Source organism: Acinetobacter schindleri CIP 107287 (assembly GCF_000368625.1).
In the GTDB taxonomy this organism is placed as follows: Bacteria; Pseudomonadota; Gammaproteobacteria; order Pseudomonadales; family Moraxellaceae; genus Acinetobacter; species Acinetobacter schindleri.
The window spans coordinates 241,575-299,245 of sequence record NZ_KB849575.1 but is presented as its reverse complement, the minus strand read 5'-3'; the positions used below and the strand labels follow the sequence as shown (position 1 = coordinate 299,245).

The following is a 57,671-nucleotide window of genomic DNA, read 5'->3' as shown; positions in this document are numbered from 1 at the left end:
GAGAAGAAAATTATGTCCGGTCAGGCTGACCTGAGTCATCTTCATTATGCTGTACTGGCGCTGGGTTCTAAAGAATATCCGGATACTTTCTGTAGTTTTGGTCACCGTATTGATCAATGGCTGAAAAATAATGGTGCTCAGCAATTATTTGTCACTATTGAAGTCGACAATGCCAGTAACGAGCATATCCAGCAATGGAATGCCGCACTCGCTCAGTCAACTCAGCTAGAACTTCAGGCCATGGATATTGATAAAACCTTTGACCATTGGACCCTTGTAAAACGTGAGGTGTTGAATCCAGGCAGTCTGGGAGCTCCAGCCTTTAACCTGGAATTTAAACCTGAACATGAAGCACAATGGCAAGCGGGTGATATTGCAGAAATCCAGCCAGGGAACAGTGCTGAACGCATTGCACAATTCCTGGCAGCACACCAAATTCCCGCAGGTACTGTAGTTGCCTCTATGCAGCAACGTATAGAAGACATCCTTTGGAATCGTGATCTGACTCAGCCAATTTTTCCATTTATTTCTTCAGAAGAATTACTGAATCAGTTACCCGTGTTACCAACACGTGAATATTCTATTGCCAGTATTCCAAGCCAACAGATCTTGCGTCTGGTGGTTCGTCAGCAACAGGATGCCTCTGGTGAACTTGGTCTAGGTTCAGGCTGGTTAACACAATATGCCGCACTCAATGCACCTATTGCCTTGCGTATTCGCAGCAATGATTCCTTTCATCTGGTGGATGATAACCGCCCAATTATCTGTATTGGTAATGGTACCGGGATCGCTGGCCTGATGAGTTTACTGCATACTCGTAACCGTCAGGACTATAATGAAAACTGGCTGATCTTCGGTGAACGTCAGCGTGCACACGATTTCTTCTATCAGGAAACCCTGGAAGCCTGGTTGACTGTAGGTACACTAAAACGTCTGGATCTGGCATTCTCACGTGATCAGGCTGAAAAAGTTTATGTACATCACAAGCTCCGTGAACAGGCGGATGAGCTGAAAACCTGGGTGAACAATGGTGCTGTGATTTATGTCTGCGGTAGCATTGATGGCATGGCCAGTGATGTCGATCAGGCACTGATTGATATTCTAGGTGAATCAACTGTTGATCAGTTACGTCAGGACGGTCGTTATCGCCGTGATGTGTATTAATCAGTAAGTGATGAAAAAAACCGGGCCATGTTGCCCGGTTTTTTTAATTGCCTATAAGACTGAAATGCTTACAATAAAATATGAAAATTACAGGATCATTCATGTCAGATTTTTATAAACGCCTGATCAGTAGTATTGCAGGGATTTTACTGAGTGCAGACAGTCTCTGGTTACTCTTACAGGACAAGATTCATCTGGGAATCTTGCTACCACTATTGATTGGCGTCTTACTGATTATTTACGCCCTGTTCTTTTCCTATTTCCAGCAATGGCACCAGCATTCCAGGTTTCGTTCCAGTGTATGAAAATGGATGTGGATTGGACTTTTTACCTTGGTCGCCAGTGTTCTGATCTTCTTTGGTTATATTCAAAGCAATATCAATAGTGATAATACCCAATTGCCAACCAAGGCAATCCTGGTTTTAGGTAGTGGTATAGAAAACAACCGACCCTCGCCAACCTTGCAAAAACGTCTCGACACTGCAGCTAAATATGCACAATTGCATCCAGAAGCATTGATCATTATGACGGGCGGCTTGAGTTTTCAGGAGAAATATACTGAAGCCGAAGTGATGCAGGCTTACCTTAAACAGTCATATCCTGCTGTTCGTAATCCAGTTGCAATGGAAGATCAAAGTACCAGCACCGAACTCAATCTGATTAACTCCAAAAAGATTTTAAAAAGTCATCAGATTACTTTGAATGATCCAATTACCATTATCACCAGTGACTTTCATAGCATTCGTACTCGTGCCATAGCCAGACATCAGGGCTATACACAGGTCATCAGTATTAGCGCAGAAACACCACTATATATTCGCTATAACTCGTGGCTACGCGAGTATTTTGCTTTTCTTAGCGGCTGGTTGCTGAATGAATATTAAAAAGAGTGATTTAAAAGACGAAAATCAATGCAATCGGATCTGGCGTGGCAATGGAATATGACCACTTTTAAATATTTCTGGCTTCTGCACATAAATCTGATACAGATAATTCTTGATATCCAGCAGCATTTTTTCTGGTGCAACCAGAATATTTTGCCCTTCAGGCGTCAGATCTAGAGATAAAGCGGTATGCTCTTCACGCAGGAAAGGAATCACTTTTTCAATAAAATCTTTAAAGCTGATTTCCTGAATTTCGTATTTTTCCCAGTTATCTTTGATGAGCAGTTTTGCCAAGCCTTTACTCTGCCAGGTTGCAAAAGCCTTTTGCCCTGCTGGCGTTGCACAGAGTGCCCAGCCATCTTGGTATAAGGCGTAAATGCAGCCTTGTGCCACAATTGTTTCGATGAACTGTTTATAAACTTGTAGAGGATCGTAAGGAGTATTTTGAGCTTTAGCCGCGGCCTTGCGCTGATATGGATTTCTCATAGCCATGAAATCTTATAAATTATTATAGACTTAGGATTCTAAGAAAAATTGAGATTTTAAGCAAGAGAGAATATGGTGGGCGCTGACGGGATCGAACCGCCGACATTCTGCTTGTAAGGCAGACGCTCTACCAACTGAGCTAAGCGCCCTGAAGAATAAAAAATAACATCGTTATTTTTTATGATGCAAGACAAGCGAAGCGCGTAGTCTTGGACTTTGATAACACATTTTTCACATCAGGAAATGAAAAATGGCGCAGCGGACGGGACTCGAACCCGCGACCCCCGGCGTGACAGGCCGGTATTCTAACCAACTGAACTACCGCTGCGTGTCGTATATCTATAAAAGATATGGTGGGCGCTGACGGGATCGAACCGCCGACATTCTGCTTGTAAGGCAGACGCTCTACCAACTGAGCTAAGCGCCCTTAAAGGGTCAAACTGTTTCGATTCTAAGGATGGCGCAGCGGACGGGACTCGAACCCGCGACCCCCGGCGTGACAGGCCGGTATTCTAACCAACTGAACTACCGCTGCACTTACACAATGTCGCTATTGTGGCAAACGATTCATCAAGAACTTAAAGTGGCGCAGCGGACGGGACTCGAACCCGCGACCCCCGGCGTGACAGGCCGGTATTCTAACCAACTGAACTACCGCTGCACTAAAAGATCTTAACTTTGAAAGAAACTTGGTGGGCGCTGACGGGATCGAACCGCCGACATTCTGCTTGTAAGGCAGACGCTCTACCAACTGAGCTAAGCGCCCTTTCAAATCGACTTCATCGCTTGATGAGGTGCATTATAGAGAATCTTCACAGCGTGTCAAACGCTTTTCCGAATGTTTTCCACTTTTTAGGCTCGAGTGATTAAAAAATAGGTTGATCGCCAAAAAAAACAACACTTTTTGTTTATTTTTTAAGTCCATACCGAAATTTATTGAATCTCGAACTCAGATAAAGGCGGTATTCATTGCTTGCGGGATCGTTCCTTTTATACACCATACGGTCCAAAAGCTGCTATTTAGCCGAAATAGTATACAAAGCTTTATCTAAGGACACGTTGTGATCATGTAAAAACGTATCTGCAATTATTTTTAATCAGAAATAAGGCGGGATTTATGCCATATTTTTCGATTCAGGAGGAAATTCAGCTTATTTCAAAGGCAAACGATGTTTTTCATTTTGCTCTACAGCTACCTGGTCACTCATATTTAAATGTGAATAGTGAGATAAAATCCTTTTACGCTCTCTACCCTATCTCACTCTCTGTAGAGATTTAAAATAGGAGCCATGAAAACATTGGTAAGAGACTATTTTTCTAAAGCATGTTCTGAGATATAAACCAGAGCCTGCTCATTAACCAGATCAAACAGCTCGATCAGGTCGGTATTACGCATACGGATACAGCCATGTGACATTGGTATCCCCATCGGTTCTGTGTCTGGCGTGCCATGAATGTAGATATAACGGCGGTAAGTATCACAACCTTCACCACAGTTAAAACCGTCTTCCAAACCACTCAGCCATAAAATCCGGGTCAGAATCCAATCCCGATTGGGAAATTCTGCTGCCAGTGATTCAGAATAAATCTCTCCTGTAGCCTGACGGGCAATAAATACACTATTCAATGGTGTATCAGCCCCGATTTTTTGCGCAACTTTATGCCAGCCTCGAGGCGTTTTACCACTATTTTCTATTTCTCCGATACCATTTTTACCGCTTGAAATTGAATAACTCTTGGCAAAACGAGGCAGATACAGTTTTTGTGCAGCCAGATTAATCTGAATATCGGCTTGTTCTATAGTCCATTGCTGCATACATTTATTCCCTTTCAGACGGTATATGCTTTTCAGAGATTGGCTTGGGTTCCGGGCGGCACCATAACCAGATTGCCACGATCAACATGGTCAGATCAGTAAAGATTTTGACAGCCAGCGGTGCATTGGTAAATAACATGATAATCCCGCTAACCAGCATCATGATACTAGCAAACCATTTGGCTTTACGCGGCACGGTCCGATTGGCACGCCAGTCGCGTAAAGTCTGTCCATATTTAGGGTGATTCAGCAGCCATTCATCCATCTGCGGCCAGCCTTTAGAGGCAGCCCATGTGGCCAGAATCAAGAAAACCGTTGTTGGCATGCCAGGCAAAATTGCACCTATAAAGCCCAATGTCACAAAAATGACCACTAGACTTCGCCAAAACAACACTTTCATACAGCAACCCTAACCACGGAATTGGGGTAGTATAAGGTGTTTTTGATTCTTATCCGTTGTATTTCTGCATATTTAGCTAGGACTCTTCATGCCTGTACCCTGCCTGACTCAGGATTTTATTGCACCGTGGCAACAGTATCAGCATCCACTGGTACGTCAGCTGGCATTCGCTGTTGGCAGTCCAAATATCCTTTCTCAGGTGCCTGACGAACTTGAACTAGAGCATGCCTTTGACTTGCATCCAGATCAGATGTGGCAACAGCATCTGGAAAATTATCATCCACGACTTTTAGAACTGGATCAAAATCCACAGGCTTTGGAAAACTTTGTTGCACAACTCAAAAGCACTCGTCTTGGGCTACGTTTTGAAATGCTGATTTGGTTCTGGCTGCTGGATAAGGGTTATCATCCCTATACCCTGCTTGGACATAGTATTCAGAAGATTGATGGACCCAAAACCTTAGGTGAACTTGATTTTCTGTTGTTCAATAAACTCACCGGAAAAATCGAACACTGGGAAATTGCTTTAAAATATTATCTGGCTGAAGCAGACTTTAGCTTGCCGCATTGGTATGGATTAAACCGAAGCGATACATTGAATCGCAAGCTGAAGCATTTCACCCAAAAGCAGTTCCAGTTTCAGGATGCGCTGGATTATCCAATTGATCAGCGTTTCTGTGTATTGAAAGGTCAACTGTATTTACCGATTCACCATATCGCGCCTATTCCAGACTGGGTCAATACCGGACGGCGTTTGGGTCGCTGGGGCTATCAGATTCCCACCCAGGAGAAATACTTTTATCGCCTGCAACGGCATGAATGGATCTATCCGAACCTGCATATGAGCAGTGACTATCCACAGTGGTGGACCAATGGTTTATATAAATCGGCACTGAGCGAAGAATTTTATATGTTTCGGATTCCTACCTTGCTCTAACTGATTACTGGAAAATTTGATAAATATTACATTAATTTACTCAAGCACTATGAAAACCATATATTTTTTCTTTCGTATATTTTCTAATCTAAGTTCCACATCATAATAATTTTATTATTGATAATACGGAGATGATGATGAAAAAAATTTTAGCTACGACTTTAGTAATGGCATTTGTATTAACAGGCTGTAACACCTTTAAGGGTTTCGGTAAAGATGTATCTAAAGCTGGTGATGCAGTAACAGGTACAGCAGAAAAAACTTCTGAAGAAATCCGTCGCAATTAATTCGACTGCGCCAATAAAAAAACCCTGTCATTGCCAGGGTTTTTTTATGCCTGAGATTCCCAAATTACTATTTCTTCGCCTATCATAGTGCACACAATATTCTTGATTTATGAATGAATCTCATATGACATCTTCCGCAACTCTCGATTTAAGCCTGCAACTGTTACGTCAGCCTTCCGTTACTCCAGTCGATCATGATTGCCAGAACATCATGGCAGAACGCCTGAAAAAGGTAGGCTTCAACATCGAAAACATGCGTTTTGAAGATGTCGATAATATTTGGGCGCGCAAAGGGACGGAAGGCCCGGTGTTCTGTTTTGCAGGTCATACAGATGTAGTGCCAACCGGCAATCTGGATGCCTGGAACTCTGACCCGTTCCTGCCAGAAATCCGTGATGGTAAACTTTATGGTCGCGGCAGTGCAGATATGAAAACTGCATTGGCAGCCATGGTCGTTGCTACTGAGCGCTTTGTAGAGAAATATCCAGATCATAAAGGTTCAATTGCTTACCTGATCACTTCTGATGAAGAAGGTCCATCAATCAATGGTACAGTAAAAGTCATTCAGGCCTTAGAAGCGCGTAATGAGAAAATTACCTGGTGTCTGGTAGGTGAACCATCTAGTACCAATAAACTTGGTGATATTGTTAAAAACGGCCGTCGTGGCTCATTGAATGCCAACCTGACTGTCAAAGGTAAACAAGGTCATGTGGCCTATCCGCATCTTGCTGTGAATCCAATTCATACTGCATCTAAAGCCATCGCTGAACTCTGTGAAACTGTTTGGGATAATGGCAATGAATACTTCCCGGCAACCTCTTTCCAGATTTCCAATATCAATGCTGGCACAGGTGCAACCAACGTTGTTCCAGGCACAATGAATTTGCTGTGCAACTGGCGTTATTCAACTGAAGTGACTGCTGACGAATTAAAAGCACGCACTTTAGAAGTTCTGGATCGTCATGGTGTGGAATATGACATTCAGTGGACTTTATCTGGCCTGCCATTCCTGACACCAGTCGGTGAACTGGTGAATGCTGCAAAAGATGCGATTCGTGATGTCACTGGTACTGAAACCGAACTGTCAACTTCTGGAGGTACTTCAGATGGCCGTTTCATTGCCCCTACCGGTGCTCAAGTCCTTGAGCTAGGCGTATTAAATGCCACCATCCACCAGATCAATGAGCATGTCGATATTGCAGATCTAGAACCACTGGCTGAAATTTACGAAAAAATCCTGATCAATCTGTTGGCAAACTAAGCCAAATTGAAAAGCTCCAAATAAAAAAGGAACTCCGTTGAGTTCCTTTTTTATATTCTTAGATCTATATAGCTTAATGGCCGACTAGGGACTGAATATGTGCCATCTGCGGAATATGGTACATCTCCTCGCCCATACGTACATACTGGAAAATCGTCGGATCTGTCACTTCGCGTTCATCATCGACAATTTCCGAAATACGTAAACGGATGGTCTTGGGCATTTCATTGCACATCAGAGCAAAACGCTGATTCGCTTCATCCCCTTCAATAACTAATGCTACACCATTCTTACGGTCTGGATCATTCACTGCATAAACCGGAAGTTGTGCATCATGCCACTCTACAGTTTTTACCTGTGTAGCACTATCCAGCGCTGACAGAACAATGTTCTGCGGCAGCAACATCGGATCCTTGCCATGACAGTCGATGATATACGCATCAATAAATCCCGTAGATACGGTAATGAGATGCTGTAGCTCCTGTTGGCTGATTTTATCGGCCGACACTGCGTTCACATTAGTCTGACTATTCATTCATTACCCCTGTTGAGCAGCAATTAATTCTTGAACATTGGCAAGCAGCTCCGCTTCCTGGAACGGTTTACCCATATAGTGTGTTACACCCAGACTGAAGGCACGCTCACGATGCTTCTCCCCAGTACGTGAGGTGATCATGATAATTGGCAAGTTGCGGTGAATATCATGATGGCGAACCAGGTTAGTTACTTCGAAACCATCCATACGTGGCATTTCAATATCCAGCAACATCAGGTCTGGACGGACATTTTCCAGCTGTTCAATCGCGTCGACACCATCTTTGGCAGTGACAATATCATAACCCTGACGCTCTAACAGACGTGACGTTACCTTACGTACAGTTACCGAGTCATCGACAATCATGACCAGACGACGTGCATTACCACGACGTGACAGATCCTGCTGATCAGATAACTGTTTGATACGCTGAGTCGCCTGAACCTGACGAGCAATATTCTGACCATCCAGAATCAGACAGACCTGACCATCACCAAGAATGGTTGCCCCTGCAATCACACCCACACTGGCAAACTGCTGTCCAATCGGTTTCACTACGATCTGTGCACGTGAGCCAACTAATTGATCCACCAGCAAAGCGATACTTTGACCACCATTACCCTTGATGAGGAGTACTGGTAATGAATGTGCGACATTATTCAAACGTGGAATTGGCTGATTAGAGACAAACTCAGACAGATAGCGCAGCTTGTAGTTCACACCATCAATCTTGAAGTAATCATCCTTACTGTTGAAGTAAGTTTCCAGTGTTGCTGGTGCAATACGGACAATACGATCAATCTGTGCCAGGGAAATAGCAAATTGCTGGTCACCCGCTTTCACCATTAAGGCATCACTGACTGCCACAGTGGTCGGTACGCGAATCGTAAAGGTCGTGCCTTTGCCCAGTTCAGAATTTACCGAAACGTGACCGCCCAGCGTTTTGATTTCGCTTTGTACCACGTCCAGACCAACACCTCGACCAGAAATCTGGGTGACTGCTTTAGCCGTACTGAAACCTGGATGGAAGATGAATTGCAGCAATTCTTCCTGATCCACCTGCTGTTCCGCTTTGATCAAGCCCAGGCTGATGGCTTTAGCTCGAATACTCTCCGCATCAATCCCCTTACCATCATCACTAAAGGAGATAATGACATCGGTACCCTGACGGCTAATGTTCAAGACAATTGAACCGACTTCTGGCTTATTCAGCGCAAGCCGTTCTGCAGTATCTTCCAGACCATGGTCAATCGCGTTACGTAGCATGTGCTCGAATGGGTTTACCAGACGTTCCAGAATGGTACGGTCGAGTTCACCTTCGGTATTCTGAACAATCAGCTCTGCCGGACGGTTCAGTGTGGTCGAAGTTTGACGCACAATACGTTGTAAACGTGGCAACATACGGTCAAATGGTACCAGACGGGTACGCATCAGACTTTCCTGAATCTCAGCCTGGATACGCGATTGTTGCAATAGCAGACCTTCGGTATCACGGATTTTTTCTGCCAACGTGGTCTTAAAGTCGACCAAGTCCGATGCAGATTCAGCAAGAGATTTAGATAACTGGTTCAGAGATGAATATTGGTCCATCTCCAACGGATCGAAGTCAGCATAGCGTGAGTTTTCTGAGCCATGTTTGGCAATAATCTGAGATTCCAGCTCGCCTTCCATACGGCGCAGCTGATCAGCCAGACGTTTGATCGCCAGTTCCATCTCATTTAAGGTATTGCCGAGCTGTCCCAGATCCATCTCGATACGCGAACGGTTAATTGCATTTTCACCTGACAGGTCAATCATCTTCTCGACCAGTTCGGCTGAAATACGGATCATCTCGTTACTGCTATCGCTTGAGGTGTTTTCAGCCCACTCACCCATCATATTTGGTGGTTCAGTACCATCACCTTGAACAAACTCGAAGCCAGTTGTAATTTCCAGACTTTCAGTTTTGGTCAGACGTTCAGGTAGCTGTGCAGTGACATCTACAAACTCAATCGCATCCAGCGCTGCTTTGATTTGCTCAAAACCATTGTAATCATGATCAAAAATGGCTTGACCCAGCCATTTTAGGGTCTTTTGCAGCAGACTGTCATAGGCATTGGAGTTAAAGTGATGAACAGCAAACTGTTCAAATGCACTTTCCAGACCATAAGCAATACTTGCGATGCTTTCATTGCTGATCATGCGGGCGCCACCCTTGATACTGTGGGCAGCACGCTGAAGTTGCAGCAATAAGCTACGGTCACTTCGCTGATCGAACCATTGGTTCAGTAATTTTTCTGCATTTTCCAGAATCTCTTGCGATTCTTCCAGGAAGGTTTCTTCAACAATCGATTGCAGATCATCTTCATCAGCGAGCATAGATTCAGCTGACTCAGCCGTAAGTGTTTCGCCTGACTGATCTTCCTGAATTTGCTCATCTGATGCAGGAACAGATTCAGTTTCAAAGCTGTCTACTCGCTCAAGCGCTTGTGATTCCGCAACGATCTCAGCAGATTCCGATGCATCGTCAATAACTTCTAGTTCTACAGAAGTCTCTGCTTCTACCGTCTCAACAGCAGCTACCGGAGTTGCAGTAGCTGTTCCAGTCACAAGTGCCTGGATATTTTGCAGCATATGAATAGCTTCAGGTGCCGGATAATCAATCTTATCATCACGAATACTCTGGATACGGTCTGACACGTTATCCTGTACCAGGCGGATAATCTGGATCAATGCAGGTGTTACGGTAATCTGCTGACGGATCACGCGCTCATAAATACTTTCCAGCTCATGTGCAATCGAACCGATATGCGTGGCAGCAATCATGTTTGCACCCCCCTTCAGGGTATGCAAATAACGCATCAGATTGTTCAATAAGTGGGTATTTTCAGGTTCTTTGGACCAGGTATTCAGGTCTTCATCAATGCCTGCCAGCAACTCATCTGCTTCTTCCAGGAAGATATCCAGCAAGTCTTCATCGAAATCACGGTTGGCATCTTCAGCGTCCTGCTGCTGACGATCAGCTGCAATACGCTGGCTGAGCCCAGTAAAATCAACTGCTGTGGATATATCCGACTCTACTGGCGCAGGTACCTCAGTTTCAACAACTTTGTCTGTAGCGAATACTTCGATGTCTTGCTGTACAAAGGCAGACAGATCCGCCAGAAGTTTTTCAACTTCGGCATTCAAAATCACCCGCTGTCCTGCCGCGAGCGTATCGAACAGGTGAATAAATTCCTGGTGTGCCTGTGCAAAAAGTTCAAAGGCATAATCACTTTCAAGCAAGACCGGTCTCGCCAGCAAAGCATCATAAGCTGCTTTTAACTGGGATGCGAATTCATGAATACCGATCGATGCACGGTTATCCGTATGTACCATCAGCTCTGCGGCTTGCTGGCTTAAAGCTTCAATATAATCTGGATATTCTTCAAGTACCCGCTTATCAAACTCAAATTCGGCATCCAGCAACTGATCAATATTCAGTTCAACCAGACGTGTAACCATACCTTGAGATTGATCAGCATCCTGCTCTTCAGTCACAGTAAAGCCATAGGCATCCCAGGCATCCTCAAAAGTAGCAGAAATCCCTGCCAGCTTTTCAGTGTTACCTTGTTTCAATAGATGTAAATAATCACCGATAAATTCTGAATATTGCTGTAATAGTGCTGTTTCTTTGGAAGTTGAAGCAATTTCATCCTGAACCAGCGTTTTAAATAAATTCTCTACTTTAACGCTGGCCTCACAGATATCATCAATTTGTGCCATAGAAGAGCTGCCACGCAGGGTATGCAATGCACGAATCAGGCCATTATAGTCTTGCTTGGCACTATTTTCATGTTTTAGGAAATCATGGATTGTCGCAAGATGTTCCTCGGCTTCTTCAACAAAGATCGCCACCGTTTCTTCAAGGTCAGTACGTTCTTCAGCAACTTCTACTCGTTCTGCGGTAGCAGTTTCAGCAATCTCTGCTATTGATGAATCTGCTTCTGCAGTATCCGCAAGTTCAAGACCTGTTAGCTGACCTTCAGCAGTCAGATTGTCCGCAAGTAGCAATAATTCTTCAAGTGCCGGTTCTGGACTCAATTGCTGTTGTAATTGTTGTCCTAAAAGTACGACTGGACGTAAATCCACGGTTAATGGCTGTACCTGCTTAAAGCATGGATACAATACATATTGGTAGATATTTAAAGTTGTTTGCGCGAACTTCTGAATGACTGGCGTTAATTTGATTGAACCGGAAAGTACGCGGTTCAAAGTATCTTCAACTGCCCAGGCAATTTCACCCGCCTGCTTCGCACCGACCATACGACCCGAACCTTTCAGCGTATGGAAGTGGCGGCGAATGGTGGTTAATGTTTCTTGATGATCTGGTGTGGCAAACCACTGTGGCAATAAAGCATTTAACTCGACAAAGATTTCTTCAATCTCTTCGACAAATATCTCTAAAATTTCAGCATCTTGATCAAGATAACTATCTTCAGGAAGCGCTGTTGTTTCAACTAGATCTTTTAATATTTCTTTCATAGCTAAGGCTTCTTACGTTCTGCCGCCAAGAAGGGCGCTCAAACTTGATTGTGACCGTCACGCGAGACCTAACGTTTGAAGTTAAGTACATCTTGTCGAGGCTTGATCTGTATGTGGAGGTGTCCTAACCGGAATTAAGACACGCTCCTTCCCCCAAATTTGTCTGACTTATTCTGGAAGTTTAAAGTCAGATACAGATTCACGTAATGCATCGGCCATGTTGGCAAGTTCAGATACTGAACGTGCCGTATCGAAGGTTGCAGTCGTTGTTTGTGAAGTAATTTCCTGTACAACGTTCATCGTCGTTGCAATATGACCCGCAGATGCAGCCTGAAGTTTTGCTGCATCGGAAATGTTCGCAATCAGTTTTGCAAGGTTATTCGATACGGTTTGAATCTCGTCTAGTGCCACACCGGCATCTTTAGACAGGTTCGCACCACGCACAACTTCGGCAGTAGTCTGTTCCATCGAAATTACAGCTTCGTTGGTATCGGTCTGAATGGTTTTTACCAGGCCTTCAATCTGCTTGGTCGCAGATGCAGAACGTTCTGCCAGACGCTGTACTTCATCGGCAACTACGGCGAAACCACGGCCTGCTTCACCCGCCATAGATGCCTGAATCGCAGCGTTCAGTGCCAGGATGTTCGTCTGGTCGGCAATATCGTTAATTAGTGCGACGATGTTACCAATCTCTTGAGAAGACTCACCCAAACGTTTAATACGTTTAGAGGTTTCCTGGATCTGTTCACGAATCGTATCCATACCCTCAATAGAACGATGTACAACGTCTGCACCATTTGCTGCAATTTGTACTGAACGTTCCGCAACGACAGCAGACTCTTCGGCGTTGGCAGATACCTGGTCAATCGACAGTGCCATTTCGTTAATCGCTGCAGATGCACCGGCAATCTCTTGTGCCTGGTGTTCAGATGCTTCGGCTAACTGGTTGGTAATGCTCTGAGTAGTTGCAGTATATTGTGCAACTTCCTGAGATGTTTCAGTAATACGCGATACCAGATCACGTAATTGATCGATCGCGAAGTTAATCGAGTCAGCAATCGCACCGGTAAAGTCTTCAGATACCGTTGCATATGAACGTAAGTCACCATCTGCAAGGTCAGCAATTTCGTCAAGTAAACGAAGAATCGCATTCTGGTTACGGTCATATTCTTCTTGTAGGCGAGTTACACGCTGTTTATCCGATGCACCACGTAATGAAAGCAAACGGAATACGCAAACAATGAAGCCAGCCAGGAAGGTAAGTAACAATATTGCCGGAATAACTGTTTTTAAAGTTGAACCACCTGACAGTTTGTTCAGGTTATCTAATAGTTGGTCAGATTGAGAAAAAATAGATGCAGATGCCTGACGTACTTTTACAATCTGCGCTGAGTTTTTCAAAATTGTAGATGCAGCTGACTGTAATACATCATCATATTCAGCTTTAATACCTTCTAATGACTCACGTAAGTTCGGATCATCGATACGTTGTACACCCAGTTGTGCTGAACCATCTAACTGTGCATTTAAGTAAGCACCGAATGTTTCAGTATCCGAACTGAAGTCATCTGCAGACTCACGTGAACCATCTGTACCGGTTAACACCAAGCTGATCGAACGCAAGATACGTTCTGCAATGAATACCTGGTTTTTGGCAATAACCACCTGGTTCGACGGCATGTCCTGACGTGCCATCTGATCGACCATCAGGTTATATTCTGCCTGAATTCCTGGAATTGCTTCACCAATCGCGATGTTAGTATCGTAAAGTTGGTTAATGATTTTTTGTTGTGAAGAAATCAGGTCAATACTTGAAGATACTTCAGTCCATTGCTTGTCTACCGCTTGCAGGGCTTCATTATTCGAATGGATACTTTTTACCGTTTCCAGATTTTCAGCAAATGACTGCTGTGATTCGGTCAGTTTCTTCATTGCCTCAGGCGTGCCGGAAGCAGTCGCTTCAGTTGCTTGACGCGAAATGGTTTGTGAAAGTAGACGCAATTCACCCAAACTTTGTGTAAGTTCGTTGGCACGAGGAACGCTATAGAAAAGGTATAACAGTGTGATAGTTGCAGCAACAAGACAGCCAATTGCTCCGTAAATGAGTGGCTTAGACTTTTCACTATCACCAAATACACGTGATAGCTGATCTGCTTGTGATTGAATCTTGGCTAAAAAAGCATTACCGCCGCTGCGGCTGCTACTCTCGCCTGTATTTTTCTTCTTAAGCTTAAAGCCCATAAAGCTTCTCCCCGAATTTACGCCCTTTTACTTTCGTGCGACAATTAATTTATAAATTTTATAGATGCATTCATGTATTTTGGATTTTGCAACAAACGACTGAATAAAAAGACATGCCACTGCTGATTATGCTGGTGGAAATACCCCTGACAATATTCCTGTAAATTTTTGTCTAATTCAGTTGTTTTAGAAAAGAAACTTTTCTTATTAAAGTGTTGAATCCCCAAAACCTGATCTACAACCAGGCCGACATACTGATCATTATGGTTAATGCATAATACTTTTTGAGTAGGTGAATACTGGCTTCTATGTCCAGACATGTATTGAGCCAGATCTGAGACTGAAAGCAGTCTGCCCCGAATATTTGCCAGTCCCACTACCCACGGCTGAGTATTGGGAACAGGTGTATATTTTGGCGGATAGATAACTTCCGATACTTCCCCGAGCGGAGCAACAAAATATTGCCCCATCATTTCAAAAGCAATGCCTGACCATCGGTTGACTTCGTTGTCATTGGAAACGTAGTTTTTGTTACCCCGTTTCGCAATCCGAAGCAGTTCGATAAATCCATTCGCTGCCATAGCGCTTATCCTGCATTGAGGTGTTGCTTAATCACATCAATTAACTGATTTTCATCTACAGGTTTGGTCAGATAATCTGCTGCACCCTGACGCTTACCCCATACACGGTCAGTTGCCTGATCCTTGGTACTTACAATGACAATTGGAATATGTTTGGTTGTTGCCCCACGAGCGATCTGACGTGTCGCCTGAAAACCGTTTACCCCTGGCATGACGACATCCATTAACACCAGATCAGGCAATTCTGCCTGCGCCATGGTCACCCCATCAGCCCCATTTGCTGCTTCAATCACGTCAAAGCCGTGCTTGGATAGAATTTCGCGGAAACGAAAAGTTTCGGTCGGTGAATCATCTACGATTAGAATACGTGGCATGCCAATTTCCCCAAGAAAAAAATCAAATAAATTAAGCACTGATATGATTGCGGATTGCGGTAAGCAACTCATCTTTGCTAAATGGCTTGGTGAGATATTCATCTGAACCTACCACACGGCCTTTGGCCTGATCGAACAAACCATCTTTACTCGATAGCATAATAACAGGAATGTTCTGATAACTTTGCGAGTTTTTAATTAAGGCACAAGTCTGATACCCATCAAGGCGAGGCATCATGATATCTACAAAAACGATGTCGGGATTTGCTTCTGCAATTTTTGACAATGCTTCAAAACCGTCTACTGCGGTAATGACTTCACAACCTTCACGCTGAAGAAGAGTTTCTGCTGTACGACGAATGGTTTTTGAATCATCAATGACCATCACTTTTAGATTTTGGAATTTATCGTCCATTTCTTACCCCTTCCCATTCAGAAACCATAAGCGTCCACAGGCTTATAGCGGAATTTTATATAAGTGTCGATTATTTTTAACATACCTGTCCAGAGATTATCAACGAGCATTTTCTACACAAGTAGTCAAAAAATTATAATTTCAATAACGACTTCACACTTTCCCTGTTTCAATGATTTTTTTTTGAGTGGTAATAGCTTTTTATTGTCGGAATTAGGAATAATATACCAATATTATCACTTCTAATTAAGTAATTTAGTCAACTTTAAAAGAACTTTATTAGTAAACTTTTTTCGCGGAGCCGATAATGCGCCAGTTTGGGGAAAAACCTGCTTATATGGGTCAAAGAAAATCCATAATCAGGCAGACTGCTTTTTTAATGGTACTTATGCTGCAAACCATGTTGACTATTAGCCATGCATCCGCAACAAATAACGTGCCTCAAAAGGCAAAATGGTATCGTTATTATGATCATAAGGGGGTAGCAAATATTAGCAGCAACGTGACCCCTAACCATATTCGTTATGGCTATGAAGCACTAGATCAGAATATGCAGGTGATTCAGCGTGCCAAACCTTATAATGTTGAAGCAGATATTCGTCAGGCACCTCAACGCGCAGCACTTGCCAGACAACAGGCAGAAGACCAGAAGTTAAAACGTGCCTATAATAATAGTCAGATTGCATTACAAAAAAAGAATGAAGTACTCTCTCAGTTGAAAAAGCAAATGGCTTTCCAACAAGAGCAACTTAAGCAGCTACAAAAAGATCGGATTATGTTTGTACGTCAGGAACGTGAATTTCTACGTAAAGGTAAAAATGTACCTGAGCACCTTAAAAAAACCTTAGTTACCAATGAAAAAAACCTGACTGCACAAAAAGAAAATATTCAATCTTTACAAAGCCGCTATCGAAATCAGGAAGCAGAATACGACAGAATTATCCAGCGTTTAAAAGCGCTTGAATAATCTTTTATTCCTGATGCTGCTTCTGTGGTCAGCGCTATAAAAAGGACTCCTATGCACCCTGCACAGCATACTTATTTTTCGAAAAATAATACCAGTCGCTCTACTTTTGTCATGAGTCTACTCTGTATGAGTCTGCTCTTAACTGCATGTAATAAACAAGAAACAGCTGATTCAACGCCATCAAAAAATCAAAACACTGTAGAACTGATTGCTCAAGACCTGATTGAGGTAAAGACAGGCAATGCTGTGCAAAAAACAGCATTTACCGGGACTATCCGTGCGGTAAATCAAAGTAGCATTCAGGCTCAGGTGACCGCTACAGCGACCAGTGTCAATGCTCAAGTCGGGCAACGCGTTCAGAAAGGTCAGGTGCTGGTTCGCCTGAATAATCAAGACAATACTGCGCGTCTTGCACAGGCCCAGGCCAATCGTGCATCGGCTCAAGCACAGGCGAATCAGGCACGCCTCATGATGGAACGTAAGCAGCGCCTACTCAATCAAGGTTTTATTTCCAAAGCTGAATATGAACAAAGCCGTGTCGACTATCAAACACAATTAGAAAATGTTCGTGCACAACAGGCCAATGTCGATATTGCACAAAAGGCAGATCGGGATGGCATCATTAGCAGCCCGATTAGTGGGGTAATTACCCAACGTCAGGTTGAGCCAGGTCAGACTGTCGCTCCCGGTCAAACCATTTTTGAAATTGTCGATCCAGATCAACTGGAAATTCAGGCTAAAGTGCCGAGCGACATGCAGGCTGACCTGAAAACTGGCAGTAAAATTGAATACCGTATTCAGGGCAATCCAAACCTGCTTACTGCCAGTATCAGTCGGATCTCTCCTATTGCAGATCAGGCCAGTCGTCAGATTGAATTCTTTGCTCGTCCAAATGAAACCATTACTTCTTTAAGTATCGGCTCCTTTGTGGATGGCGAGATTCTCAGTGCTCGTCAGATTTCCGGACAACTGATACCTCTGGATACTATTCGGGATATTCAGAACAAGCCTTATGTTTGGGCTGTTCGCCAGAATAAGATCATCAAAGTGAATGTGGATGTACTAGAACAACGTTATAACGATAATCTTGCCGTCGTTCGCGGACTTGAAAGTAGTGATCGGGTCAGCCGAATCAGCTTCACAGATGCCGATATTAATAAAACCGTCACCCTTGGTCAGAACTAAAATCATAAAAGGATTATCAAGATGTGGTTGACGCGTATTAGTGTGAAGTTTCCTGTATTTACCATCATGATGATGTTCTGTCTGATGGTACTGGGCCTCGCTTCCTGGCAACGTATGGGTGTGGAAGAGTTTCCAGATGTGGATTTTCCCTTTGTGGTGGTCTATACCAACTATCCAGGTGCTTCTCCTGAAACGGTTGAATCTGAGATCACCAAAAAACTGGAAGACCAGATCAATACCATTTCTGGCCTTAAGCAAGTGATTTCACAATCCAGTGAAGGCCTGTCGATGATTACGGCAGAATTTAATCTGGATGTACCATCAACCACTGCTGCACAGGATGTGCGAGATAAAATTGCGTCTGTTACTGCTGATTTTCGTGATGAAATTCAGGAACCCGTGGTTGAGCGTTATGACCCATCTGCCAATGCAGTCATGTCGATTGTATTTGAATCCGACAAAATGGATCTCAAATCATTAAGTTCTTATCTTGATCAACGTATTGTACCGCAGCTACGTACTGTTCCCGGTGTGGGTACAGTCAACCTGCTCGGTGATGCCCAGCGTCAGATCCGTATTCAGGTTGAACCACAAAAATTACAAGCTTTTAGGATTGGTGTAGACAGTGTCATTAACACACTGAAATCTGAAAATGTTGAAGTTCCTGGTGGTACGCTGAAATCTGGTAATTCAGAGCTGGTGATTGAAATCAATTCCAAAGTGCTGCATCCACAAGCCTTTGGGGATCTGGTCATTGCCAATAAAAATGGTGCGCCTATTTTCCTGAAACAGGTTGCCAAGATTGAGGATAGTCAGGCCGAACTGGAAACAGGTGCTTTCCTGGATGGCAAGGCAGCAGTGGCTATTGATATTCTGCGTAGTTCTGACTCTAATGTTATTGAAGTTGTCGATGAAACTTATAAAACTTTAGAAAGCATTAAAGCCCAGCTCCCGCAAGGTACGACCTTGCAAGTGGTGGTTGATTCCTCCAAAAGCATTCGTGGAACGATTGGCGATGTGGCACGAACCATCATTGAAGGGGCTGTGCTTGCAGTACTGATCGTATTGCTATTTTTAGGTTCTTTCCGTTCTACTGTCATTACTGGCCTTACTTTACCGATTGCCCTGCTTGGTACCTTAACCTTTATCTGGGCCTTTGGTTTCACCATCAATATGATGACGCTGCTGGCACTTTCGCTCAGTATTGGTCTGTTGATTGATGATGCCATTGTGGTCCGGGAAAATATTGTACGTCACAGTGATATGGGCAAAGACCATGTCACTGCCGCTCTGGATGGCACCAAAGAAATTGGTCTGGCTGTTCTCGCCACAACTCTGACCATTGTTGCAGTATTTTTACCCGTTGCTTTTATGGGCGGTATTATTGGTCGTTTCTTCTTCCAATTTGGCGTCGCGGTGAGTACCGCTGTGCTGATTTCCATGTTTGTCAGCTTTACCCTGGATCCAATGCTGTCTGCGCATTGGGCAGAGCGTAAAAAGGACCCAAATAAAAAACCCAACGCGGTAAAACGCTTTTTTACCTGGATTTCCAATAAGCTCGATGGCTTAAGCGATGTCTACGAGAAATTACTCAAACTGGCACTGCGTTTTAGATTAATCACGATTCTGATTGCGGTTGCTTCTCTATTCGGTGCTCTCGGACTTTCCAAATTGATTGGTACCGAATTTGTACCTGTGCCAGACAAAGGTGAAATCCGGATTAAATTCGAAACTCCGGTTGATTCATCTCTGGAGTATTCTCAAGCCAAACTCCAGCAGGTTGATCAGATCATCCGTAAACATCCGGATGTACGTGCGACTTATGGCGTCATTAATGGGGTTACCGACCGGGGCAAAAACCATGTCAGTCTACGCGTCACCGTGACGCCACGGACTGAACGTGAAAAAACTCTGAACGACCTTAACAATGAATTCCGTGAGCGCTTGCAGTCTGTAGGTGGGATTACCATTACTTCAGTCGCCTCCGCAGACGAAACTGTTTCTGGTGGGCAAAAGCCCATCATGATCTCTATTAAAGGGCCAGATCTGGATGAATTACAAAAAATTTCTGACCGCTTTATGGCAGAGATTAGCAAAGTAGAGGGTGTGGTTGACCTTGAAAGTTCATTGAAAGAACCCAAGCCTACTCTAAGTGTACAGGTCAATCGTGTACTGGCAAGTGATCTTGGTCTTTCAGTCAATCAGATTGCCAATGTCATACGTCCGTTAATTGCTGGTGATGATGTCACCTCTTGGCAAGATGAAAAAGGTGAAACCTATGACGTGAATCTACGTCTGACTGAAGATAAACGTACTCTACCAAGTGACTTACAAAATATGTATCTCACATCAAATAAGACTGATGCGAATGGTCAACCAATCATGGTTCCCCTCTCAAGTGTGACAAAATTTGAGGAAAAACTTGGAGCATCCCAGATTAACCGTCGTGATCTGGCGCGTGAAGTCTTGGTAGAAGCCAATACTGCTGGTCGTCCTGCAGGTGATATCGGTACGGACATTAGCAAGGTACAGGCTGATTTTGACTTACCACCCGGCTATAGTTTTGATACCCAAGGTTCGAATGCGGATATGGCTGAATCTGCAGGTTATGCCCTGACTGCGATTACCTTATCGATTGTATTTATTTATATTGTATTAGGTTCACAGTTCAACAGCTTTATTCACCCAGCTGCAATTATGGCTTCATTGCCCTTGTCCTTGATTGGTGTATTCCTAGCCCTGTTCCTGTTTAACTCGACCATGAACCTGTTCTCGATCATCGGGATCATTATGTTAATGGGTCTAGTGACCAAAAATGCTATCCTGCTGATTGACTTCATCAAGAAAGCCATGGACCGTGGTGAAGATCGCTATGAAGCCATTATCGCTTCCGGTAAAACCCGTTTACGTCCAATCCTGATGACAACGAGTGCTATGGTCATGGGTATGGTTCCTTTGGCACTTGGACTCGGTGAAGGTGGTGAACAGAGTGCACCTATGGCACATGCGGTGATTGGTGGGGTGATCACCTCTACCCTACTGACCTTAGTCGTTGTTCCAGTCATCTTTACTTATTTAGAGGACTTTAAAAATTTTATGCTGCGCCATACACGTAAAATCATGTCATAATTTATTGCATAACAGTGGGGTGACATTCTGAAATGTTCACCTCATTTTTTATTGTATAATCTCTGCTTTAACGCTTAATTTTTTAGGACAGTTTCCATGCGCGCGAGTCGCTTTTTATTTGCAACGTTGAGAGAAACCCCGAACGATGCTGAAGTTATTTCACATCAGCTAATGCTTCGTGCCGGTATGATTCGTAAGTTGGCTTCAGGTTTATATACCTGGCTGCCGATGGGCGTTCGCGTATTAAATAAAGTTGAAGCGATCGTTCGCGAAGAAATGGATCGTGCTGGTTCATTACAGGTGTTGATGCCGGTAACTCAGCCTGCTTCACTTTGGGAAGAATCTGGCCGTTATGTTCAATATGGTCCTGAACTGCTTCGTTTCAAAGACCGTCATACCAATGATTTCGTACTTGGTCCTACACACGAAGAAGTCATTACTGATCTTGCGCGCAATGAGTTAAAAAGCTATAAGCAATTGCCTGCCAATTTCTATCAAGTACAGACTAAATTCCGGGACGAAATTCGTCCACGTTTTGGTGTAATGCGTTCACGTGAATTCATCATGAAAGATGCATATTCTTTTCACGCAGACCAGGAATCACTGCAAGAAACTTACGACAAGATGTATGATGCGTACTGCAAAATCTTTACCCGTTTAGGTTTAAATTTCCGTCCAGTACAGGCGGATACTGGTTCAATTGGTGGTTCAGGTTCTCACGAATTCCACGTCCTGGCTTCAAGCGGCGAAGATGACATCGCATTCTCGACTGAATCGGATTATGCAGCCAACATCGAAATGGCTGAAGCAGTTCTGGTTGGTGAACGCGCTGCACCCGCTCAAGAATTAAAAGTTGTTGACACGCCAAATCAAAAAACCATTGCTGATGTATCTCACTTCCTGGGTACTGATCCTGCACATTCAGTGAAAGCTCTCCTCGTTCAAGGCGTTGCAAAAGAAGCGGATCAGCCTGCTCCAGTTGTTGCTTTGTTCCTTCGTGGCGACCACGAACTGAATGAAATTAAAGCTGAAAAGCATCCACAAATTGCTGCTCCTTTAGCGTTTGCAACTGAAGCTCAACTTGCTGAACTTGGCTTAACGGCAGGTTTTGTAGGTCCACAAGGTCTGGTAGAAAAAGGGATTACGGTCATTGCTGACCGTGCTGCTTCTGTACTGTCTGACTTCGTTTCGGGTGCAAACGAAGCTGACAAGCATGCGACTGGTGTAAACTGGGACCGTGACGCACAATTTACTGAGGTTTATGACCTGCGTAATGTAGTTGAAGGTGATCCATCTCCAGATGGTAAAGGCACGCTTCAAATCAAGCGTGGTATCGAAGTCGGTCATATCTTCCAGTTAGGCAAAAAATACTCAGAAGCGTTAGGCTGTAAAGTCCTTGGTGAAGATGGTAAGCCATTTACTGTAACGATGGGTTGTTACGGTATCGGTGTGACTCGTGTGGTTGCGTCTGCAATTGAGCAAAACTATGATGAGAAAGGCATCATCTGGCCAGCTGCAATTGCACCATTTGAAGTTGCCATTGTGCCGATGAATGCGCACAAATCACCGCGTACTTTAGAAGCTGCTGAAGCGCTTTATGCAGAGCTTCAAGCTGCAGGTTATGACGTACTGCTGGATGATCGTAATGAACGTCCAGGGGTAAAATTCTCTGACCTTGAGCTAACTGGTATTCCACACCGTATCGTGATTGGTGAAAAAGGTCTGGATGCAGGCACTTTTGAATATAAAGGTCGCCGTGATGCTGAATCAGTCAACCTTTCTAAAGAAGAGTTATTAGCAAAAATTGCAAAATAATTTTTTTCTGAATATAAAAAAATCCCACGAAATGCGGGATTTTTTTATATTGTATTAGCAGAATTTGTGACCACCGAAACAGTTGGGTGTAACTGACTGGTTACTTAAAATCTGATTTTTTAGAGTTAGAGTTGCTGGTGAACCATTGGTATAATTAGTATAAGGACCAACGTTAATATTCATCTTACGTTCAATAGGTACTTTTGCCAGTGAGCCTAGAGCCTCAAGTAAGTTTACATCAACATTATGATAAGATTGCATTAATTCGGTTGTAAGTGCTTCAGCAACTTGTGGCAATACGGCAGATACATCTACTTGTTCTAAAGTCTGTAAATGCCCCAGTTGAATTGGATCTTTAAAAGACATCCACCACCCTGATTGAGCAGTATCCGCATCATCTGCACCCAACCAATGTACTGGATTTTTTTGTAGAGATAAATACCCACCACTACCACTTAAAGGAATATTATGAATCATATTGAGTGCCTGAACAAAAGTAATATCCAAATTCAGGTTCTCAAGTGTTGATCCTTTACTCATTTTGAAAAAGGAGTGATCCCCTACCTCTAATGAACCAAGTTTAATCAGGGCTGGAAACTCTACATATAACTGATCTTTACTAAAGTCTGGAGTTCCTACCACTTCACCTGGTAAAGATTTCCCAGATTCTGCTGCAGCAAGCGGAATAGATTTCAAAGTAGAACGAATACCATATACAGTTGCAGAATTGATACGCCTACCTGTTACTATTGTTTCTGGCATCACAAAGTCTGCACGCATCGAAGGGACAGTAATACCAGTATGACCTTCAGCACCGGGCTTACTGGTATAAGTTCGGTCTTGCCCCAATGCAGTCAAGTTACCTTGTATGATTTGATCTGAACTAGCGCCAAAGGTTGCCTTTTTAGTAAAAGAGTGACCAGTAGTTTGTGCCATCTTCATATACCCACTGAAACTTTTGATACCATCTGTTGGATTTTGCGTATTTTCAGTTCCTAAAGTTAATAAGCCTAGTATCTTTTCTGCTCCTAAGCGAAATCCTACAACTTCACGCGTTGCAGCACTATCTCCTTTAATTGCAAACTCCAGAAATGGATTGGTGATCTCAGCACTAGTAGCAGCACGATCTCCCTCAAACAACGGGCTTCCTGTCTGATCTGTCTTAGAAGTATAACCACTGAGAGCAATATTCGAAATATCAATATCACAACCCTGTGCACCATTATCACCACCACATCCAAGCTGCAAACTCTTAATGTTAGCATTGAGTTCCATGATCGCTTCAATACTCAGTTTAAAGAAATTCAGGCCTTGTGAAGCATCGTAATTTTTTTCCATATTTAACAAAGCTTGTCCTTCTACAGCTGACAATTCTTGATCATTCAAAGAAGTCATACCTAAAGCAGGATTAGCACTCGCTAAAATTGAGACAAAAAGAGTGCTTAAAATCATTTTTTTCATAATTATATTCCTGTATTTATACCTAGCGCGGTGTGATTCCCATAGTGCTGCGCAAGGTGCCACCTGTAATGGCAATATTGGCCATATTTTGCATTTTATTATTAGTCAACATAGCAAAATTAGTTCGAAATGGCTGATTGATATCCTTGCTTTTGTTCAAATGAACCTGATTATCTAAAGTCACAGTATCAGCACTGAGCTTAACTTTAGCTTTAAGTGCTAAATGCCCTTCCATACGATTAAAATTGATTGCTGAAATCTTCAAATTATCTTCTGGGCCATCTATATTACTCAAACTAAAATAACTGCCCAAGTTATTACTATCAGCTTTTTCTTCGACGCTTAAAGGTCTAAATTTGAAGTTAGCATCAAATGAGAGAAAATTGCTATTTGGAGAGGAAGGAGTTGGATCCACACCTGGAATGATCATTAACTCCCCATTGCCATCCAGTTTAAAGGCAATATTAGTGAGGACATCATCACGCTTGGAAAAGTTATCAAAAGGCACCAACTGACCACAGTTATTTCCTGTACCCACCTGACAGTTATATTTAGAACCTGGTAATTGACCAATTGCCAGCTCAGCATTTGCTGCTATTAGCAATTTATCGGCTCGTATATAAATACCTTCGTCCTCATAACCTATCACGCCTTCAGACTGAATGAGCGCATCTATATTTCTAAAGCCAGCATAATAGTTAACCGCCTCACCATGTACACCATCTTGACCATCAATCAGAATCATTGAAGTAGTACTTGGTAACTTAGTTTTAGTGTCTATGCCATAACCTTCAGTGGAAGCTGTGATGTTGTAAGCGATACCATATTTATCTTCAGGTCCATATTGTGTTCCAGACAAAGCAACATTGGCATTTAAATTATAAATTGGAATACCAATCCCCCAAGTTCCCCCGCTACCGCCAAGTTCAGCAAGTGAATTATCTGATATGAATCGTGCTTTAGCCGCTATGGATTGGAAATCCATATCCCGTATGGCAATTAAGGCAAAATTCGAGTTATTTTGGCCATCTGAAAGTATTTGCTGGACAATATTATTGTCTTTGCCCAGAGTTTGCTTGATTTTATTATTAATTTGGAAATCTAAGTTATTCGCCTGAATGGTATTAATATAGATATTACCAAAGTCAATATAAGCATTCTTTTTATGTGCGCTACCATTTGCATCATGGGTTGTTAATGGTCTTAAATTGGAAAACTCTACTGCGTAACTGTCTTTACCTGTATGGCCGATTTCAAGTGTGGTTGGTTTTAACTGATCTGGACGATTCGTATCACTCTCACTACTAAATTCTGCGGACATGCCAAGACGCAAGCCACCTGTACCTATAGCATCATAACTATTATTAGCGGTGGTATTACCACCATTTAAACGTCCTGCTGTCCCAAAATCGGTGATGCCTTCTTGATTTGCACCTACAGATAACCTTGCATTAGTGAGTGCACCTGATGCTCCCATGCGCATAATATTTTTTGTTTGACCATTAGCCTGATAACGCAAGTCAAGATTCAGTCCAGGATTCGTCGCCTTATTACGTTCAGGAGATACATCAGTCGTATCTGCAACACGGCCTAAATCAATATAATGATCCTGTAAGCCGTTATTAGTAGCTAAGACAATACCGTCATGTTCAGACAGATACATGTAACCCGAACCAGCAAAATTAAAATTCAGATCATTTAAAATCAGGCTGTTATTACCAAGTTTATGACTAATATTGGCATTTTGAAGTTGAAAATCCATATAGGCTGTATCATTAATATTAAACAGCCCTGCCGATGTCTTCAACACAAGTCCAATTGGTGTTTTAGTGCTTATTCCCAACTGTCCTAAGCTTTGAGTCAATGCCGTTGAGCACGTACTCCCAACACATTGCTTTTTGACCAGATTTAAGTCTGCGATTATGTTAAAAGGTGCTAGGCTAGCATCAATATGTAATCCAGTACCTCGATCCGTACCTCCTAGATCAATTGCCAACTGGCTTATTATTGGTTTGTCATCTACACCATTAATTTTAACATTATGTAGCCCCAAGCCCATCTTCTGGTTAGCAGCAGGATTCGGATCATACCAATTCAACTGGTTAATAGTAGCATGTGATATTTCATGTGTAATAATAATACCATCTTGACCAGTTACACCACTTAAATCACGCTCTTCAATTTGTTCAAGTGCATACGCCTGATGAGCTAAACAGATACTTAATGTGAGCAATTTTAATTTTATTATTTTTTTCATGCTTGATTCCTGTGCTTATTTCTACCTGTACTTAACAGCGTCCACTTCCATTACCAGTGCAGTTGTAGCTAAAAATCTTCAGGTTTCCCGACATATGTAAATTGCCATGCATGTTAAGACCCATGAATCCTTTTTCAGCACCTAAGTCAAAATCAGGAACATTTTGCTCTACCTCGGCAGGGTTTCCATCTGCTTTATAAGTTCGATCCATATAAGTTGTATAAGTTCCAGTATTGGCATAACCTTCTTTACCACTGGTACCTGTTTCAATGGCTAGGGTTTCAAAACCAAGATTACGTATTTTCAAAGGTTTATCGTCATAAAATGTAACCTTCATAGCAGATTGAGCATTATTTTGATGATTAATAATTGTAGTACCGTCTATAGAAAATTTATCAATCTGAATTGTTCCTTGAATACCTTTGAATACGAGCCATTTTTTATTTCCTTGAGCATCAACATGGTTATTTGGAGAAATAGCGAGACGACAGAATTTTTTATCATCACCGCATGCAGTGGGGTTCAATTTATAAAAAACTTCAAGTGGATTATTTCTATTGTATATATCTTCCTTAGACATATCTGTTGCATAGACATGGTTTAAAGAAAGCGTCCAACTCAAATCTGCTCCTCCCTGACCCGTAGTTTCATTTAACTGTGCAGTGGACATACTTACCAGATTGGCATGACTAGAGAGTGCTATACCAAGGCTTAAGGTGAGAAAAAGTCTATTTAACATTGCCATACTCCCTTATAACCCAGTAGTTCTAATTTTCAGGTGTTGAATCAGAACACCATCAATTGCGACAGAACCTAAATTTTTTATTGATCCATCAACGCCTTTAAAAACTACACCTGTCGCATCAGCTCCATCTTTAGCTCTTAACATGTTATTCGACAAGCGTTCTGTCGTTCCAATAGCGATACTACTGTGAGTCGCATTACGTCCTTGATAACTTGTTCTCTTGATATCAATAGCTGTACCGCATGAGTTGACATTACAAGTAGAACCCTTTAGATCACTTGTTCCCAGTCCATCACCATAGTTTTGATAAATCTGGTTATAAATCGAAGCAACTTTAGGAATTCGAGTTACTTCTAGAATAATGTTATTACCTTCCGAACCCACAATAAATGGTTGGTACATATTTCCGAGTACCAAGTTGATATTCGGGCTATATAAATATAATCCTTCGGTATTATGAAAAATAGGTGCCAGTGAACCACGTTTCATTGCCGGGGTTGCCACTTCACTATCCAAATCATCTAAAGTTGCCGTGCCTATACGAATCCCTTTACGATCTAGATCTGTCTGTCTGATACTTAAATCAGCAGGATTATCGTTGGTATTTAAACGGAGTAGGCTTGCCATACCGAATGTCTGGTTATAGTTCTTGTTATCAGACTCTAAAGTCTGGAACATAAGCACTTGCGAACCATTTAAACTTAAACCATTAGCAATAAATTGGGTACGCAAGCGATACTCTTTGTCCAGACCAGAAATGGGAGCACCAGTAATTGGATTTACTTCACGACTAGAATTTAACTCACGAGAGAAAATATCTGACCAAAATCCAAGTTTAATATTAAAAGATGTATTTTCTATATTCGCCGGATCTTCTAACGCTGTTTTGGCCAAGGGAGCTTCTAATGCCAAGTATCCCAAATTCTCTGCTTTATCTTTAAATTGTCTGACATTTTCTGTACCCGCACGAAATAGCCATGGATTACTTGCTGTTCCCCAATTAAATCCTTGATTACTATAACGAGTACTTAAAGAACCATCGCTTTTAGATAATGCCAGACCGTATATAAAAACATCTGCCTTGGTCTTTAAGGATTTGACCGGGGAATTTGCTGCCGCCTGTAATGCGCTGGCTTCAGCAGCCGCAATAATTAATGCCAAGATTTGTTGCGTTGCTGCGTCTGCAGCATCTTCAGCGAGCTGAGTGGCATTATATTTTGCACGTAACTCTGCAGCAAGACGCTCTCGAGTAATTTCATTAGAAATCAGACTATTAACTGTTACAGTAATTTGATCGGATCTGACGAAGTTAGTTAGACTTTTATAAAATGTCGAATTGGTAAGATCACTATTAGCAGTCAATGCACCTGGACCATAAAGTAAATTAATCATTTCATAAGTATTACCAAGGGCATACTCTTTGGCTTTTTTTTCATAACCTAAAATACCTGTAGGATCAAGACTTACGGATGATAGAGAATGTTTTGTGGTGCCATCTGTTGCTAATCCTGGGCCATCTTTATAAATACCATCCCATCCCCATGTTCCATTCCTATAATCTGCAAGACGTTGTGTGTAATATTGTTGAATAATAGGAGTCTTGAACAATGCTTCACGCGTATCTAACAAAAAGGTTTCTCTTTTTGCTTCAGCATCAGTCTCGATATTAGCGCTATAACTAGTTAATAATGTAGAATATTGTGAGTTATAAGTGGTGTCATAAGTATTTTTATACAGCATACTATAATTTTGATCTGCTTTCCCCTGTAATACACTTTTATTGTATGTATCCGCATACACACGATCATAGGCACGTTGTCCTAACTGGGTATAGTTTTCCCCTGTAGGAATAATGCGAATGAAACCTGTATCTGCTTGACCAGGATTATCAATGTCACGGGTATAACTAGAGCCTGCCGATACATCATTCGGTGCCTGAAATACCATTTTGAAATCATTTAGAGTAAGTGCAATCCCTTCCCCTGTCGTATCTGCTAAAGATTCATCCGATAACTGCTGCAAAGCATAGGTAGAAGGCATGCATAACAAACTCACCATGCTTGCTAAACACGATTTTTTAAAGATGGAATGTTTACCGTTCAAAATCATCTTCACTGTCCTTTTATTATCAGATGCTCCGCATCTTTATCTTTCAGCTTCCCAGCTGCAATTTCTATTTTTGAATGATGCATCGTGCATCTTTTAATTAGATTTCTGCATCCATTATGCTTATTTTCCATTCAGATGCAAAAAGCAAAGTGCTGAATAGCCAAGTTTCCGATGAATGAAAACTCAAAAAAATAAACGGGACCTTAAGCCCCGTTTATTCAATACTTTAAACTAATTATGCTTTTGGCAAAGTCACACCAGTCTGGCCCTGATACTTACCGCCGCGGTCTTTGTATGAAGTTTCACAAACTTCATCAGATTCAAAGAACAGCATCTGTGCTACCCCTTCACCCGCATAGATACGTGCAGGAAGGTTCGTCGTATTGGAGAACTCAAGGGTGACATGACCTTCCCACTCTGGTTCAAGTGGAGTCACATTCACAATAATACCGCAACGCGCATAGGTAGATTTACCTAGACAAACAGTCAGTACATTACGTGGAATACGGAAATATTCTACAGTACGTGCAAGCGCAAATGAGTTAGGCGGGATGATACATACATCAGATTCGATGTCGATAAAGCTTTTTTCATCGAAGTGTTTCGGATCTACAATTGCAGAATGCACATTGGTAAATACCTTGAATTCACGTGCACAACGAACATCATAACCATAGCTTGATACACCATAAGAAATGAGTTTTTCACCATTCTCATCAAAACGAACCTGGTTCTCTGCATAGGGTTCGATCATGCCATGCTTTTCGCTCATTTCGCGAATCCAGCGATCAGACTTAATTGCCATTGGTACTAATCCAAAAATCTTAAATTCAGTTATTGCGACGTACTTTAACTGAAATTCACCTCAATGAAAATAAGTGTTCTTTCTTGATGCTACTTTGAAATTTTAATAAGATTTTTTGAGTGAAGTTACAGACTCATAATCGCTGAATAACTCAGCGGTACAGAAAAGCTCATCAGTACCAATGATGCGGTCTTTTGCATATTTTTTTGGTTGAGCCAGCGATTATTATTACGACCCAGTAAAGTACCGAAGAATGTCCATAAAACTGCAATTGGAATTAATAGTCCTATAAACATCAGCATATGTACGACATAGTAATAACTGTTCTGCCATGCAATTACGGGGAAAATTGCCGATGCAAACAATAAGGCCTTAGGGTTCAGTAAAGTTGCTAAAAATAACTCTCTGGCACGAATGGTGAATTGACTTAAACTGTCAGCAACTTCTGCTGTACGCCATAATCTGATTGCCAAATAGAGAATATAACAGGCGCTAAATAATTTCAGGATATTCGGTAAAGCTGGCAGATGGGTTGAAATCTTGCCAATCAGGATTCCCCAAAAACTGATCGCAAGCAGATAGCCTAACGCTTCAGCAGGAATAAGATAAAATGATTTCCTAAAACCTGCATGGATCCCGGAAGATGCCAATAAGGTATTGGTTGGGCCTGGAGTCAATAAAATTGTGACTACTAAACCAATAAATAACCAAGAAATCATGGGTTGACCTCGCTGTAATGCTTGCAGCATAGATCAGAATATTTTTACCTGCAAAATCTTATTTGTAAGAAGAATTATAATTTTTTGGAATGATTTAAATTATAATTTAAATTCAAAAACTTATATAAAAATAATGCTAAAATTAAGTGATATACGATAGAGTCATTTTAGTTGACTCCGACTTATTCATGAGAAAATTCTACTGAAAACACTAACTCAAAAATTAAATTTTTATATCTTTAAAATGATTCATCTAATAGGGTGTGTTGACATTTACAGCCGATAAATTGAGCTAAAGAGGCAACCATATAAATATACAAGCTAAAGCAACAGCGCTTTGATAGTTACGTTTTAGCTTATCGTATCTTGTGGCAATTCCTCTAAATTGTTTTAATCTACAAAATGCATTTTCAACTAAATGTCTGATTTTATACATATACCAGTCCATATCATCATTGCTAGATTTGGCATTTGATCTTCGAGGAATGTTTGCTTTCGTATTACTTTCTCTAATTTTCTTTCTGAAACTTTCTGAATCATAGCCTTTATCTGCACATAGCATTTCTGACTCTGTTAAATCTAATTTTGATACAAGATCAGGTGCAACCTTAATATCATGTGAAGTTCCATCTGAAATAATAAATTCAATAGGATTACCATTTGAATCGATTGCTAAATGTATTTTTGAACTATTACCACCAATACTTTTGGAAATACTTTGATTCTTAATACCAGCTGAATGTTGATGCGCTCGTACATGGCTCCCATCGATAAAAATCCACTCTTTATCAGCATGCTGGCTGAATAATTTAAAAATATTCATAAACTTACTATTTTTAGACCATCGATTATATTTCTTAAAAATAGAATTTGATTTACCAAACTCTTGAGGTAAATCACGCCAAGGACAGCCTGTTCTAATTCGAAATAAAATCGCTTCAATAAAATTCCGTAAATTTAATTTGAGATAAATATTAAAGTGACGGAAAATAGCAAGTAACTTGGACCAGTGTTGATCATTTAGCATTGTTCGAGGCATAGCGAGTGTAAAATTGGGTTTGGCGATTTAATTTTACTATCTCGCTATTTTTTTAATCAACAAATGTCAACAGACCCTAATACATTTCTGATTTTTTCATCTTCAAATCTTTCAAAGTCACTCAGCTTATTTCTACTTATTGTCTTAATTTATTTTCTTGCTTTTATTGGGCCTACTTGCTAGGAAATACTTTCATTTTACTGTCAGCTTTAAAATAAAAACCCCAGCCTGGACTGAGGTTTTAATCAATGATCTCTATTAAAAAATACGGGACTGATCTTTTTGAGCCTTTGGCAGTTTGGCTGCAATCTTTTCGGCAATCGCCATATAGCTATCAGCAGCCTCATCTCCAGCAATCACTGACGGCGTTCCGGCATCGGCATTTTCACGGATTACAGCATTTAAAGGCAGACGGCCAAGTAGTGGAATATTGTACTGTTCTGACAATTTATCGCCACCACCAGTACCAAAAATCTGTTCTTCATAGCCGCAATTTGAACAGATATGAGTCGACATATTTTCAATCACACCCATGACTGGAATCTGTACACGGTTAAACAGTTCAATTCCTTTGGTAGCGTCCAGTAATGCCACATTTTGTGGCGTTGTCACAATCACTGCGCCAGTGACTGGGATACGCTGCGCTAGAGTCAACTGGATATCCCCTGTACCTGGCGGCATATCAATCATCAGGACATCCAGATCTGGCCAAAGTGTCTGATTAAACAATTGCATTAATGCACCCGTTGCCTTTGGACCACGCCATGCCACTGGTGTATTGTGATCACCGGTTAAATGACCAATTGACAGCACCGCCAAGCCATAGGCATCTAATGGTACAAAGTTTTCAGCTTCAATCATCGGAGTTTTACCCGCATTACCGAGCATTGTTGGAATACTTGGACCATAAATATCCGCATCCAGTACACCGACTTTTAGACCCAGTTTTTGTAAAGCCAAGGCCAGGTTCACTGTTGTGGTTGATTTACCCACACCACCTTTACCAGAAGACACCAGAATCACATTTTGAATACGTGGATGCTTCGGCACATCACGCTGTTGCGGGGCAGCTTTTTGAATAGGCGCTTCTTCTTGTTGAGGTTGATAATTTTCATTCGCCTGCTTTACAGCATCAGTACTTGCAGATGCATCCACCACGGGTGGTAAACTCGATTTTGGTGCTACTGGAGTTTTTGGCTGGCTAGAGCAGCTTTCACCTTCAGCATGATGATGCCCGCACCCGCCCTCTTTTTTATGCCCCGTTTTTTGCTGGATCACATGCATATTGAGTTCTTTGATGCCACATTTTTCCAATGCGTCAGCCAGTTCATCATGAATCTGCTGTAGCTGCTCTTTTTCTTCAGGATAGGTATTAATCGTGATCTGTAAGATCTCACCTTGTACATTGACCTGAGTAATCCGATCTTTCAAGGCATTGTTAGAATTTGGCAAGATATAATTTTGCAGTACATTCTGCACAGCTTCTTCGTTCACCTCCTTGGAAGGCGAAAAAACCGATTTAAGCGAAGAAAGCCACGACATAGGTTACTCCAAAAATGTAGATCGATATCTAAATAGCTTAGTTTAACGGGCTTTTCACTTAAGGTTAAGCATTCTGCCCATTAAGATGAGGGAGATATTTTCAATTTCCAACCATTTTACTTGGTTTTATTAATTTGTGGCGAATAGAAATAATGGAAAGTGAAAGAGAATAAGAAATAAGGTAGTTTTTAGTATGCGAATAATTATTTTTACAATAAGAGTCTGATTAGATTCAGCCACCTCAACCTTGTTATGGTTGAAGTGGCAGTGCGATCAAAGCTTATTTATGATTTTTATTGTGTTCGGACTTATCTTGCTGGTCCTTGGTGTTTTTGCCTTGATCCTGTTTAGACTGGTCTGCATCAGATTCTGAATCCTTATCTTTGGCAGCCTCTTTTTTATCAGACGTATTCTCCTTAGAGGTGTCATCTTTAGCGTCTTGATCTTTAGATGAATTCTCTTTCATTTTAGTCATCGTATCGGTGGCCATCTGTTTCAGCTCAGCCAGTTTGACAGAAGCTTCATTCACCAATTCAGTAATCTTCTGTTTGGTATCATCAAACTTATGTAAGGCTTCATCTTTAAGATGAGTCATACGATCCTGCTGATCTTGACCATTGCCATGTTGCTGGTCTGATTTTCCATCTTTATGCGCAGCCTGTTTGGAATCATCTGTATCATCATTCTGCTTGGCTTCAGACTTGCCATTTTTTAGCTCATTCAGAATCTTTTCGCCTTTCTGTAATAGCTCTTCACCAATAGCAATCGCCTTGGCCTTTAAGTCATCCATCTTGGTCGTTTCATTTTTTTTATCTGACTGCTCACTATCTGAGTGATTAGCGCTCTGCTTTTCAGATTTATCATCCGACCCGTTCTTCTGAGCCTCTAGTACTTCCTGATGTTCCTGTTTGTGCTGCTTGTCGATCTCGTTTTGCTTCTGCTCTTTCTCAATTTGATCATGCATTTCACGTGCATGTTGCTGTTTATCTTGGTTCTGCTTAGAAGTACTAGTCTGGTTATTCTGAGTCATGAGTACCCTCCTTAGGTAAGTCATATAAGTTATCAGACAATTATTTAGCATAAAGCAGAGAATGAATCGGATGAATTAAGCAAACTGCAACAAAGCCTGTACATGTTGTTGCTGATCATTGCATCAGATAGCACAAACCTTACGATCTTAAATTTTTATCACCACCAACTGGACGAGATTGTGTTCTGTATTTTAAAGATTCTATTTATTTTATTTCTTGCACCATCGATTAGTATTTTACTGTCATCATGACATTGCATTTCCTTTAGCTTACCTATTCAAATGCTGTTATAGCCTGATTTTTCAAGCTAAAGGATGCTTATGATCGATCTACATTAAACGTTTATAGAATGAATAAAACTAAAGGTATCAAACGACCTTAGTTTAAGCACGCACGGTACTCATAAAACTTACTACCGAGAACAACCAGATGAACAGGATAAAACTGCGCGCTTGAGTGAAATGTGACACATCTGTACCATGCAAAATGTTGTGGCGTGTTGAAGTGACGTTCGAACTAGAATCCATTTTATAAGCAGCCAGTTCTGCAAAGTATGGATTCAGTTCTGCAGCGATTTTAGATTTATGCCATAGACTCTTAATTTCATTGCCCTTTAAACCGGGAACGATTTTATAGACATCGACAAACTTGGTGCCGTTTTGCTTTAAAAAACCTTGTTGGATTAAGACGTCGGTGAGTAAACCTTCAAGCTGTGCATAGAGCAAAGGTACACAACCTGCATAACAGCCCAATTTATACATTTTAAAGGCTTCAACAATCACAGGACGGCGTAAGGCTTTATGGGCTTCATCTATTTGCATCGCATCAAAAGCAGTCAGTACGTCTTTTTGGAAGTCTTCACTATTGATGACATCGAGTAGGTTAAAGGCTTTAACATCTTCATAGGCATGAATCTGTTGCCAAAAATGCATCAGGTTTAAGGCATCATTGGCCACTTTTGAACCGACAGGTTGATCGAGCTGATCTGCCCACACATTAAAATACTCATCCTGCTGTGCGAGTTCACGTAAGATATTGATTAAAAATGTATGTTCGCCTTGTGAGATCTGATCTAAATAGCTTTGAGCATCTTCAAGGATACGTTTGCCTAAAGTCTGTTGTTTGATATTCGATTTAATCCGTCTGACTGGTTGATCATCTTCAAAATCATTGTAATCGTCATACATGGTCAAGCACTCAAGCAAATGGCGGATAGGCTATTATCCCTGATAATCCTGCCATAAAGTAGCATTTCATCGATGTGCAACTTTGTTATTGAAAAAGAATTCACCAAAAGCCTTATGCAAGTCATGTCTATCTCATGTAAAATTACCGCCCATTGCATAAAATACGAATGAGAGAGTCAGATCCGTGCGTAATATCTTAGTCACTAACGCCCTTCCATACGCCAATGGTCCGATCCATATGGGTCACCTACTCGGTTATATCCAAGCTGATATTTGGGTACGTGCGATGCGTGCAATGGGTCATAACGTGACTTATGTATGTGCGGATGATGCGCATGGTACGGCGATTATGCTGCGTGCTGAAGCCAATGGCATTACCCCTGAACAGCAAATTGCCAATGTACAAAAAGAACACGAACGTGACTTTGCTGGTTTTAAAGTGGACTTTGACCACTACGATTCAACCAACAGTGCCGAAAACCAGGCTCGCGCATCTGAGATTTATATCAAGAACCGTGAAGCGGGCAATATTGCAGTTCGCCCTGTAACGCAATTGTTTGACCCTGAAAAAGGCATGTTCTTGTCGGATCGTTTCATTAAAGGCACATGCCCAAAATGTAAAGCGGAAGATCAATATGGCGATTCATGCGAAGTGTGTGGCACGACCTATAACGCTACTGAACTGTTAAATCCAAAATCAACGTTAAGCGGTGCGACGCCTGTCGAGAAATCTTCAGATCACTATTTCTTTAAATTGCCGAACTTTGGTGAATACCTGCAAAAATGGACACGTGATCAAGGTCGTTTACCTGTGTCGATTGCCAACAAGTTAGATGAATGGTTTGAAGCAGGTTTGTCGGATTGGGATATTTCTCGTGATGCACCTTACTTCGGTTTTGAAATTCCAGATGCACCAAACAAATATTTCTATGTTTGGGTAGATGCGCCTATCGGCTATATGTCAAGCTTTGAAAACTACATCAAAACTAAACGCCCTGACTTAAGCTTTGAGGATTACTGGAAAAAAGATTCTCAAAATGAGGTGTATCACTTCATTGGTAAAGACATCGTGTATTTCCACGCCTTGTTCTGGCCTGCCATGCTTGAAGGTGCAAACTACCGCACGCCTACAAGCTTATTTGTTAATGGCTTCTTGACTGTAAACGGTCAGAAAATGTCTAAATCTCGTGGCACATTCATTAAAGCTGAAACCTATTTAGAGCATTTAAACCCTGAATATTTACGTTACTACTTCGCATCTAAACTTTCTGACAAAGTTGAAGATTCTGACTTGAATCTTGATGATTTCGTTCAAAAAGTGAATTCAGACTTAGTTGGTAAAGTCGTAAACATCGCAAGTCGTTGTGCGAAATTTATTAACACCAAGTTTGATAATAAACTTTCTGCGACTTGTGCAGAGCCTGAATTGGTGCAAAGCTTTATTGATGCAGGTGATTCAATCGCTGCCGCTTATGAAGCACGTGAATTCTCGACTGCGATTCGTGAAATTATGGCGTTAGCTGACAAAGCCAACCAATATATTGATGAGAAAAAGCCTTGGGCTTTAGCGAAAATTGAAGGCGAAGAACAACAAGTTCATGACGTGTGTTCTGTGGGTATTAACCTGTTCCGTCAATTGGCGGTTTACCTTGCGCCTGTATTGCCAACATTGGCTGAACAAGTTCAAGCGTTCTTACAATTAGACAGCTTTAACTTTGAATCTCGTAAGCAAGTATTAGTAGCGCACGAAATTGCATTGTTCCAACCGTTAATGCAACGTGTTGATCCAAAAGCTGTGGCTGCTATGGTGGATGCATCTAAAGATTCTTTAGCTGCACCTGCCGAAGCACCAAAAGCTGAAAAGAAAAAAGAGAAAGCCAAAGAGAAGAAAGCTGAGCCTAAAGTCGGTGAAGCGGAAATCATTAATATTGATGATTTTATGAAAGTTGACCTTCGTGTAGCGGAAGTATTAGACGCTGCAACGGTTGAAGGTTCTGATAAGCTGCTTCAATTGACTCTAAATGTCGGCGAAGCTGAGCCACGTAACGTGTTTAGCGGTATCCGTGAGTTCTATCAGCCTGAAGATTTAAAAGGCAAATTGGTGGTGATGGTGGCCAACCTTGCACCACGTAAGATGCGTTTTGGTATTTCTAACGGTATGGTGTTAGCTGCGGGTAATGGCGAAGGTGTTTGGGTGATTTCACCTGAATCTGGTGCGAAGCCGGGTGATAAAGTGTCTTAAGATTTAGATCTTAAATAAGAAGCCTCTACTAATGTAGGGGCTTTTCTATACCATTTATATAATTTATTTCCTTGTTTTAAAAAAATATATCGATAAAATCAAAGCGCTTTTTATTTTTTATAACTATTCGGGGTAAACATGAAAAAATTACTAGTTTCAGTTCTAGCGATGTCAACAATTGCATTTACAGGCTGTTCAGTTCGTATGGCAGATATGACCGTAGCTTCTACAAAGAACTATAACTTGAACTCAAACCAATTTGTGAAAGGTCAACGTGTCACAGGTGAAGATAAGGTTCCGGTAGTTTTATTCCCATTAGGTATTCCTAACTTCAAAACAGCGGTAGATCGTGCAATTGAGAAAGATCGTTGTGCTGTGGCTTTATCTGATGTTGTTATTACTCAACTGAATCAAGCATTTATTGTAGGGCAGATCGGTTACCGTGTTGAAGGTACGCAGGTGATTGATCGTTCACAGCCAGAATGTAAAAAATAATTTTTAGTTGTAAAAAAGCCTCTACGTTGTAGGGGCTTTTTTATGCCTGTAAGTTCCCTCTCCTTTTTTAAAGGAGAGGGTTAGGGAGAGGTCATATTGCATCATTGCCGCATTCTAAATTTATAAAAAATATTTTCTTTGCGTAGGAATTGCTTTACTTTTGAAAGATCAAAAGTAACAAAAATCTTTTGTTCACTTAATGATACGTCCCTGTACCATAAGTGAACGGCGACATCCATGTTGCCTCAAAATACTTTAAATATTAGTCTGTTATAAATTTCAACTATTCAATGTTAAGTTAATGTTAATAGTTGATAACCTTGGACCACATAAGATGCGTTTTGGTATTTCAAACAGTATGGTACTCGCTGCGGATAATGGCGACGGTGTTTGGGTAATTTCACCTGAATCTGGTTCTAAACCGGGTGATAAAGTGTCTTAATGGCCTTATTTTTATTATTTATTAGACTCTTTTTTAATTTCTGAAATTTTAGGCAAAATTCTTAAATTGATTTTTGCTTTTAATATCTTATGTGCTGAAGGTAAAATATCTGATTTAATACTATTTTCTACATTAGCAAACCACTTATTTTCTTTAGCATACATATCAAATGAACCTTTAATTGAATATCGATTCCAAAGTCCATGAAGAATACTATTAGAATGATTACTATTTGTATCACAAAGTTTTTTTGCAAAGACTATTGGATCAATTTCTTTTAAAATTGGATAATCGTAATAATAATTTTCTTCGCTATTGGTAAGGCTAATACGTTGAGCAAATAACCAACCATCTGTATCCATTAGATCTAATAAATTTTTTACTCTTTCAATATCTTGCTCACTATATTTCTCTTCATATGAAGCCATCACTTCTTTAATAAATTTATCAAATTCCAATATACCTTTAGCATAAAAGCCATAAGAGCCAGAATGTTCAGTGAAACTAAAATCCTTTATCTCTCTCATTCTTTCATTAATACTAAATAGACTTTTCCAATGTTTTTTAGCAATAGGTAGTAGATCTTCTACAGAGAAAAAAATTAAATTATTTTTCTTTAAATAAATTAGCATACTTATTGTATGCAATACATCAGAGGTATGCTGTAAACCATTACTTTCAATTTCGGATTTAGCCTGTTTAATTAATCGTTCAAATTCTAATTCAGGTAAATCCCAAAAATCCATTAACTTAAACCATGTAGGCTGTTCTTCTTTAAGCCGGCTTTGTTGCACAAACCTATCTGTAAAGGCTTTTTTAGCGATATAATTTTCAAATGAAGAAGCCTACACACAAAATCTACCGCACAACCAATTGGCCCGCATATAACCGAGCACTCATGAGTCGCGGAAATATTGCCATTTGGTTTGATCCTGCTACGCAATGGTATGCTCCATCAAAAGGCAAACAAGGGCGAAATCAAACCTACTCCGACGCAGCCATCCAATGCTGCTTAATGATTAAATCCTTATTTCGTCTGTCTTTACGTATGGTTACTGGCTTTGTACAAAGTCTGATTAAACTTTGCGGATTAAATTGGATAGCTCCAGATTACACCACGTGGCATCATAACAAACCAGTCCACCGAGTAAAATTTGTGCACCACATTCTTTATAAAGCGAAAACTGGCTGCTTAAATAGCCTGAGCTTGCACTTTCTACAAAAGCAACTTTCAGTTTTTTTTGTTCGAGTAAATCACAACATTCTTTTAACATGGCTATCATTTTTATTTGAGGGTGATGTATTCAATGTATAGACGAAATGTGGATTCTTCAATCACCCTTACGATTGTATACATTTATACAAAACATGCTGTTAAAAGCTAAATATGAGATACACATGTTCAAAATTCAGCGAATGAGTGTGTTTGACCAAGAGTTAAGCAAAATTTGCATTTAACGGTATCATCTAAGCTTAAACAGTGGTAAAAATAAAAATAAAGTGCTTGATGAAAGTAGGTTGTTACAATGAAAACTACAGTTAAATATGTAGTCCTGAAAAGTCTGGACTATCAGTTGGGTACCCCTTTATTTCAGGAAGAAATTGATGCGGATGCACAGTATTTTGATCAGATTCCTGCGATTATTACCTACCAGAATTTAAAACTAAAGGTGAAAAGCAAGGAGTTAAAACGTTTGCAATTACCCGATGAAAAAGAAGATACTCAAACGATTATTGTAAAAATGGTCGCGATTTAATTAATAATTTGAATAAGATTGAAAAAACCTCTTTTTTAGAGGTTTTTTAATAAACTATTAGATAACAATATATTATAAAATGTTTGCTTACTTATTTTTATTTATTATTATGTTTAATTAAAGTGTTTATAATGCAGTAATTAATATCTTAAAAGGGTTACTTTTTTTGTTTTTGTTCCTCGTTTTAATCATATATTAATAATTAAAAATAAAATTTCCCTTCATTTTTAGGGGAATATCATGAAAAACTTTTATCAGCGGCGATTCCTTTGGTTTTTATTTTTGGTCTTTTTGCATAAGTGAATGTATTGATCAATCTTCAGATGGTTACAGATTGCGGAAACTATGTCGTAGCGCATGGGATTGACGATTCTGCTTATATACAAAATTATAATATGATGGAAAGATATACTAATTGACTTAACTATATTTAGACTAGAATGATCGGTAATTGGGTCTTCGCCCCATACTTAACCCAATTGTTTAATCTTCTCAAAAATGACTTATATTTTAATTGAGTGTATAACCAATTTTTGATCTTCCCTGTATAAAGTATTTAGAATCTTTATATAGGTTTTGATGTCTTGAAAAAATATTAAATCTAAGTTTTATAGTTAATAATTTTACGAATTATAAATAAAATATTTATATTTTAAAAAAGTAGAATTTTGCATTTTTTTAGATATAGATTTCATCTGCACATATTAGTAGCTATTCTTATTATTTACGAGATGCTTGGGTAAATAATGTAAGTGTAAAAATGGATTATCAATAGTTTAAATCAATTTATTTTACATTGAATTAGTCTGTAACAGGTTATGACTTGGAGTTTATGCAGAAGGCTGTAGAGTAAATACTGAACTCGTAAAGATCGGTTCATTTACTTATAAAGGAAAAAGGAGCGTCTCCAATGGCTAACCAAAACCAACAAAATCCGAACCAGAATCAGCAACAGCGTCAGCAAAATCAGCAAGACCAATGGCAAAATCCAAATCAACAGCAACAGCAACAGCCTAACCAGCAAAATCAACAGAACCCAAATCAACGTCAGCAAAATCAGCAGAACCAGCAAGATCAACAGAATCAGCAGGATCTGCAACAGCAACAGCAGCCTAATCAACAAGGTCAACAGCAAGATTCAACACAACAAGCTCATCAGCGTGATCAACAAAATCAACGCGGACAACAGCGCTAAGTATTGAAACTCGAAGAAAGCCGCCATAAGGCGGTTTTCTTTTGGGCTTCATAACTGAATTTAAGTTTGGAAAGACGTTGATGAAGAAAATGTAGAATAGAGTACTGTGGCTTTGTTGCACAAACCTATCTGTAAAGGCTTTTTTAGCGATATAATTTTCAAATGAAGAAGCCTACACACAAAATCTACCGCACAACCAATTGGCCCGCATATAACCGAGCACTCATGAGTCGCGGAAATATTGCCATTTGGTTTGATCCTGCTACGCAATGGTATGCTCCATCAAAAGGCAAACAAGGGCGAAATCAAACCTACTCCGACGCAGCCATCCAATGCTGCTTAATGATTAAATCCTTATTTCGTCTGTCTTTACGTATGGTTACTGGCTTTGTACAAAGTCTGATTAAACTTTGCGGATTAAATTGGATAGCTCCAGATTACACCACGCTTTGTAGAAGACAAAAGCATATTGATATTGTAATCAGCTACCAAAAAAGTAGCGATGGGCTGCATCTACTCATGGACTCTACAGGCATGAAGTTTCTAGGTGAGGGCGAATGGAAACGCAAGAAACATGGATCTGAATATCGTCGCCAATGGCGTAAACTTCATATTGGTATAGATGCCAAAACCCTACAAATACGAGCAGTTCAGCTTACAACCAATAATGTCAGTGATTCACAGGTGCTTGGTGATTTACTTGATCAGATTCCACAAGATGAGCGGATTGACTCTGTTTATACCGATGGAGCTTATGACACCAAGCAATGCCGTCAGGTCATTGCAGATCGGCAAGCGCATGCGGTGATTCCACCTAGAAAAAATGCGAAACAATGGAAAGATACAAAGAGTAGCTCGCTAGAGCGAAATGAATTACTTCGAACAATTAAACGTTTAGGCAGGACACTATGGAAAAAATGGTCAGGCTATCATCGGCGAAGTTTGGTTGAAACTAAGATGCACTGCATTAAATTATTAGGAGATAAACTCAGCGCAAGGAGTTTTGGTAGCCAAGTGAATGAGATCCATGCACGTGTAGCAGTCCTTAACAGATTTACGGAATTAGGTCGCCCACTTACCCAAGTTACGCCTTAAATTTGGCTCAATTAGGGGCGCTTTGCATTTCAAATCTTTGTGCAACAAAGCCTCCGTTCAATAACACAGCATATTCAAAATTCTTGTTTCCATCGAAATAATAGTCCAGGTAGTCTTCGATATGTTTATTAGGCTCTGAAATATAGCTATGCATGAACTTTGATTAACTCTTTTTTAATTAGAATGAATTACTAAAATTAAAACCCAATGAAAAATATTTCTCAACATGCTAAAAATGATTTATCTCTTTAAAAGCTATAAGAACCCCATGAAAACATTTAACCCCCTATTCCTCACACTTGCTCTAAGCACCACAGCCCTCACCACCCAAGCGGCTGAAACCACTATTCCAGCTCAAAAACAAGTCGCTGGCTACTACCATCACCAAATCGGCAACACTCAAATCACCGCCCTACTCGATGGTACAAACTATTTAAACCCAGCTTTATTTAAGGGCTTAAGTGACAGCGAAAAAACGGGCATTCTCAAAAAATACGCTGCCATCAACGACAAAGGCATACAAACCTCAGTCAATGCTTTTTTAATCAATACAGGCAACCAACTACTAATGGTCGACAGCGGTGCTGCAAGCTGCTTTGGCACACACTTAGGTTCAATCTATAACAACCTAAAAGCTTCAGGGTATCAGCCTGGACAGGTCAATAGCATTTTCCTGACCCATTTACACCCTGACCATGTCTGCGGCATCTCAAATAACGGTGTAGCAAATTACCCAAATGCCACACTGCATATTTCCAAAACCGAATATGACTACTGGCTCAGTCCAAACACCATCAAGAAACTACCCAAAGAAAACCAAGAGAAATTTTTAGGCACAGTTGAGAAAATTAAAGCCGCACTTGCACCGTATGAAAAAGCCAAAAAAATTAAGGTCTTTTCAGACAAAGCTTTCGCTTTGGGTGATATTCAATTTAAGCCATCTTTCGGTCATACCCCAGGGCATTACAGCTTTAAACTGAAAACCGATGCTCAAGAAGTGGTATTTATTGGTGACATCGTGCATTCACATACCTTGCAGTTTGATGCACCAAAAACAGCGGTAGATTTTGATATAGACCCTAAGGCAGCAGTCGAAACCCGTCTTAAACATTTTGCTGAATATGCCAAAGCGGGTCAGTTGATTGCTGCACCACATTTACCTTTCCCCGGGATTGGGCATATCTATTCAAAAGATGGTCAAAGCTATCAGTGGATACCGGTACACTTTAAAGATTAATTGAATACTGTGATTGCAATATTCAGCTATGAAACCCTAAGCTTTTAGGGTTTCATTTATTTTATAAACACCTAACCAATAAGTATTAAAGATCTCAGACTCAAAAATCACGTTTAGATTGAGAATTAAAATCCGCTACTTCACTTAACTTTTTAAATTTTTTCTTAAAAATTGCTTCACATTCATTGTGCACCTTTAGCACTCATTTTTAGCATTCAATTGAGTCCGATAAATCTAAATATTTAAAAATCAGGTATAAATTTTAAATTTATCGTCTCTTGTAGTGTCTTAGTTTGGTGCAGACAAATCACATTATGCCTTATATCGAGTCTTATTAATTTCAATAAATTCTTCATCAAAATTTCCCTTGCTAGTGCCTCTTTTAGAATCAGTTTGCCTCTATATACTGGGTTTCTTTTGTGATTCTACGCACTAAATTGGAACTCACCATGCAAAATATAGACTTATTATTTCTCCTTCTCGGTGCAGTTCTAGTACTTGCCATGCATGCAGGATTTGCTTTTCTGGAACTTGGAACAGTTCGACATAAGAATCAGGTCAATGCCTTAAGTAAAATTCTAACTGACTTTGCCATCTCTGCAATCGCATACTTTTTAGTGGGTTACTATATTGCCTATGGACAGCATTTTTTCCATGATGCCAATACCTTAGCAGCTGATCATGGCTATAACCTGATGCGCTGTTTCTTCCTGCTTACCTTTGCTGCAGCCATTCCAGCGATTATCTCTGGTGGTATTGCTGAACGGGCCAAAATGCGCTCGCAGGCTTTAGCAACGTTATTTCTGGTTGCCCTGATTTATCCGTTTTTTGAAGGCATGATCTGGAATGGTAACTTTGGTTTCCAGGACTGGTTGGCTCAGGCATTTGGTGCCAGCTTTCATGATTTCGCGGGTTCAGTGGTGGTGCATGCCATGGGTGGCTGGATCGCACTGGCTGCGGTAATTCTGCTTGGTGCACGTCATGGCCGCTATAAAAACGATGGCCGGATTACAGCACATCCGCCTTCATCGATTCCATTTTTGGCTTTAGGTTCATGGATTTTAATTGTCGGCTGGTTTGGTTTTAATGTCATGAGTGCCCAGCGCCTCGATGCTATTTCTGGACTGGTCGCCATCAACTCTTTAATGGCAATGGTCGGTGGAACAATTGCAGCCAAAGTGGCAGGTAAAGATGACCCGGGCTTTCTGCATAATGGACCATTAGCCGGTTTAGTAGCGATCTGTGCAGGCTCAGATGTGGTACATCCATTGGGTGCGCTTTTTATCGGGATCAGCGCAGGCGTGATTTTTGTGAAATTGTTTACGTATACCCAAAATAAACTCAAAGTGGATGATGTGCTTGGCGTCTGGCCTTTGCATGGTGTATGCGGAGCTTTTGGGGGTCTTGCTGTGGGTATCTTCGGTCAGCAATGGCTGGGAGGCATGGGTGGCATTTCTTTAATTTCACAGCTAGTTGGTACAGTTCTCGCCATTATTGTTGCTTTGGCAGGTGGCTTCCTGATCTATGGCCTGCTCAAAGTATGGATTGGTATTCGTCTCACCCGGGAAGAAGAATTTACCGGTGCAGACCTGTCCATTCACCGTATTTCTGCGAATTCTGAAGAAAATATTTTTTAATGCTATCGTAAAAAAGCCCCTATTTCACAGGGGTTTTTTTTATCTGCAGCGGAGATTATAGGAAATGATTACTTCATCCCAAAGATCAGCTTTAAGCCAAGCACGGTCATGACTGCACCTGCAGCACGATCAAAGCCTGCTTTGAATTTTAAATACACACGACGTGGCTTTTCTGCAGACAAGGCAACTGCCACCAAAGAACACCATCCTGCATCAATAAAGAAACATAGGACCGGAAGCACGACATAGAAATAGGTCGGAATTTCTTTAGGCAAAAGTGCAGTAAAAATACTGGCTAATACAATGGCAATTTTGGGGTTAGATAATTGAGTGATCAAGCCTGTGGTATAAGCACGACGCAGTGACATCTGGGTATTGCTGTCTTCATCGGTATTAATCGGCTCTTTGGCATGTTTAATAATTTTAAATGCCAGCCAGAGCAAATAGATCCCACCACAGATTTTTAAAGCCAGATAGGCAGAGGGCACAGCCAGTAAAAATGCCTGTAAGCCTAGAACTGCGAGCAGACCAAAAACGGCGGCACCTGTACCGGTTCCTAATGCCGTAAACAGGCCATGCTTACGCGAAATAGCAATTGAATTTTTTGCCACATAAATCGATGTCGGCCCAGGGCTCATTGCGCCTAACATTAATGCAAAGGCAATTGAGCCCAAAATCCAGAATGATTCCACAACACAACCCGGTTAAATCTTGATTGCGCTATTCTAAGCAAAATGCAGCACGAATGCTGCATTTTTATGGTGCAAAATCTTAACTTTATCTAATAAATATTCAGTTTAGGTTTACTGAACGTCTTGGACGATGAATTGTGGTTTAGACAAATGATAGTCGTGATCATGTACCGGCATTCCGCCTATGATCATGGTTCTGACTTCAGTTTTCGGTTTATTCATTTTGTCATTATCACAGCCAGCCAGACTGGACAGAAGTAACGCAAGCACAACATAGGATAGATGTTTCATTTGCTACCCTCCTGACAGATTCTCTTAGTTTTAGATTAGCATTTTATGTCTGTTTTTTATTCAATTATTTTGTGACAAGCTGCATCATCCAAGAATGTAGTTAGAATAGGAATAAAGTCACTTTCGGGTACGCTCAAATTGGTTATACTGTTGCCGTTCTCACTTTTAAGATTGCCATGTTTGATTCGATTGCCCAGCAATTCATAGACCAAACCCTGAATGTACACGGTATGCAACTGACCATACGTCGGTTAGATCTGGTGCATCCACGGATTTCGGGCAACAAGTTTTTTAAGCTGAAATATAATTTTCTGCAAGCGCAACAACAAGGGTTTAAAAAGCTGCTGACTTTTGGCGGTGCTTATTCAAATCATATTGCAGCGACGGCATTTGCGGCGCATCAGTTTGGTTTTGAAAGTATCGGCATTATTCGTGGTGAAGAACTTAAAGAAAAACCCTTAAATCCTACCTTAAAGACCGCGCAAGACTTTGGCATGCGGTTGCATTTTTTCAGCCGTGAGGATTATCGACGTAAACAGCAACCCGATTTTTTGGCAGAATTACAGCAGCAGTTTCTAGATCATTACGTGATTCCTGAAGGGGGTACCAATACGCTTGCTATTCAAGGCTGTCAGGAAATTTTAAAACCTGGAGATCGACAGTTTGATGTGATCTGTTGTGCAGTGGGTACAGGCGGTACAATTACAGGACTGATTGAAGCCAGTCAAAATCATCAACACATTTTAGGTTTTTCTGCACTGAAAGGGACATTCTTAACAGAAGATGTCGCCAAACTGACCAGCAAGAAAAACTGGCAGATTATGGATGACTATTGCTGTGGTGGTTATGCCAAAACTACAGCTGAACTGATTCAGTTTATTCAGGACTTTGAAGCTGAATACGGTATTCCTCTAGAACAGATTTATACCGGGAAAATGTTGATGGGCCTGACTGAGCTGATTGCAAAGGGTTATTTCCCTACTGGATCAAAGCTATTGGTTATTCATACTGGAGGCCTGCAAGGCAAAATCCCTGAGCTGTATACAAATTAAACCGGATTAATCGGCTCATTATTATTTAAAGCCATCAAACCTTTGGCCAGACGGTAAATGTGCCAGATAAACACTACAAACAGAATCCCGAATCCAATCAGAATCGTGGTTAATAAGCCACCGATCAGATAACCGATTAAACTGACCCAGAAGGTTCGAATCTGCCAGTCGCTATGACTTTCCAGCCAGGTGCCGCGCATTTCATTGCGTTTCAGATAGTTCATAATAATAGCAACAATCGGCGTCAGGCCGACAAAGAAGCCCAGAATATACAGAATATAAGTGATCAGATTATATTGTTTTAATTGTTCGATATTCGCCATCAGTCTTTCTCCCTGGGCTTTCTATCCTCATGTATAAAACTATAGAAGCAGCTTTTCAGTATTTCAAATCAGTTGTGATGAATGTCTGATGAATATCTGTAATTCGATTTGCTTCAGGATGAATAGAGAAAGCTGAAATAAAATTGTCTATAATGCTTTCCTTTTCTTCTCCCTTGAGTGTGTCATGTCTTCCAAGCAATACGATGTTCTAGTCATAGGTGCAGGTGCGTCAGGTTTAATGACAGCATATATGGCTGCGCAACGTGGTCGTCGTGTTGTCGTGGTTGAAAAGGCCAATAAGGTCGGTAAAAAGATCCTAATGTCTGGTGGTGGCAAATGTAACTTCACCAACCTGTACGTCGAGCCGGAAAATTTTATCTCGCATAACCCACATTTTGTTATTTCAGCCCTGACCCGTTATACCAACTGGGATTTCATTGGTATGGTATGCGAGTACGGTATTGAATATGAAGAGCGTAAGCATGGGCAGCTGTTTACGCTGAATGGCGCCAAAGAAATTCTGGCAATGCTGCTGTCTGAATGTAATAAGACCGGTCTGGTCGATATTAAAACGAGTTGTGAAGTCAAAGCAGTCAACGCGGTCGACGATCAAGGTTTGCAGGTTGCAACATCTTTGGGATATTTAGAAGTTGAATCTGTAGTGGTGGCTTCCGGTGGCCTGTCAATTCCGACCCTGGGTGGTTCTGGTATTGGCTATGAGATTGCCAAGCAATTTGGGCACTATATCTATCCGACCCGTGCCGGTCTAGTGCCATTTACCTTCTCGGATAATTTTAAAGAAGTTACGATGCGCTTAAGTGGTAATGCGGTAGAAGCAACTTTATCCAATGAGCTGAACAGCTTTACTGAAGCCCTGCTGTTTACCCATCGTGGCCTAAGTGGTCCAAGCTCGTTGCAATTGTCTAACTACTGGGACGTGGGTCAAAGCTTTAAGGTCGATTTCCTGCCAAGTGTGGATCTGTTTGATTTCTTCAAATCCAGAAAACAAAGCCAGCCAAAAGTCTTGTTACGGACCCTACTCACCGAGTACTTACCCAAAAGTGTGGTACTGGAATTACAGCATCTGATTTGGACTGAGGTTGCAGAAACCTCGATTGGCAATATCAGTGATGATAAACTGGAACAGATCGCCAAACGTTTGCACAGCTTTGAAGTGAAACCATCAGGCACCGAAGGCTATCGTACTGCCGAAGTAACGCTAGGGGGTGTAGATACGACTGAAGTTTCTTCCAAGACCATGGAAAGCAAGAAACAAAAAGGTTTGTTCTTTGTCGGTGAAATTCTGGATGTTACCGGACATCTGGGTGGATTTAATTTCCAATGGGCATGGTCATCGGCGCATGCCGCATCAGAATATGTTTAATTTATAAATACTCTAAAGTCAGTCTCAAGTTCACTCTAGATAGTCTGTTTTAAACAGCTTAAGATTGGCCGTATTTTCAAGACGGTCAATCGTCAGCTGCATTTTTCGGCCGGCTTCTTGCAGATAATATGGTGCTGCATTTGCAGTAGAGCTAATAAATTTAGACTGTTTTAATTTCCACATATTGTTGATCTCCTTTGTCTTTATATTATTAATGCAATAAAAATACCAAAATTAATTTAGTATTCATTTGAATATTCTATATTTTCAACATGACAATTCTATTTCAACGAATTAACAGGATTTTTCAGTTAAATTCGTCTGTATCCGGTATATTCTTTTCCAGCGCTTGTTCAGAGCGCTTATCTGCTTTGCTCTTAACAAAGATAAATCTATAGGCAGCAGTAAAAAAGCCAATCGTAATTCCTGCAATCACTAAAGGTGCGAGAACTTTATTCGGTTTTTTTGCATTCATTCATTTTTCCTCATGACTGAACAAAATCGACCACTTAAGCGTGGCCGATTTTATTTGATTGGAATAGGTTAATTCAGGTCATCTTTCTTTGGACGACTATCGACATTCGGTTCGTCTTCACCTGTAGAGCCAAATGGATTATTAGCTGGTGGATGAGTTGGATCGACGTCGAGTGAGTCCGGTACAGCCTGATCTATATCTGGAGTAACCTGATCAATACCTGATGCTTCATCATCCTGCGGTGCAGTAGTAAGTGATGCAGGGGTACTATTCGATAAGTCCGTACGCATTGGCGCATTGTCATCATTCTGACCTGGAGTAGGCACGATACTCGCTCCTGTTGTAGTAGCTGGTTCAGTCGCAGAAGTCGCACTACCTGAACCAAAAGCTGAAGTCATGATATCGGTATCTTTTTTCAAGGGATTTGGTTCTTTGCCTTCACGTTTGGCTTTATCAATCAGATCAGTCAGAACACGTTCTGCCGGCTGACGACCACCAAGACCGAATGCCAGGGCAAAAGCCACTGCTACTGCGCCCAAAGTCAGACCGAATGCAAGGTTTACAATCGAATCGGCAATGCCCATTGCGCGTAAGCCCATTGCAACTACCAGACCCATAATCAGGACACGAACCAGATTGGCTAACCAGCGGGAACTGTTATATTCACCGCGCTGCACTACATTCGCAACCACATTTGCCAGCCAGAAGCCAACCACCAGAATCACTGCGCCGAGCAGGATATTCGCACCGAAGTAAATGAACATCGCAATCAGGCTACTTACCTGTTCAAAACCAAGACGGTTCGCCGCTTCAGACACAGCGAAAAGCATAGTGAACAGAATGATTAGGACGCCCACGACATGAGAAATTTTAGTGGTACCTAGGAAACGTTGTAAGTCTAGCTTGGCCGGAACTTCATCTACACCCGTACCTGCCAGAACTTCAGTAACCAGCTTCGCGACCAGTTTCGATACGACATAAGCCAGAATCAGAATCAGGGCTGCGGCAATGATATTTGGAATGGCATTCATTACCTCATACAACATCGCGGTTGCAGGTTGTGAAATCGCCTCAATACCGAGAGCTTCAAAAGCAATGATCAGCGCTGTAATAATGATTACAGCAAAGATGAAGGAACCAATTACTTGAGGAACATTAGAGTTCTTGAAGATGCCAACTTTTTCTGCCTGTTGCTGTACATTCAGACTACGCAATAAACCTTCTACAATGCCACGGATGATTTTCGCCAGAATATAGCCGACAAAAACAATCACACCGGCAATAAAGATATTAGGCAGATAACCAACAACATCATTGACCATGTTCTGAACTGGATACAGCAGACCGCTTAAACCCAGAATCGAGAGTACGATAGGCAGGAATAACAACAGAATCAGCCAGTAAATAATTTCACTGATATTCTCACTTAATGGCTTTACACCAACTTCTGAACTGAGTTTTTCATCCAGTTGAGTGCGGTCAAGCAACTTCTGTAGTCCCACCTTGACTAGATTGGCAACAATCCAGCCAATGAATCCGACAGCAATCGCAGCAAGCAATTGAGGGATAAACAGCAGGAAGCGCTGAATCATGTTACTGAACGGTCCACTGACATTGGTCAGATTCAGCACATTCAGTGCACCAATAACTGCCATAATCAGGATTAACCAGAAGACAATTCTTGTGATGATATTTTCAATATTGGAACGATGGCCAGTCGCATGGTTTAGCCGCTCATTGGTGCCAAGCTTTTGCAGGATTTTTTTTACGCCTGCAGAGACCAGTAATGCAATAACCCAGCCTATCAGCAGGATCGCCACTGCACTTAATATGGGATGAAACTGTTCCCAATAGTACATGGCATCATAACCGCCTGGGCCTCTCATATATTCATTCATGTTGTCATGCCCTCTATGGTTTTACTTTATTTATAAGTATTTACAGACTTCTTTTTTGGAAAGTTGTAAAGCCGTCTGTCATGCATTATTCACATTAGAATTGGAGCTTTTTTTATTCAATTGAGAAATGCACAACTACAACAAATCCGCACATTAGATTGCAAAAAAGCCCTGATTCTTAACCAGGGCTTTTTAAGAGGGTGCCTACTGACCAGCACCTCGACTAGATCCTTCTGAGTCGGTTGCTATACCAACATCCATACCTCCCGCTGTATCTTCTGCGGTAGCTTCAGTCGTACCAGTAACACCACTTAAGTTCGCAGGCTGATTCAGATCCTGACTACGCCCTTCCTCTGACTGAGCTGGGGTCGTATTGTTCATGGTTGCTGGTTGAGCTTGCGGATTTGGATGACCCGGAGGTGCTTCTTCTGGTGAAGGCTTAATATCGGCAAACATATAAAGTAGCAACGCCAGCAGGAAGACACCCACTAAAATTAAAATATAGACAGGAATTCTTTTCTTCTGCCGTGTATCTTCATCATAGCCTGAAGGTGGTGTTTTGTTGAAATCATTAGCCATAACCATCCTCACTGTTTTTTATTCATGTGTGGATTTCATCATAACAAGTTGATTTTTTAACTTGTGTGACAAAAATAAGTGAGATGGTGACGGCGTGTAAGTCTGTAACAGCGTAGAAGTTTCTACACTATTGGTTATTTAAATAATCCTTTGCCTGGCTCATGCCGAACTTCAACCAATGTTTCATGTTCATCTTTTAGCTGTACGCCCGAAAGCTGCAATGCACAGGATTTTTGCATGAGTGCGATTAAGCGTTGGATCGCCAGCGGATAGGACAGACCTGCCGGACGAACATTGGAGATACAGTTTCTGAGTGCATCATGGCAGCCTTTAAAAGCATTATAAGTATAATAAATTCCCATACTATCCGGAGAACTCAACCCTGGGCGTTCACCAATGAGCATCACCAGCATTTTGGCTTTTAAAATTTCTGCAACCTCATCTCCCAGTGCGACACGGCTACCACGGGCAATAATTACAGGAGCTAACCTCCAGCCTTGTACTTTGCAAGCTTCTACCAAAGCAGGAATAAAGTGTGGTGTATTTTCTTCAATAGCACGTGCAGATAGTCCATCTCCCGCGACAATCACCACATCCCAAGTGTCATGATGTTCATTCCGGTATTGCTGTAACATCGTTTTAGACTCATCAGACAGGATACGACCCAAATCCGGGCGTTTTAAATAGAAATCCTTTTCCACTGCTTGGCTTTCAATGTCTAAAATCGTTAGACCAGTCCTGCTTAGACTTTCTTTAAGTTGATCAGCAGCAAGTGATTTAAGCACAGCATCTTTGGCTTGGGCATGTGCCAGCTGAAACTCCAGACTTGGTCGGGTTGGTAAACTGCCACCTGCCCGGCCTAAGGCAATACGCGCATCGGTATAGGCTTTGAGCTGTTGCCAGGGATTGTCTTGCAGCTGTGACTGAAATTGCACATCAGGAACCAGTTTCATCATCACTCCTTAAGACAGCATCAAACGGGAAAACTGTTTGGGTAATTCAGTCGGCCACTGCAACTGATGGGCTTGCTGAGAAAGAATACCCTGCTGTTGCAGCCAGTGGTCAAATTCAGGCGCCGGTTTTAAGCCTAATAACTGACGAATATATAAAGCATCATGGAAAGAGGTAGTTTGATAGTTCAGCATCACATCATCTGAACCCGGAATCCCCATGATAAAATTCAGTCCGGCATTGGCGAGTAGAGTCAGCAAGATATCCATGTCATCCTGATCTGCATCGGCATGGTTGGTATAGCAAATATCACAACCCATCGGCACGCCGAGCAGCTTGCCACAGAAATGATCCTCCAGTCCTGCCCGGATAATCTGCTTACCGTTATACAGATATTCCGGGCCGATAAAGCCGACCACGGTATTGACCAATAAAGGGTTAAATTTACGTGCCACGGCGTAGGCACGTGCTTCCAGAGTTTGCTGATCGACCCCATGATGACCATTACTGGACAAAGCACTGCCCTGTCCAGTTTCAAAATACATCACGTTCTGACCCACTGTGCCACGTTTCAGGCTTAAAGTCGCTTCATAACCTTCCTGTAAAAGTTCCAGATTAATGCCGAAGCCGGTATTAGCTTTTTCAGTTCCCGCGATGGACTGGAACATCAGGTCAATCGGGATATTTTTATTCGCCAACTGAATCCCTGAAGTGATATGGGTCAGCACACAGGACTGGGTCGGAATCTGATATTCATGAATAATATGATCCAATAATTTTAATAACTCGGAGAGGTTTTGCAGGTTGTCAGTCGCAGGATTAATCCCGATCACCGCATCACCACTGCCATACATCAGCCCATCCAGGATCGATGCTGAAATTCCCATCAGATCATCGGTGGGATGATTCGGCTGCAAGCGGGTGGAAAGATGTCCTTCCAGCCCGATGGTGTTTCTAAATCGGGTCACCACCCGGCATTTTTTTGCCACCAGAATCAGATCCTGGTTGCGCATGATTTTACTGACCGCTGCCACCATTTCTGGGATCAGCCCCATTTTTAAGGCCGTAATTTTTTCAGTGGTGGCATCTGTACTCAACAGCCAGTTACGAAAATCCCCCAGAGTAAAATGCGAGATCGGATAGAAGGCAGCGGCATCATGTTCATCCAGAATCAGTCGGGTCACTTCATCCTGTTCATAAGGTATTAAAGCTTCATTCAAAAACTGCTGTAATGGTACTTCTGCCAGACACATTTGTGCAGCAACCCGCTCAGTTGCATCATGGGCAGCAATCCCTGCCAGCTGATCGCCAGACCGTTCAGGGCTAGCCTTGGCCATCAGTGTTTTTAAGTCTTCAAAAATATAGTGCTGACTGGCCACATTGATCTGATACAGCATAAGCATGTTCTCCCTTCAAGATGATTTATTTCAATTCCTTTTCTGCTGCCTCAATACGGGCAAATTCTTCTTCCGGTGTGCCTGCCACCAGATGATGACGGCTATACAACAGGAAGTAGAGAATCAGTACGACATAAATCGCAGCTGCCATTAACCAGACTTTTGGATCGACCAGGAAGCCAGCGACCACTGCAATGGCTGCAAGCACTAAAGCAATCGATGCCGTGACAATACCGCCCGGCGCTTGATAAGGACGTGCCAGATTTGGTCGAGATACTTTGAGTTTGATATAAGACATCATCATCAAGACATAGGAAATCGTCGCGCCAAAAACGGCCATAAGGATCAGCAGATCACCTTCACCTGAAAGTGACAGCAGAAAGCCCATAATCCCCGGAATAATGATGGCCAAATAAGGTGCATGATTGTTGTTGGTCAAAGACAATTTTTTCGGTAAATAACCGGCACGTGACAGTGCAAAAATCTGACGGGAATAGGCATAAATAATCGAGAAAAAACTCGCGATCAGACCCGCCAGCCCGACAAAATTCACAAAACTGGCCATCCAGGTATTAGACCCATAGACTGCAACCAAGGCATCGACTAGTGGCGCACCAGAATCTTTAAGGGCATTTGCACCAGCAGCACCTGGACCCAGAAGTAAAATACTGAGAGCAAAAAATGCCAGAATCAGCATGGAACCAATCAGACCTCGCGGTAAGGATTTTGCCGGATCTTTGGCTTCTTCTGCCGCTAATGGTACGCCTTCAACAGCAAGGAAGAACCAGATTGAATAAGGCACGGCCGCCCAGATACCGAGATAACCCAATGGCAGGAAAGTGCTGGCACCCGCCGCTTCAGTACTGACCGCAATATCAAACAGGTTTGCACTATTAAAATGCGGCAACATGCCGAAGATGAATACCATCAAAGCTACCGCAGCAATTGCGGTAATCACGAACATGATTTTAAGTGCTTCACCAGCACCTTTCAGATGCAAGCCTATAAAGATCAGATAGCTGACCAGATAAATAATCCAGCCACCAATGCCAAATAAAGCTTCGCAATAGGCACCAATGAAACAGGCAATGGCTGCCGGTGCAATCGCATATTCAATCAGGATCGCGCTACCTGTCAGATAGCCACCAAAGGGACCAAAAGCAGTCCGGGCAAAACTATAACCCCCTCCAGCAGTCGGCAGCATGGTCGACATTTCCGACATGGCCAGACACATGCATAAATACATCAATGCCACCACAACAGTGGCAATAAACATCCCGCCCCAACCCGCCTGAGCCAAACCAAAATTCCAGCCGGCAAAGTCACCGGAAATCACATAGGCCACCCCTAAACCCACAAGCAGCAGCCAGCCTACGGCACCTTTTTTCAGCTGTCGCAGGGCAAAATAATCTTCTTGTACTGTTGTTTCGGTGACGCCGGTATCGATGACACTTTTTGACTCTGACATAGCAACCTCTTTGTTTTTATCTTTGTTCCCTGAGGATATGCATAAGCCGTACCAGTTCATCCATTGTCCAGGGAAAGCAAACTGAATCGCTGCCCTATCGGTACGAAATGCGCTATAATCATCCACCTCCTATTTATACACTCGATTTTTATGGCGTATCGTCAACAAAGTGTATCGCTTGATCTTGACACTGACGTCACACATCAATGTGCGTTACACCACACCCGCGATCAGCATCTGATTGGAATTATTGAATTCAGCAAGCCAAGCTTTTTGCTGCGCTGGCAGGATTTGGAATATTTCCGTCGTCGTACCGAAGAAATGTCGGTGATGCCATTCCCGGACTGCGTGAATGCAATGATCATTGATGTGCGTAATGTCGCAGCCTGGCTCGACAATGACGTACCCATCATTCCATGGCGCTTACTGGAAGAAGAATGTCCGGTACGTCTGGTCGTGCCTGCGGAACGCATCGAACATTATGCCGGTTTCTTTGAACCGACGTGGCTGACCTCTGATGTAGAGACAGCGATCCAGGAAATCCGGGACTTTATGGATATGTTTGTCCATTAAGAGATACAAAGTAAAAAACCTCCGACATGGAGGTTTTTTTGTGTTTAAAGAAAATAAAAGTCTCCCTTTACTAAAGGGGGATTTAGGGGGATTCTGATTTCAGGAAATATTTTTTAACTTAATCCCTTCCCTTGCGCAGCGATACTGTTCACCCCGAAGAACGAGAGAGAATAATGCTTACCAATAATTCTCGACTGCAATATTTCCTTCACCACGACGGTTCATGGTCAAGCCACGTGCTTTTAATGCTTCTTTGGTATCTTCAACCATATCCGGATTACCGCAGAGCATGACATGGCTGGTTTCAGGATTAAGCTGCATAGCTGCGGCTTTTTCCAGTTCACCATTTGCAATCAGAACCGGTAAACGGTCATGCAATGCTGCTTCAGGATCACGGGTAATAATTGGAATAAATTTAAAACCGCTATGTCCTTCACCAAAGCTTTCTGCAATTTCCTGAATACGCTCTACATAAGCCAGTTCAGCTTGCGTACGCACGCTATAGACCAGATTAATTTGCTTATAGTTATTCCAGGTTTCAAAGTCTTGCAGCATGGATAAAAATGGCGCCAAACCTGTACCTGTTCCCAGTAACCATAAATCTTGTGGTAAT

The 57,671-nt window shown here is 41.6% G+C and carries 49 protein-coding genes, 6 tRNA genes and 4 pseudogenes (2 of these 59 cut by a window edge); 21 read left to right on the top strand and 38 right to left on the bottom strand.

Annotated elements, in window-relative coordinates; translation table 11 throughout:
- A protein-coding gene (locus F955_RS04585) for a PepSY domain-containing protein (protein WP_004891811.1) crosses the window boundary here: on the top strand, positions 1-1,164 show its 3' portion. The gene continues 1,497 nt to the left of window position 1, outside the view; 1,164 of the gene's 2,661 nt are visible here — the last part of the coding sequence; its start codon lies off the left edge, out of view; it ends in the stop codon at positions 1,162-1,164.
- Between the two features lie 101 nt (positions 1,165-1,265).
- Positions 1,266-2,048, top strand: a pseudogene (locus F955_RS04575) (YdcF family protein).
- Between the two features lie 24 nt (positions 2,049-2,072).
- Here the strand turns inward: F955_RS04575 and F955_RS04570 are convergent.
- From F955_RS04570 to F955_RS04530, 9 genes are all read right to left on the bottom strand, one after another.
- The gene (locus tag F955_RS04570) at positions 2,073-2,534 is read right to left on the bottom strand and encodes a DUF2750 domain-containing protein (RefSeq protein ID WP_017401615.1); all 462 of its coding nucleotides are present in this window, start codon (positions 2,532-2,534) and stop codon (positions 2,073-2,075) included.
- Between the two features lie 73 nt (positions 2,535-2,607).
- A tRNA-Val gene (locus F955_RS04565) sits at positions 2,608-2,683 on the bottom strand.
- A 102-nt stretch (positions 2,684-2,785) separates the two neighbouring features.
- Positions 2,786-2,862: transfer RNA gene (locus F955_RS04560), tRNA-Asp, on the bottom strand.
- A 23-nt stretch (positions 2,863-2,885) separates the two neighbouring features.
- Positions 2,886-2,961, bottom strand: a tRNA-Val gene (locus F955_RS04555).
- A 31-nt stretch (positions 2,962-2,992) separates the two neighbouring features.
- A tRNA-Asp gene (locus tag F955_RS04550) sits at positions 2,993-3,069 on the bottom strand.
- A 49-nt stretch (positions 3,070-3,118) separates the two neighbouring features.
- Positions 3,119-3,195 (bottom strand) — tRNA-Asp (locus F955_RS04545).
- 29 nt (positions 3,196-3,224) lie between these two features.
- Positions 3,225-3,300 (bottom strand) — tRNA-Val (locus F955_RS04540).
- 543 nt (positions 3,301-3,843) lie between these two features.
- Entirely contained in the window at positions 3,844-4,350 is a 507-nt protein-coding gene (elsL, locus tag F955_RS04535) for a cell wall-recycling L,D-carboxypeptidase ElsL (protein WP_004814777.1), read from the bottom strand.
- Positions 4,351-4,354: 4 nt separating this feature from the next.
- Positions 4,355-4,750 carry a YbaN family protein gene (locus tag F955_RS04530; protein WP_004891798.1) on the bottom strand — a complete coding sequence of 132 codons (396 nt, stop codon included), beginning with the start codon at positions 4,748-4,750 and terminating at the stop codon, positions 4,355-4,357.
- Between the two features lie 88 nt (positions 4,751-4,838).
- Between F955_RS04530 and F955_RS04525 the strand changes: the two genes are divergently transcribed.
- From F955_RS04525 to dapE, 3 genes are all read left to right on the top strand, one after another.
- Complete coding sequence (locus F955_RS04525) at positions 4,839-5,687, top strand: DUF1853 family protein (protein WP_004891795.1); 849 nt, start codon at positions 4,839-4,841, stop codon at positions 5,685-5,687.
- Between the two features lie 137 nt (positions 5,688-5,824).
- Entirely contained in the window at positions 5,825-5,974 is a 150-nt protein-coding gene (locus F955_RS04520) for an entericidin A/B family lipoprotein (protein WP_004891790.1), read from the top strand.
- 124 nt (positions 5,975-6,098) lie between these two features.
- Positions 6,099-7,235 carry a succinyl-diaminopimelate desuccinylase gene (dapE, locus tag F955_RS04515; protein WP_008307515.1) on the top strand — a complete coding sequence of 379 codons (1,137 nt, stop codon included), beginning with the start codon at positions 6,099-6,101 and terminating at the stop codon, positions 7,233-7,235.
- Positions 7,236-7,308: 73 nt separating this feature from the next.
- Here the strand turns inward: dapE and F955_RS04510 are convergent, their stop codons facing one another.
- The 6 genes from F955_RS04510 to pilG form a co-directional block, all read right to left on the bottom strand.
- Positions 7,309-7,770, bottom strand: coding sequence for a hypothetical protein (locus F955_RS04510; protein WP_004891786.1), 462 nt, complete (start codon positions 7,768-7,770; stop codon positions 7,309-7,311).
- A gap of 3 nt (positions 7,771-7,773) precedes the next feature.
- On the bottom strand, positions 7,774-12,273 hold the full coding sequence (locus F955_RS04505; RefSeq protein ID WP_004891784.1) for a hybrid sensor histidine kinase/response regulator: 4,500 nt from the start codon (positions 12,271-12,273) through the stop codon (positions 7,774-7,776).
- 168 nt (positions 12,274-12,441) lie between these two features.
- On the bottom strand, positions 12,442-14,514 hold the full coding sequence (locus F955_RS04500) for a methyl-accepting chemotaxis protein (RefSeq protein ID WP_004814766.1): 2,073 nt from the start codon (positions 14,512-14,514) through the stop codon (positions 12,442-12,444).
- A 44-nt stretch (positions 14,515-14,558) separates the two neighbouring features.
- Entirely contained in the window at positions 14,559-15,095 is a 537-nt protein-coding gene (locus F955_RS04495) for a chemotaxis protein CheW (protein ID WP_004814765.1), read from the bottom strand.
- 5 nt (positions 15,096-15,100) lie between these two features.
- Positions 15,101-15,469: a response regulator gene (locus F955_RS04490; protein WP_004814764.1), complete on the bottom strand. Its 369-nt coding sequence runs from the start codon at positions 15,467-15,469 to the stop codon at positions 15,101-15,103.
- 31 nt (positions 15,470-15,500) lie between these two features.
- Complete coding sequence (pilG, locus tag F955_RS04485; RefSeq protein WP_004814763.1) at positions 15,501-15,884, bottom strand: twitching motility response regulator PilG; 384 nt, start codon at positions 15,882-15,884, stop codon at positions 15,501-15,503.
- Between the two features lie 307 nt (positions 15,885-16,191).
- Between pilG and F955_RS04480 the strand changes: the two genes are divergently transcribed.
- The 4 genes from F955_RS04480 to F955_RS04465 all read left to right on the top strand — a co-directional run bounded on the left by F955_RS04480 (position 16,192) and on the right by F955_RS04465 (position 22,980).
- Positions 16,192-16,851, top strand: coding sequence for a hypothetical protein (locus F955_RS04480; protein WP_004814762.1), 660 nt, complete (start codon positions 16,192-16,194; stop codon positions 16,849-16,851).
- 51 nt (positions 16,852-16,902) lie between these two features.
- Complete coding sequence (locus F955_RS04475; RefSeq protein ID WP_004891781.1) at positions 16,903-18,036, top strand: efflux RND transporter periplasmic adaptor subunit; 1,134 nt, start codon at positions 16,903-16,905, stop codon at positions 18,034-18,036.
- Positions 18,037-18,057: 21 nt separating this feature from the next.
- Positions 18,058-21,165: an efflux RND transporter permease subunit gene (locus tag F955_RS04470; RefSeq protein WP_004891778.1), complete on the top strand. Its 3,108-nt coding sequence runs from the start codon at positions 18,058-18,060 to the stop codon at positions 21,163-21,165.
- Between the two features lie 96 nt (positions 21,166-21,261).
- Positions 21,262-22,980: a proline--tRNA ligase gene (locus F955_RS04465; RefSeq protein ID WP_004891776.1), complete on the top strand. Its 1,719-nt coding sequence runs from the start codon at positions 21,262-21,264 to the stop codon at positions 22,978-22,980.
- A gap of 54 nt (positions 22,981-23,034) precedes the next feature.
- Here the strand turns inward: F955_RS04465 and F955_RS04460 are convergent, their stop codons facing one another.
- From F955_RS04460 to F955_RS04415, 10 genes are all read right to left on the bottom strand, one after another.
- The gene (locus tag F955_RS04460) at positions 23,035-24,441 is read right to left on the bottom strand and encodes a hypothetical protein (protein WP_004891774.1); all 1,407 of its coding nucleotides are present in this window, start codon (positions 24,439-24,441) and stop codon (positions 23,035-23,037) included.
- Between the two features lie 22 nt (positions 24,442-24,463).
- A complete protein-coding gene (locus tag F955_RS04455) occupies positions 24,464-26,698 on the bottom strand; it encodes a DUF6160 family protein (RefSeq protein WP_004891772.1) in 2,235 nt (744 codons plus the stop codon).
- Between the two features lie 31 nt (positions 26,699-26,729).
- Positions 26,730-27,437: a hypothetical protein gene (locus F955_RS04450; protein WP_004891767.1), complete on the bottom strand. Its 708-nt coding sequence runs from the start codon at positions 27,435-27,437 to the stop codon at positions 26,730-26,732.
- Between the two features lie 12 nt (positions 27,438-27,449).
- The gene (locus F955_RS04445) at positions 27,450-29,552 is read right to left on the bottom strand and encodes a hypothetical protein (RefSeq protein WP_004891764.1); all 2,103 of its coding nucleotides are present in this window, start codon (positions 29,550-29,552) and stop codon (positions 27,450-27,452) included.
- A gap of 235 nt (positions 29,553-29,787) precedes the next feature.
- Positions 29,788-30,357: a dCTP deaminase gene (gene dcd, locus F955_RS04440; protein ID WP_004814752.1), complete on the bottom strand. Its 570-nt coding sequence runs from the start codon at positions 30,355-30,357 to the stop codon at positions 29,788-29,790.
- Positions 30,358-30,482: 125 nt separating this feature from the next.
- Entirely contained in the window at positions 30,483-31,076 is a 594-nt protein-coding gene (locus F955_RS04435; RefSeq protein ID WP_004814751.1) for a LysE family translocator, read from the bottom strand.
- A gap of 292 nt (positions 31,077-31,368) precedes the next feature.
- A complete protein-coding gene (locus F955_RS04430; RefSeq protein ID WP_026056797.1) occupies positions 31,369-32,115 on the bottom strand; it encodes an IS5 family transposase in 747 nt (248 codons plus the stop codon).
- A gap of 258 nt (positions 32,116-32,373) precedes the next feature.
- Positions 32,374-33,657, bottom strand: coding sequence for an iron-sulfur cluster carrier protein ApbC (apbC, locus tag F955_RS04425; RefSeq protein ID WP_004891760.1), 1,284 nt, complete (start codon positions 33,655-33,657; stop codon positions 32,374-32,376).
- Between the two features lie 280 nt (positions 33,658-33,937).
- Positions 33,938-34,687: a hypothetical protein gene (locus F955_RS04420; RefSeq protein WP_004891757.1), complete on the bottom strand. Its 750-nt coding sequence runs from the start codon at positions 34,685-34,687 to the stop codon at positions 33,938-33,940.
- 384 nt (positions 34,688-35,071) lie between these two features.
- Positions 35,072-35,875 (bottom strand): hypothetical protein, encoded by an 804-nt coding sequence (locus tag F955_RS04415; RefSeq protein ID WP_004891755.1) that lies wholly within the window; start codon positions 35,873-35,875, stop codon positions 35,072-35,074.
- 184 nt (positions 35,876-36,059) lie between these two features.
- Between F955_RS04415 and metG the strand changes: the two genes are divergently transcribed.
- From metG to F955_RS04400, 3 genes and pseudogenes are all read left to right on the top strand, one after another.
- Entirely contained in the window at positions 36,060-38,117 is a 2,058-nt protein-coding gene (metG, locus tag F955_RS04410; RefSeq protein WP_004891752.1) for a methionine--tRNA ligase, read from the top strand.
- A gap of 138 nt (positions 38,118-38,255) precedes the next feature.
- The gene (locus tag F955_RS04405; RefSeq protein ID WP_004814739.1) at positions 38,256-38,612 is read left to right on the top strand and encodes a hypothetical protein; all 357 of its coding nucleotides are present in this window, start codon (positions 38,256-38,258) and stop codon (positions 38,610-38,612) included.
- 295 nt (positions 38,613-38,907) lie between these two features.
- A pseudogene (locus tag F955_RS04400) lies at positions 38,908-39,054 on the top strand (hypothetical protein); the annotation flags it as partial.
- Positions 39,055-39,068: 14 nt separating this feature from the next.
- Here F955_RS04400 and F955_RS04395 read toward each other — a convergent pair.
- Positions 39,069-39,848, bottom strand: coding sequence for a hypothetical protein (locus F955_RS04395; protein WP_004891746.1), 780 nt, complete (start codon positions 39,846-39,848; stop codon positions 39,069-39,071).
- Between the two features lie 41 nt (positions 39,849-39,889).
- Here F955_RS04395 and F955_RS16285 point away from each other — a divergent pair.
- Positions 39,890-40,174, top strand: a pseudogene (locus F955_RS16285) (transposase); the annotation flags it as partial.
- A gap of 4 nt (positions 40,175-40,178) precedes the next feature.
- Here the strand turns inward: F955_RS16285 and F955_RS04390 are convergent.
- A pseudogene (locus tag F955_RS04390) lies at positions 40,179-40,328 on the bottom strand (CinA family protein); the annotation flags it as partial.
- Between the two features lie 252 nt (positions 40,329-40,580).
- Here F955_RS04390 and F955_RS04385 point away from each other — a divergent pair.
- The 5 genes from F955_RS04385 to F955_RS04365 all read left to right on the top strand — a co-directional run bounded on the left by F955_RS04385 (position 40,581) and on the right by F955_RS04365 (position 45,975).
- Positions 40,581-40,811, top strand: a complete 231-nt coding sequence (locus F955_RS04385) for a hypothetical protein (RefSeq protein ID WP_004809153.1) — start codon at positions 40,581-40,583, stop codon at positions 40,809-40,811.
- A 910-nt stretch (positions 40,812-41,721) separates the two neighbouring features.
- Positions 41,722-42,006, top strand: a complete 285-nt coding sequence (locus F955_RS04380) for a hypothetical protein (RefSeq protein ID WP_004809157.1) — start codon at positions 41,722-41,724, stop codon at positions 42,004-42,006.
- Between the two features lie 162 nt (positions 42,007-42,168).
- Complete coding sequence (locus F955_RS04375; RefSeq protein ID WP_008302424.1) at positions 42,169-43,101, top strand: IS5 family transposase; 933 nt, start codon at positions 42,169-42,171, stop codon at positions 43,099-43,101.
- A gap of 268 nt (positions 43,102-43,369) precedes the next feature.
- Positions 43,370-44,338 (top strand): MBL fold metallo-hydrolase, encoded by a 969-nt coding sequence (locus F955_RS04370; RefSeq protein WP_026056724.1) that lies wholly within the window; start codon positions 43,370-43,372, stop codon positions 44,336-44,338.
- Positions 44,339-44,787: 449 nt separating this feature from the next.
- A complete protein-coding gene (locus tag F955_RS04365) occupies positions 44,788-45,975 on the top strand; it encodes an ammonium transporter (protein ID WP_004891734.1) in 1,188 nt (395 codons plus the stop codon).
- A 68-nt stretch (positions 45,976-46,043) separates the two neighbouring features.
- Here F955_RS04365 and F955_RS04360 read toward each other — a convergent pair whose 3' ends face one another.
- Together F955_RS04360 and F955_RS04355 are read right to left on the bottom strand one after the other, a co-directional pair.
- Positions 46,044-46,667: a LysE family translocator gene (locus F955_RS04360; RefSeq protein WP_004814733.1), complete on the bottom strand. Its 624-nt coding sequence runs from the start codon at positions 46,665-46,667 to the stop codon at positions 46,044-46,046.
- A 111-nt stretch (positions 46,668-46,778) separates the two neighbouring features.
- On the bottom strand, positions 46,779-46,958 hold the full coding sequence (locus tag F955_RS04355; protein WP_004891732.1) for an NF038215 family lipoprotein: 180 nt from the start codon (positions 46,956-46,958) through the stop codon (positions 46,779-46,781).
- 176 nt (positions 46,959-47,134) lie between these two features.
- On the opposite strand from F955_RS04355, the gene F955_RS04350 reads away from it, so the two are divergent.
- Positions 47,135-48,010 (top strand): 1-aminocyclopropane-1-carboxylate deaminase/D-cysteine desulfhydrase, encoded by an 876-nt coding sequence (locus F955_RS04350; protein ID WP_004891729.1) that lies wholly within the window; start codon positions 47,135-47,137, stop codon positions 48,008-48,010.
- Here the strand turns inward: F955_RS04350 and F955_RS04345 are convergent.
- Positions 48,007-48,333, bottom strand: coding sequence for a DUF4870 family protein (locus tag F955_RS04345; protein WP_004891726.1), 327 nt, complete (start codon positions 48,331-48,333; stop codon positions 48,007-48,009). The genes F955_RS04350 and F955_RS04345 overlap by 4 nt on opposite strands.
- 184 nt (positions 48,334-48,517) lie before the next feature.
- Here F955_RS04345 and F955_RS04340 point away from each other — a divergent pair, with 184 nt between their 5' ends.
- Entirely contained in the window at positions 48,518-49,717 is a 1,200-nt protein-coding gene (locus tag F955_RS04340; protein ID WP_004891723.1) for a BaiN/RdsA family NAD(P)/FAD-dependent oxidoreductase, read from the top strand.
- A 30-nt stretch (positions 49,718-49,747) separates the two neighbouring features.
- Here F955_RS04340 and F955_RS16695 read toward each other — a convergent pair whose 3' ends face one another.
- From F955_RS16695 to eat, 7 genes are all read right to left on the bottom strand, one after another.
- Complete coding sequence (locus F955_RS16695) at positions 49,748-49,900, bottom strand: hypothetical protein (protein WP_004814723.1); 153 nt, start codon at positions 49,898-49,900, stop codon at positions 49,748-49,750.
- Between the two features lie 124 nt (positions 49,901-50,024).
- The gene (locus tag F955_RS16690; protein WP_004814722.1) at positions 50,025-50,192 is read right to left on the bottom strand and encodes a hypothetical protein; all 168 of its coding nucleotides are present in this window, start codon (positions 50,190-50,192) and stop codon (positions 50,025-50,027) included.
- Positions 50,193-50,260: 68 nt separating this feature from the next.
- A complete protein-coding gene (locus F955_RS04335) occupies positions 50,261-52,090 on the bottom strand; it encodes a mechanosensitive ion channel (RefSeq protein ID WP_004891720.1) in 1,830 nt (609 codons plus the stop codon).
- A 204-nt stretch (positions 52,091-52,294) separates the two neighbouring features.
- On the bottom strand, positions 52,295-52,669 hold the full coding sequence (locus F955_RS04330; RefSeq protein WP_004814718.1) for a hypothetical protein: 375 nt from the start codon (positions 52,667-52,669) through the stop codon (positions 52,295-52,297).
- A gap of 134 nt (positions 52,670-52,803) precedes the next feature.
- Positions 52,804-53,622: an ethanolamine ammonia-lyase subunit EutC gene (gene eutC, locus F955_RS04325; protein WP_004891718.1), complete on the bottom strand. Its 819-nt coding sequence runs from the start codon at positions 53,620-53,622 to the stop codon at positions 52,804-52,806.
- 9 nt (positions 53,623-53,631) lie between these two features.
- On the bottom strand, positions 53,632-55,017 hold the full coding sequence (locus tag F955_RS04320; RefSeq protein ID WP_004891714.1) for an ethanolamine ammonia-lyase subunit EutB: 1,386 nt from the start codon (positions 55,015-55,017) through the stop codon (positions 53,632-53,634).
- 25 nt (positions 55,018-55,042) lie between these two features.
- Complete coding sequence (gene eat, locus F955_RS04315) at positions 55,043-56,485, bottom strand: ethanolamine permease (RefSeq protein WP_004891712.1); 1,443 nt, start codon at positions 56,483-56,485, stop codon at positions 55,043-55,045.
- A gap of 150 nt (positions 56,486-56,635) precedes the next feature.
- Here eat and F955_RS04310 point away from each other — a divergent pair, with 150 nt between their 5' ends.
- Complete coding sequence (locus tag F955_RS04310) at positions 56,636-57,058, top strand: hypothetical protein (protein ID WP_004814711.1); 423 nt, start codon at positions 56,636-56,638, stop codon at positions 57,056-57,058.
- Between the two features lie 177 nt (positions 57,059-57,235).
- On the opposite strand, the gene F955_RS04305 is transcribed toward F955_RS04310, so the two are convergent.
- Positions 57,236-57,671, bottom strand: partial view of a ferredoxin--NADP reductase gene (locus tag F955_RS04305; RefSeq protein WP_004814709.1) — the 3' portion only. It continues 326 nt past the right edge of the window; the window shows 436 of its 762 coding nt (coding positions 327-762); its start codon lies beyond the right edge, outside the window — the gene reads right to left on this strand; its stop codon occupies positions 57,236-57,238.

Bases quoted from the DNA above. Each gene is read 5' to 3' on its own strand.
- F955_RS04570 (WP_017401615.1), bottom strand. From the start codon at position 2,534: ATGAGAAATCCATATCAGCGCAAGGCCGCGGCTAAAGCTCAAAATACT.
- elsL (WP_004814777.1), bottom strand. From the start codon at position 4,350: ATGCAGCAATGGACTATAGAACAAGCCGATATTCAGATTAATCTGGCT.
- F955_RS04530 (WP_004891798.1), bottom strand. From the start codon at position 4,750: ATGAAAGTGTTGTTTTGGCGAAGTCTAGTGGTCATTTTTGTGACATTG.
- F955_RS04525 (WP_004891795.1), top strand. From the start codon at position 4,839: ATGCCTGTACCCTGCCTGACTCAGGATTTTATTGCACCGTGGCAACAG.
- F955_RS04520 (WP_004891790.1), top strand. From the start codon at position 5,825: ATGAAAAAAATTTTAGCTACGACTTTAGTAATGGCATTTGTATTAACA.
- dapE (WP_008307515.1), top strand. From the start codon at position 6,099: ATGACATCTTCCGCAACTCTCGATTTAAGCCTGCAACTGTTACGTCAG.
- F955_RS04510 (WP_004891786.1), bottom strand. From the start codon at position 7,770: ATGAATAGTCAGACTAATGTGAACGCAGTGTCGGCCGATAAAATCAGC.
- F955_RS04505 (WP_004891784.1), bottom strand. From the start codon at position 12,273: ATGAAAGAAATATTAAAAGATCTAGTTGAAACAACAGCGCTTCCTGAA.
- F955_RS04500 (WP_004814766.1), bottom strand. From the start codon at position 14,514: ATGGGCTTTAAGCTTAAGAAGAAAAATACAGGCGAGAGTAGCAGCCGC.
- F955_RS04495 (WP_004814765.1), bottom strand. From the start codon at position 15,095: ATGGCAGCGAATGGATTTATCGAACTGCTTCGGATTGCGAAACGGGGT.
- F955_RS04490 (WP_004814764.1), bottom strand. From the start codon at position 15,469: ATGCCACGTATTCTAATCGTAGATGATTCACCGACCGAAACTTTTCGT.
- pilG (WP_004814763.1), bottom strand. From the start codon at position 15,884: ATGGACGATAAATTCCAAAATCTAAAAGTGATGGTCATTGATGATTCA.
- F955_RS04480 (WP_004814762.1), top strand. From the start codon at position 16,192: ATGCGCCAGTTTGGGGAAAAACCTGCTTATATGGGTCAAAGAAAATCC.
- F955_RS04475 (WP_004891781.1), top strand. From the start codon at position 16,903: ATGCACCCTGCACAGCATACTTATTTTTCGAAAAATAATACCAGTCGC.
- F955_RS04470 (WP_004891778.1), top strand. From the start codon at position 18,058: ATGTGGTTGACGCGTATTAGTGTGAAGTTTCCTGTATTTACCATCATG.
- F955_RS04465 (WP_004891776.1), top strand. From the start codon at position 21,262: ATGCGCGCGAGTCGCTTTTTATTTGCAACGTTGAGAGAAACCCCGAAC.
- F955_RS04460 (WP_004891774.1), bottom strand. From the start codon at position 24,441: ATGAAAAAAATGATTTTAAGCACTCTTTTTGTCTCAATTTTAGCGAGT.
- F955_RS04455 (WP_004891772.1), bottom strand. From the start codon at position 26,698: ATGAAAAAAATAATAAAATTAAAATTGCTCACATTAAGTATCTGTTTA.
- F955_RS04450 (WP_004891767.1), bottom strand. From the start codon at position 27,437: ATGTTAAATAGACTTTTTCTCACCTTAAGCCTTGGTATAGCACTCTCT.
- F955_RS04445 (WP_004891764.1), bottom strand. From the start codon at position 29,552: ATGATTTTGAACGGTAAACATTCCATCTTTAAAAAATCGTGTTTAGCA.
- dcd (WP_004814752.1), bottom strand. From the start codon at position 30,357: ATGGCAATTAAGTCTGATCGCTGGATTCGCGAAATGAGCGAAAAGCAT.
- F955_RS04435 (WP_004814751.1), bottom strand. From the start codon at position 31,076: ATGATTTCTTGGTTATTTATTGGTTTAGTAGTCACAATTTTATTGACT.
- F955_RS04430 (WP_026056797.1), bottom strand. From the start codon at position 32,115: ATGCCTCGAACAATGCTAAATGATCAACACTGGTCCAAGTTACTTGCT.
- apbC (WP_004891760.1), bottom strand. From the start codon at position 33,657: ATGTCGTGGCTTTCTTCGCTTAAATCGGTTTTTTCGCCTTCCAAGGAG.
- F955_RS04420 (WP_004891757.1), bottom strand. From the start codon at position 34,687: ATGACTCAGAATAACCAGACTAGTACTTCTAAGCAGAACCAAGATAAA.
- F955_RS04415 (WP_004891755.1), bottom strand. From the start codon at position 35,875: ATGTATGACGATTACAATGATTTTGAAGATGATCAACCAGTCAGACGG.
- F955_RS04405 (WP_004814739.1), top strand. From the start codon at position 38,256: ATGAAAAAATTACTAGTTTCAGTTCTAGCGATGTCAACAATTGCATTT.
- F955_RS04385 (WP_004809153.1), top strand. From the start codon at position 40,581: ATGAAAACTACAGTTAAATATGTAGTCCTGAAAAGTCTGGACTATCAG.
- F955_RS04380 (WP_004809157.1), top strand. From the start codon at position 41,722: ATGGCTAACCAAAACCAACAAAATCCGAACCAGAATCAGCAACAGCGT.
- F955_RS04375 (WP_008302424.1), top strand. From the start codon at position 42,169: ATGAAGAAGCCTACACACAAAATCTACCGCACAACCAATTGGCCCGCA.
- F955_RS04370 (WP_026056724.1), top strand. From the start codon at position 43,370: ATGAAAACATTTAACCCCCTATTCCTCACACTTGCTCTAAGCACCACA.
- F955_RS04365 (WP_004891734.1), top strand. From the start codon at position 44,788: ATGCAAAATATAGACTTATTATTTCTCCTTCTCGGTGCAGTTCTAGTA.
- F955_RS04355 (WP_004891732.1), bottom strand. From the start codon at position 46,958: ATGAAACATCTATCCTATGTTGTGCTTGCGTTACTTCTGTCCAGTCTG.
- F955_RS04350 (WP_004891729.1), top strand. From the start codon at position 47,135: ATGTTTGATTCGATTGCCCAGCAATTCATAGACCAAACCCTGAATGTA.
- F955_RS04345 (WP_004891726.1), bottom strand. From the start codon at position 48,333: ATGGCGAATATCGAACAATTAAAACAATATAATCTGATCACTTATATT.
- F955_RS04340 (WP_004891723.1), top strand. From the start codon at position 48,518: ATGTCTTCCAAGCAATACGATGTTCTAGTCATAGGTGCAGGTGCGTCA.
- F955_RS16695 (WP_004814723.1), bottom strand. From the start codon at position 49,900: ATGTGGAAATTAAAACAGTCTAAATTTATTAGCTCTACTGCAAATGCA.
- F955_RS16690 (WP_004814722.1), bottom strand. From the start codon at position 50,192: ATGAATGCAAAAAAACCGAATAAAGTTCTCGCACCTTTAGTGATTGCA.
- F955_RS04335 (WP_004891720.1), bottom strand. From the start codon at position 52,090: ATGAATGAATATATGAGAGGCCCAGGCGGTTATGATGCCATGTACTAT.
- F955_RS04330 (WP_004814718.1), bottom strand. From the start codon at position 52,669: ATGGCTAATGATTTCAACAAAACACCACCTTCAGGCTATGATGAAGAT.
- eutC (WP_004891718.1), bottom strand. From the start codon at position 53,622: ATGAAACTGGTTCCTGATGTGCAATTTCAGTCACAGCTGCAAGACAAT.
- F955_RS04320 (WP_004891714.1), bottom strand. From the start codon at position 55,017: ATGCTGTATCAGATCAATGTGGCCAGTCAGCACTATATTTTTGAAGAC.
- eat (WP_004891712.1), bottom strand. From the start codon at position 56,485: ATGTCAGAGTCAAAAAGTGTCATCGATACCGGCGTCACCGAAACAACA.
- F955_RS04310 (WP_004814711.1), top strand. From the start codon at position 56,636: ATGGCGTATCGTCAACAAAGTGTATCGCTTGATCTTGACACTGACGTC.